The organism is uncultured Ilumatobacter sp., from assembly GCF_963980585.1.
Lineage (GTDB): Bacteria > Actinomycetota > Acidimicrobiia > Acidimicrobiales > Ilumatobacteraceae > Ilumatobacter_A.
In genome coordinates this window covers 1-44915 of sequence record NZ_CAXCAM010000028.1, presented here as the reverse complement: position 1 = coordinate 44915, position 44915 = coordinate 1, and the positions used below count along the sequence as shown (strand labels likewise).

General features: G+C 63.9%; 47 protein-coding genes. 21 read left to right on the top strand and 26 right to left on the bottom strand.

Features of this window, described 5'->3' with window-relative positions:
* Positions 1-55: 55 nt before the first annotated feature.
* On the bottom strand, positions 56-229 hold the full coding sequence (locus ACH2DW_RS10360; protein WP_394929670.1) for a hypothetical protein: 174 nt from the start codon (positions 227-229) through the stop codon (positions 56-58).
* 96 nt (positions 230-325) lie between these two features.
* Entirely contained in the window at positions 326-1618 is a 1293-nt protein-coding gene (gene murA, locus ACH2DW_RS10355) for a UDP-N-acetylglucosamine 1-carboxyvinyltransferase (protein ID WP_394929669.1), read from the bottom strand.
* Positions 1619-1657: 39 nt separating this feature from the next.
* Between murA and ACH2DW_RS10350 the strand changes: the two genes are divergently transcribed.
* Positions 1658-3157, top strand: a complete 1500-nt coding sequence (locus tag ACH2DW_RS10350) for an MFS transporter (protein ID WP_394929668.1) — start codon at positions 1658-1660, stop codon at positions 3155-3157.
* Positions 3158-3185: 28 nt separating this feature from the next.
* Here the strand turns inward: ACH2DW_RS10350 and ACH2DW_RS10345 are convergent, their stop codons facing one another.
* From ACH2DW_RS10345 to ACH2DW_RS10330, 4 genes are read right to left on the bottom strand one after another with little or no spacing between them, the layout of a single operon-like run.
* On the bottom strand, positions 3186-3764 hold the full coding sequence (locus ACH2DW_RS10345; RefSeq protein WP_394929667.1) for an alpha/beta family hydrolase: 579 nt from the start codon (positions 3762-3764) through the stop codon (positions 3186-3188).
* A gap of 21 nt (positions 3765-3785) precedes the next feature.
* Positions 3786-4484 (bottom strand): J domain-containing protein, encoded by a 699-nt coding sequence (locus ACH2DW_RS10340; RefSeq protein ID WP_394929666.1) that lies wholly within the window; start codon positions 4482-4484, stop codon positions 3786-3788.
* Positions 4485-4494: 10 nt separating this feature from the next.
* Positions 4495-5280: a hypothetical protein gene (locus ACH2DW_RS10335; RefSeq protein WP_394929665.1), complete on the bottom strand. Its 786-nt coding sequence runs from the start codon at positions 5278-5280 to the stop codon at positions 4495-4497.
* Positions 5268-7031 carry a S9 family peptidase gene (locus ACH2DW_RS10330; protein ID WP_394929664.1) on the bottom strand — a complete coding sequence of 588 codons (1764 nt, stop codon included), beginning with the start codon at positions 7029-7031 and terminating at the stop codon, positions 5268-5270. Before ACH2DW_RS10330 ends, ACH2DW_RS10335 begins: the two co-directional genes overlap by 13 nt.
* A gap of 125 nt (positions 7032-7156) precedes the next feature.
* Here ACH2DW_RS10330 and glpX point away from each other — a divergent pair, with 125 nt between their 5' ends.
* Complete coding sequence (gene glpX, locus ACH2DW_RS10325) at positions 7157-8146, top strand: class II fructose-bisphosphatase (RefSeq protein WP_394929663.1); 990 nt, start codon at positions 7157-7159, stop codon at positions 8144-8146.
* 148 nt (positions 8147-8294) lie between these two features.
* Here glpX and ACH2DW_RS10320 read toward each other — a convergent pair whose 3' ends face one another.
* A complete protein-coding gene (locus tag ACH2DW_RS10320) occupies positions 8295-9077 on the bottom strand; it encodes a class II aldolase/adducin family protein (protein WP_394929662.1) in 783 nt (260 codons plus the stop codon).
* Between the two features lie 31 nt (positions 9078-9108).
* On the opposite strand from ACH2DW_RS10320, the gene ACH2DW_RS10315 reads away from it, so the two are divergent.
* Both ACH2DW_RS10315 and ACH2DW_RS10310 read left to right on the top strand, forming a co-directional pair.
* Positions 9109-9684 (top strand): MOSC domain-containing protein, encoded by a 576-nt coding sequence (locus tag ACH2DW_RS10315; RefSeq protein ID WP_394929661.1) that lies wholly within the window; start codon positions 9109-9111, stop codon positions 9682-9684.
* Positions 9685-9747: 63 nt separating this feature from the next.
* Positions 9748-10305 carry a DUF6174 domain-containing protein gene (locus ACH2DW_RS10310; protein ID WP_394929660.1) on the top strand — a complete coding sequence of 186 codons (558 nt, stop codon included), beginning with the start codon at positions 9748-9750 and terminating at the stop codon, positions 10303-10305.
* 5 nt (positions 10306-10310) lie between these two features.
* Here the strand turns inward: ACH2DW_RS10310 and ACH2DW_RS10305 are convergent, their stop codons facing one another.
* The 4 genes from ACH2DW_RS10305 to ACH2DW_RS10290 are packed head-to-tail and all read right to left on the bottom strand — an operon-like array spanning position 10311 to position 14611.
* Positions 10311-11738 carry a cobyric acid synthase gene (locus ACH2DW_RS10305; RefSeq protein WP_394929659.1) on the bottom strand — a complete coding sequence of 476 codons (1428 nt, stop codon included), beginning with the start codon at positions 11736-11738 and terminating at the stop codon, positions 10311-10313.
* 30 nt (positions 11739-11768) lie between these two features.
* Positions 11769-12554: an ABC transporter ATP-binding protein gene (locus ACH2DW_RS10300; protein WP_394929658.1), complete on the bottom strand. Its 786-nt coding sequence runs from the start codon at positions 12552-12554 to the stop codon at positions 11769-11771.
* Positions 12551-13588, bottom strand: coding sequence for a FecCD family ABC transporter permease (locus ACH2DW_RS10295; RefSeq protein WP_394929657.1), 1038 nt, complete (start codon positions 13586-13588; stop codon positions 12551-12553). Before ACH2DW_RS10295 ends, ACH2DW_RS10300 begins: the two co-directional genes overlap by 4 nt.
* Positions 13589-13615: 27 nt before the next feature.
* Positions 13616-14611, bottom strand: a complete 996-nt coding sequence (locus ACH2DW_RS10290) for an ABC transporter substrate-binding protein (protein ID WP_394929656.1) — start codon at positions 14609-14611, stop codon at positions 13616-13618.
* Between the two features lie 278 nt (positions 14612-14889).
* On the opposite strand from ACH2DW_RS10290, the gene cobO reads away from it, so the two are divergent.
* From cobO to ACH2DW_RS10265, 5 genes are read left to right on the top strand one after another with little or no spacing between them, the layout of a single operon-like run.
* Positions 14890-15468: a cob(I)yrinic acid a,c-diamide adenosyltransferase gene (cobO, locus tag ACH2DW_RS10285; protein ID WP_394929655.1), complete on the top strand. Its 579-nt coding sequence runs from the start codon at positions 14890-14892 to the stop codon at positions 15466-15468.
* A gap of 25 nt (positions 15469-15493) precedes the next feature.
* Entirely contained in the window at positions 15494-16048 is a 555-nt protein-coding gene (locus ACH2DW_RS10280) for a bifunctional adenosylcobinamide kinase/adenosylcobinamide-phosphate guanylyltransferase (protein WP_394929654.1), read from the top strand.
* 46 nt (positions 16049-16094) lie between these two features.
* Entirely contained in the window at positions 16095-17081 is a 987-nt protein-coding gene (gene cobT, locus ACH2DW_RS10275) for a nicotinate-nucleotide--dimethylbenzimidazole phosphoribosyltransferase (RefSeq protein WP_394929653.1), read from the top strand.
* Between the two features lie 7 nt (positions 17082-17088).
* The gene (gene cobS, locus ACH2DW_RS10270; RefSeq protein WP_394929652.1) at positions 17089-17877 is read left to right on the top strand and encodes an adenosylcobinamide-GDP ribazoletransferase; all 789 of its coding nucleotides are present in this window, start codon (positions 17089-17091) and stop codon (positions 17875-17877) included.
* Between the two features lie 43 nt (positions 17878-17920).
* A complete protein-coding gene (locus ACH2DW_RS10265; RefSeq protein ID WP_394929651.1) occupies positions 17921-18835 on the top strand; it encodes a DUF368 domain-containing protein in 915 nt (304 codons plus the stop codon).
* Here ACH2DW_RS10265 and ACH2DW_RS10260 read toward each other — a convergent pair whose 3' ends face one another.
* Positions 18836-20041 carry a pyridoxal phosphate-dependent aminotransferase gene (locus ACH2DW_RS10260; RefSeq protein ID WP_394929650.1) on the bottom strand — a complete coding sequence of 402 codons (1206 nt, stop codon included), beginning with the start codon at positions 20039-20041 and terminating at the stop codon, positions 18836-18838.
* Positions 20042-20186: 145 nt separating this feature from the next.
* Between ACH2DW_RS10260 and ACH2DW_RS10255 the strand changes: the two genes are divergently transcribed.
* The 4 genes from ACH2DW_RS10255 to ACH2DW_RS10240 all read left to right on the top strand — a co-directional run bounded on the left by ACH2DW_RS10255 (position 20187) and on the right by ACH2DW_RS10240 (position 23446).
* Positions 20187-20639, top strand: a complete 453-nt coding sequence (locus ACH2DW_RS10255; protein WP_394929649.1) for a hypothetical protein — start codon at positions 20187-20189, stop codon at positions 20637-20639.
* Between the two features lie 18 nt (positions 20640-20657).
* Complete coding sequence (locus ACH2DW_RS10250; RefSeq protein ID WP_394929648.1) at positions 20658-21344, top strand: hypothetical protein; 687 nt, start codon at positions 20658-20660, stop codon at positions 21342-21344.
* Positions 21345-21407: 63 nt separating this feature from the next.
* The gene (gene serC, locus ACH2DW_RS10245) at positions 21408-22535 is read left to right on the top strand and encodes a phosphoserine transaminase (RefSeq protein ID WP_394929647.1); all 1128 of its coding nucleotides are present in this window, start codon (positions 21408-21410) and stop codon (positions 22533-22535) included.
* A gap of 17 nt (positions 22536-22552) precedes the next feature.
* Positions 22553-23446, top strand: a complete 894-nt coding sequence (locus ACH2DW_RS10240) for a PAC2 family protein (RefSeq protein WP_394929646.1) — start codon at positions 22553-22555, stop codon at positions 23444-23446.
* A 14-nt stretch (positions 23447-23460) separates the two neighbouring features.
* Here ACH2DW_RS10240 and ACH2DW_RS10235 read toward each other — a convergent pair whose 3' ends face one another.
* The gene (locus tag ACH2DW_RS10235) at positions 23461-24774 is read right to left on the bottom strand and encodes a bifunctional o-acetylhomoserine/o-acetylserine sulfhydrylase (protein ID WP_394929645.1); all 1314 of its coding nucleotides are present in this window, start codon (positions 24772-24774) and stop codon (positions 23461-23463) included.
* 127 nt (positions 24775-24901) lie between these two features.
* On the opposite strand from ACH2DW_RS10235, the gene ACH2DW_RS10230 reads away from it, so the two are divergent.
* Positions 24902-26179: an MFS transporter gene (locus tag ACH2DW_RS10230; protein WP_394929644.1), complete on the top strand. Its 1278-nt coding sequence runs from the start codon at positions 24902-24904 to the stop codon at positions 26177-26179.
* A 114-nt stretch (positions 26180-26293) separates the two neighbouring features.
* On the opposite strand, the gene ilvC is transcribed toward ACH2DW_RS10230, so the two are convergent.
* From ilvC to ACH2DW_RS10205, 5 genes are all read right to left on the bottom strand, one after another.
* Entirely contained in the window at positions 26294-27328 is a 1035-nt protein-coding gene (gene ilvC, locus ACH2DW_RS10225; RefSeq protein WP_394929643.1) for a ketol-acid reductoisomerase, read from the bottom strand.
* Positions 27329-27446: 118 nt separating this feature from the next.
* Complete coding sequence (gene ilvN / locus ACH2DW_RS10220; protein ID WP_394929642.1) at positions 27447-28010, bottom strand: acetolactate synthase small subunit; 564 nt, start codon at positions 28008-28010, stop codon at positions 27447-27449.
* A 1-nt stretch (position 28011) separates the two neighbouring features.
* Positions 28012-29826, bottom strand: a complete 1815-nt coding sequence (ilvB, locus tag ACH2DW_RS10215; RefSeq protein ID WP_394929641.1) for a biosynthetic-type acetolactate synthase large subunit — start codon at positions 29824-29826, stop codon at positions 28012-28014.
* Between the two features lie 243 nt (positions 29827-30069).
* On the bottom strand, positions 30070-30927 hold the full coding sequence (locus ACH2DW_RS10210; RefSeq protein ID WP_394929640.1) for a bifunctional 5,10-methylenetetrahydrofolate dehydrogenase/5,10-methenyltetrahydrofolate cyclohydrolase: 858 nt from the start codon (positions 30925-30927) through the stop codon (positions 30070-30072).
* Between the two features lie 84 nt (positions 30928-31011).
* The gene (locus tag ACH2DW_RS10205) at positions 31012-32319 is read right to left on the bottom strand and encodes an inositol-3-phosphate synthase (protein ID WP_394929639.1); all 1308 of its coding nucleotides are present in this window, start codon (positions 32317-32319) and stop codon (positions 31012-31014) included.
* Positions 32320-32388: 69 nt separating this feature from the next.
* Here ACH2DW_RS10205 and ACH2DW_RS10200 point away from each other — a divergent pair, with 69 nt between their 5' ends.
* A complete protein-coding gene (locus tag ACH2DW_RS10200) occupies positions 32389-33255 on the top strand; it encodes a LysR family transcriptional regulator (RefSeq protein ID WP_394929638.1) in 867 nt (288 codons plus the stop codon).
* Between the two features lie 40 nt (positions 33256-33295).
* Here the strand turns inward: ACH2DW_RS10200 and ACH2DW_RS10195 are convergent, their stop codons facing one another.
* Positions 33296-33751, bottom strand: a complete 456-nt coding sequence (locus ACH2DW_RS10195) for an Lrp/AsnC family transcriptional regulator (RefSeq protein WP_394929671.1) — start codon at positions 33749-33751, stop codon at positions 33296-33298.
* A 113-nt stretch (positions 33752-33864) separates the two neighbouring features.
* Here ACH2DW_RS10195 and ACH2DW_RS10190 point away from each other — a divergent pair, with 113 nt between their 5' ends.
* Positions 33865-34104, top strand: coding sequence for a DUF6356 family protein (locus tag ACH2DW_RS10190; RefSeq protein WP_394929637.1), 240 nt, complete (start codon positions 33865-33867; stop codon positions 34102-34104).
* Positions 34105-34113: 9 nt separating this feature from the next.
* Here ACH2DW_RS10190 and ACH2DW_RS10185 read toward each other — a convergent pair whose 3' ends face one another.
* Positions 34114-34611 (bottom strand): 5-formyltetrahydrofolate cyclo-ligase, encoded by a 498-nt coding sequence (locus ACH2DW_RS10185; RefSeq protein ID WP_394929636.1) that lies wholly within the window; start codon positions 34609-34611, stop codon positions 34114-34116.
* A gap of 42 nt (positions 34612-34653) precedes the next feature.
* On the opposite strand from ACH2DW_RS10185, the gene ACH2DW_RS10180 reads away from it, so the two are divergent.
* The 3 genes from ACH2DW_RS10180 to ACH2DW_RS10170 all read left to right on the top strand — a co-directional run bounded on the left by ACH2DW_RS10180 (position 34654) and on the right by ACH2DW_RS10170 (position 36964).
* Entirely contained in the window at positions 34654-35196 is a 543-nt protein-coding gene (locus tag ACH2DW_RS10180) for a flavin reductase family protein (protein ID WP_394929635.1), read from the top strand.
* Positions 35197-35295: 99 nt separating this feature from the next.
* On the top strand, positions 35296-35670 hold the full coding sequence (locus ACH2DW_RS10175; RefSeq protein ID WP_394929634.1) for a DUF3054 domain-containing protein: 375 nt from the start codon (positions 35296-35298) through the stop codon (positions 35668-35670).
* Positions 35671-35704: 34 nt separating this feature from the next.
* Complete coding sequence (locus ACH2DW_RS10170; RefSeq protein WP_394929633.1) at positions 35705-36964, top strand: serine hydrolase domain-containing protein; 1260 nt, start codon at positions 35705-35707, stop codon at positions 36962-36964.
* Positions 36965-36977: 13 nt separating this feature from the next.
* On the opposite strand, the gene ACH2DW_RS10165 is transcribed toward ACH2DW_RS10170, so the two are convergent.
* From ACH2DW_RS10165 to ilvD, 3 genes are all read right to left on the bottom strand, one after another.
* Positions 36978-37826, bottom strand: coding sequence for a patatin-like phospholipase family protein (locus ACH2DW_RS10165; protein WP_394929632.1), 849 nt, complete (start codon positions 37824-37826; stop codon positions 36978-36980).
* A 14-nt stretch (positions 37827-37840) separates the two neighbouring features.
* Positions 37841-38026, bottom strand: a complete 186-nt coding sequence (locus ACH2DW_RS10160; RefSeq protein WP_394929631.1) for a hypothetical protein — start codon at positions 38024-38026, stop codon at positions 37841-37843.
* A gap of 69 nt (positions 38027-38095) precedes the next feature.
* Positions 38096-39805, bottom strand: coding sequence for a dihydroxy-acid dehydratase (gene ilvD / locus ACH2DW_RS10155; RefSeq protein ID WP_394929630.1), 1710 nt, complete (start codon positions 39803-39805; stop codon positions 38096-38098).
* A 239-nt stretch (positions 39806-40044) separates the two neighbouring features.
* Between ilvD and ACH2DW_RS10150 the strand changes: the two genes are divergently transcribed.
* Both ACH2DW_RS10150 and ACH2DW_RS10145 read left to right on the top strand, forming a co-directional pair.
* Positions 40045-40716, top strand: a complete 672-nt coding sequence (locus ACH2DW_RS10150; RefSeq protein ID WP_394929629.1) for a hypothetical protein — start codon at positions 40045-40047, stop codon at positions 40714-40716.
* Positions 40713-41246: a LemA family protein gene (locus tag ACH2DW_RS10145; protein ID WP_394929628.1), complete on the top strand. Its 534-nt coding sequence runs from the start codon at positions 40713-40715 to the stop codon at positions 41244-41246. The genes ACH2DW_RS10150 and ACH2DW_RS10145 overlap by 4 nt, the downstream gene beginning before the upstream one ends.
* 13 nt (positions 41247-41259) lie before the next feature.
* Here the strand turns inward: ACH2DW_RS10145 and gatB are convergent, their stop codons facing one another.
* Genes gatB through gatC form a run of 3 tightly spaced genes read right to left on the bottom strand, consistent with a single transcriptional unit; the run spans position 41260 to position 44521 of the window.
* Positions 41260-42735, bottom strand: coding sequence for an Asp-tRNA(Asn)/Glu-tRNA(Gln) amidotransferase subunit GatB (gatB, locus tag ACH2DW_RS10140; protein WP_394929627.1), 1476 nt, complete (start codon positions 42733-42735; stop codon positions 41260-41262).
* Positions 42732-44198 (bottom strand): Asp-tRNA(Asn)/Glu-tRNA(Gln) amidotransferase subunit GatA, encoded by a 1467-nt coding sequence (gene gatA, locus ACH2DW_RS10135; protein ID WP_394929626.1) that lies wholly within the window; start codon positions 44196-44198, stop codon positions 42732-42734. The genes gatB and gatA overlap by 4 nt, the downstream gene beginning before the upstream one ends.
* Before the next feature lie 11 nt (positions 44199-44209).
* Positions 44210-44521 (bottom strand): Asp-tRNA(Asn)/Glu-tRNA(Gln) amidotransferase subunit GatC, encoded by a 312-nt coding sequence (gene gatC / locus ACH2DW_RS10130; protein WP_394929625.1) that lies wholly within the window; start codon positions 44519-44521, stop codon positions 44210-44212.
* Positions 44522-44915 lie beyond the last annotated feature (394 nt).

Below are 44915 nucleotides of genomic sequence, written 5' to 3'. Positions count from 1 at the left end.
AAACGTGCGAGGGCGCCCCCTCACTGGCAAAGCCGGTGTGTTCACGAATCACTCCTCACAGCTCCAGCAGACCTGTCCCGCACCCGAAGTCGAGGACCTTGGCGCCATCAAGGCTCTTGTCAGCACTGGCGAGTACTGCGAGCAGCGAAGTGTGCGCGGCCGCGGTGTACGAGCGCACGGCCTCGTCGTCGTCCCAGCCGACAGCAACGTCATCCCACTCGTTGCTCATGGCCGGAAGCCGAACTGGGCCGATTCGCTCACGCTCGGCTCACGGCTCATGTTCGCGACAGTAGCGGCCTCTCAACGCTGCGATGCGCGCTGAAACTCAGCCCGGGATCCGCTCGATGCTGGCGCCAACAGCGCTCAACCTGCCGACGAGGTCGTCATAGCCGCGGTCGATGTGGTGCACGCCTGAAATGATCGTCTCGCCTTCGGCAGCGAGTCCGGCAACAACCATCGCAGCACCAGCGCGGATGTCGTGCGCCTTCACTTCCGCACCCGACAGACGCGGCACGCCGCGAATCACCGCGTGATGGCCGGTCGTGCTCACGTCGGCCCCGAGGCGCTGCAGTTCTTCGACGTAGCGGAAACGCCCCGGGTACAGATTCTCCGTGACGATCCCGACGCCGTCGGCAACCGAGAGCATCGTGATGATCAGCGGCTTGTAGTCGGTGGCGATGCCGGGATACGGCAGCGTGGCGACGTCAATCGACCGGAGCCGGTCGGGGGCAGCGACATGGAGCCCCGTGTGTCCAGCCATCTCGACGGGGCTCATCTGCAATCCCATATCGGCGAAGCGGTCGAGCAGCATCGTCATGTCATCCGGTCGGATGCCCAGCACATCGAGCTCGCCGTTCGACACGGCGGCGGCGGCGAGATACGTAGCCGCTTGAATGCGGTCCGGCACGGTGTGATGACTAATCGGATGCAGCTCGTCGCGTTCGACACCCTCGATGACCAGCGTCGATGTACCAATGCCTGAGATGTTGGCTCCCATCGCCACCAGAAAGTTGCAGAGGTCGGTGATCTCGGGTTCACGAGCACAGTTGTCGATCGTGGTCCGCCCCGTGGCGAAGACGGCTGCGGTCATCAGATTCTCGGTGGCGCCGACCGACGGAAAGTCGAAGGTGATGTCGGCACCGTGCAACCGCTCGCAGCGCGCCTCGAGGTATCCGTGGCTGAACTTAAACTCGGCGCCCATCGCTTCGAGACCACTCACGTGCATGTCGATGGGCCGGGCTCCAAAGTCGTCGCCACCCGGCATCGACAAACGAACCTCGCCGCATCGGGTGAGCAATGGGCCGAGCACGTTGATCGAGGCCCGGATCTTCTCGACGAGTTCGTACGGTGCGACGGGATTGATGTCGCCGGTATCGGTGAGGAGGAGTTGGCCGGGAGCAGGGCGCAGCATCTCGACCCCAAGTTCGGCGAGCAACTCCCCCATGATCGTGACGTCGACGATGTCGGGCACGTTGGTCAGTTCGAAGGTGCCATCGGTGAGCAGCGTTGCCGCCATCAGTTTGAGGACCGAGTTCTTGGCGCCGGGCACGTACACCGATCCGCTAATCGGGCCGCTGCCGCGCACCACGAACTTCTCACTCACCGGATCTGGATTCACAGGCACCAGTATGCTCCCGCTGTGCGACCAGGTGGGACCATGGTGACCCGAACCTGGCCCGACGACGCGGAACACGTCGCAACGATCGAGCAACCTCGTGATGACCTTGTCCTTGAGGTTCGCTCAGACGACGATGATGCCGTCTACCTGCAGAAACATGGTCCGTTCTCGAGCTATCGGCGTGTGGTCGAGCGATCCGAGGAAACGATCACCGAGACGACCACCTATCGGCTCACCATCCCGTGGTTTGGTTGGCTGTTCAAGCTGCCGGTCGGCCAGGTCATCCGTCGCCGAATTTCACATCGTGGCTTCTGGTCACCGCCGGACCGCCTTGATACGACACAGGTGTTGGTCATCGGGTTACTCGCTGCGGCGTCGATGAGTGCCGCATTTGTGAACACGCTCTTCACCCAGACGGCGGAGTTTGCAGCGGACGACTTTGGGGTCGGTGATGCGGGTGTCGGATACGCCGGGGCGATCGTCCGCGCCGGCATCATTTTCGCGCTGCCCGCTGCGGTGCTCGCAGACCGCATCGGGCGTCGCCGCGTCATCGTCGCCGTCGCATGGATCGCTCCCATTTTGTCGTTGATGGGCGCGCTTGCACCGAGCTTTCCGGTGCTCGTCGCGTCCCAAACACTCGGCCGCCCGATGGGCATTGCCCTGTCGTTCCTCATCGGCGTGATCGCTGCGGAGGAAATGCCGAAGAACACCCGAGCCTTCGCGATCAGCGTGTTGGCGATGGCCAGCGGTTTCGGCGCCGGCATTGCGGTGTCGTCGCTGGCGCTCGCCGACCTCGGGCCGAGTGGCTGGCGCTACGTCTATGTCGTCTCGGTGATCTGGTGCGTCGTCGCCCTTGACCTCACCCGTCGACTTCCCGAGACACGCCGGTTCACGGCGACCGAACGCGACCCGCATGCCCATGCGCCACGTCTCGATCGCAGGCGCTTGGCACTGCTGGGCGCCGTGGCATTCATTGGAAACATCTTCATTTCGCCCGCGAGTTTCTTCCAGAACAGTTACCTGAGCGACGTGCGAGGCTGGGACGCCACGACGATCGGCATCTTCTCCCTGGTTGTCGGCACTCCGGCCGCCCTCGGCCTCCTCATTGGCGGTCGTTTTGCAGATACGCGCGGCCGAAAACCGTTGATCGCCGTCGTCCTGCCGTTCTCGACGCTGATGGTTGTCCTCGCGTTCTCCTTCGGCGGCCCGTTGTTGTGGCTGTTTTCGTTCTTGGCCGGGATCACGGGAAGCATGGCGTTTCCCGCGATGGCTGTGTATCGAACCGAGTTGTTCCCGACCGGCAACCGCAGCCGCGCGGCAGGCATCATCACCGCGCTTGCACTGATCGGTGGGATCGGCGGACTCCTCGGCACTGGTCAACTCGTTGACCGAGGATGGTCGTACAGCTCGGTGATTGGCATGATGGCGATCGCACAAGTGGTCGTCACCATCATCGTCCTCACCTCGTATCCCGAGACAGCGCACCGCGAACTCGAAGAAATGAACCCCGAGGACGCAACCCTGATCATCACGAGTTAGCGCGCGCTGTTGAATCGCAGCGCTGTCGTCACGCCGTGATGCGGGCCACGAACGTGACCACGTGTGCCGCAATTTCAGCGTCGCGACCTTTCAGGTCGTGGCGGGCAGCATCGAGCCAGACGTGTTCCACCGAGCCCGTCATCGTCGCCGTCCAGCGTTCAAGCTCGTCGGGGGTTCCGAAGTCGTCGCGCGTTCCCGAAATGAACAGGCAGGGAACCGTGATGTCGGGAAAATGTTCCACGCGGAGCTTGTCGGGCTTTTTCGGAGGGTGCAGCGGATATGCGAGGAGCACCAGCCCCGCGAGATTCTTGATCCCACCCTCACCGTCGACATCGGCGGCAACCATCGATGCCATGCGTCCACCCATCGAGTGGCCGCCCAGCACCAGAGGGCTCCGGCGGCGAGCAATCTTCGCGAGGTCGCCGCGGATCGATGCCATCAACTTTGGCGCCCGGTCGGGCGGGCCCTTGCGGCCCGCTTTGCGATAGGGAAAATCGTGGCGATCGACTCGGGCTGACCGGCCGAGCTCGGCTTCGATTTCCACGAGTCGAGGATGATTGCTGTCCGAACCCGCGCCCGGATACAGCAGCACACTCGGCGCGGCCACAGTGCGCCCCGTCAATCCCTGTCAGTCTTTCGCGGACAGAATCCGGCGGGCTTCGGCAAGATCACTCATCGCCTTGGCCGCGTCGATGTCCGCGCCACCGTGGTCGGGGTGCACTTCGCGCATCTGGACCCGGAATGCTCGGGTGACCTCACGGTTCGAGGGCTTCTTGCTCCCGAGTTCAAATCCGAGAATGCCCAGCGCCCAGCCAAGCGGATCGGCCATTGCTTCCAGCGTGGTGGTCTGCGACCCGGCAAGGTGGGCGATGAATGAGGCGCCAATTGGTCCACGCCAACGCGCCGACTTCTGTAGCACGTCCAGCACACCACGTCGGTGCTCCGGCGCAAGGCGCTCGGCGGCATACACCGCACCGAGCACTTGACTGAGGTCCGTGCCGATGCTGTTGAAATCGAAGTGGATCTCGTCGCCGTCGCCGACCAACCGATGGTGACTCACGGCGAGGCCGTGCCGGTCGATCTGGAATCGGTGCCGCAGTCGCGGTTGGACCACACGTTGACCGTCACCTACTTCGTTAATCAGCCGGTGGACATCACCGATCTGATCATCATCGATGCCACCGAGGTGCGCGGCAATCACCGCACCGATGAGGAGGCCGCCGAACCCTGGAGCAGGGTCGACCGGGAGCACCATGTGACCGAGCGCGACACGTCGCGTCGGCACCGTTGGCCGTGTGTGCCAGATCTCGAGTTCGGCAAGGAGCACGGAGATAAGTTCAGACGTACGGGCGGAGCAACGAACGGAGTTCTTGGGCCAACTCGATCACATCAGAGTCGCTGTCGCCGTGCCCGTCAGCGTCAACCATGATCCGCTTGACGATGCGATCGACCCCCGCAACCGCGCCAACCCAGGTGCGCGGCGCCAGAGCGTAAGGCGGATGCTTCTTATCAATGATGGCGTTCAGCTCGATGAGCTGCTTGCGCGACTTGGCGTCGATCGGGTCCTTGGCAAGCTTGTCGGCAGCGAGGAAGATGGTGCTCAGCGTTCCCTGCGGCGGCTCGTTCGCACCTGATTCGTCGGCCGTCATCAGCTCACCGGCTTCAATTGCGTCAAGCAGATCATCGACGGCATCCTCGGCATCGGCGGCAACCACGACAGTGGCGCCCTCCCATCGGAACGGCACCTCAGATTCGATGAGTGACTCGGTCAGGACCTTGCGGTCGGCGTCGGTCCACTCATCGAGATTGAACTCGGTCGACTCGGCATCTTCCTCGAGGACGATGGGGAACGGGCCGAGTTCCTGCTCGAGTCGCTCGAAAATGACGTCGACGCGCTCTTCATGCGTCTCAGGCACGACCAGCTCGGTGCCATCCCAACCGTGCGGGATGAACGCCTCGGCCATTGCTTCAGACAGCTCGGCCTGCTGATCGAAGTTCCAGACGGTGACGTCGTAGTGCACTTTGACCACGGCGTCGTCAAACGGATCGAAGTCGATCGGATCACCGATACCCGCGGTCTCGTTCTGCTGCTCTGCGCCGCCGCCTTTGCTTACAAATGCCACGTGGGCACGCTATCTCTCAGGAACGCTGCTGTCCGCTTGAGCTCATCTTGCGTGTTGGCCGAATCGCGGAATCCGTGTCCTTCACCCTCGTAGACCACGAGCGTCACGACATCGCCCGCGCACTCGACGAGTCGTTCACTCTGTTCGAGCGGCACCACCGGATCCTCGCTGCCGTGAAAGACCAGCAGCGGCTTGGTGATCTGTTCGGCGCGGTTGACAGGCGAGAGTTCGACGAAAAGCTCCTGGTCCGTGCTGTCGCCGACCAGGGTGTCGGTGTAGTGCGCTTCGAAACGGTGGGTCACCTCGGCGAGCGCACGCACATCGCTGACGGGGTAGGACGTCACCCCTGCGGCGACGAGTTCGCTGTAATCAGCAAGCATCGCCACTACCGTCAGGCCACCCGATGAGGCGCCAATGACCACGGTTGTCTCGGGCGTTGCCCAACCCTCGGCATGCGCATGGCGGATCAGCGCAGCGGTGTCGTCCACGTCGAGGCGACCCCATTGTCCGTTCAGCGCACGCTGGTAGTCCCGGCCGTGGCCGGTCGTGCCGTGCGGGTCAACCACGAGGACGTCCCATCCACGGCTCCACCAATACGAGATGCGCGGACGGAAATCAGCCTGCCACTGGTCGGTCGGGCCCCCGTGCACCCAGACGAGCGTCCGTCCCGCTCCGGCTGCGTACCGACGGGCGTGCAAGCCGTCGACCTCAATCACTGAGGGCTCGGGCAGCTCAAATTGGTCCCACCCTGCGGCCGGACCGACAGCGAGCACCGTCCGCGCCGGTTTGACAGAAAGATCGCTGAGGTCATAGGCCACGATTTGGGTGGGTGTCACCGCGCCCGATCGGAGGGCGACGAGAGTGTCGCCGACCCAGGTGAGCTGACCGTGCCCACCCTTGCCGACGTTGGTCACCCGGCCGGATGAGCGGTCGACGACCACGAGGCGTCCGAAGCCGCCTTCGTTGCGACACAACGCCACATGCGAACAATCCGGACTGACCACGAAGCTGCGCTGGCCCATTCCCCACGTCGGGCCGGCTTGTTCTGCCGACTCGGCGAGAACCGACTCACCGTCGATGCGGACGTTGAGCCAGCCGCTTGCGTCGTCGACCCACACCCGGGCCCCGTCGGGCACGAAACGCGGCTGCTGTACTGCTGCATCGCGTGGTTGCCACCGGGATAATTCGCCCGACTGCACCGTGCAGGTCACCACACCAGCGCCGTCCCATGGCATGTCCGGCGGGCTCCACCCCTGCCACACCACGGTGGACGAACACGGTGACACCACTGGGTCGAAACAGAACGAGTCGGAACCGTTGTCGAAACGCACCGGCGCAACCGCGCGCACGTCGACATCCATTCCCTGTTGCCATACCTCGGCATCGTCGACGGCGAACACGAAGTACTCGCCGTTTGGCGCCACGTTCGGCGCCCGGCACTCACGACCGAGCGCAGTGAGTTGCACCGCTGCACCACCGATCGGCTGCCACCAGATCTCACCGTCGACCGCTGCGTAGACGACTCCCAGTCCGCTGGGATGCCAGCAGAAGCACCCCCCACCCATTCCCCGGCCCGGCGCCGGGTCAGGGCCCGTGGAGAAGAGACGCTCTGCGCCGCCATCCGGCGAGATCACCATGATGGAGGCAGCGCCGCGCCACCGCTGCACGAACGCCACCCTGCTGCCATCCGGCGACAATGTCGGCTCAGTCAGGTCACGTCCAGCGGTGAGCAGTTCGATCGGCACATGCACCTGTGCGAATCTACGCCCCTGACACACCCCAACCGGCCGGACTCCACGCGACCAAATGTCCCCAGCCGATGTCCCGAGCAGCCGACCGGCTGGGTCGTCACTGCCACGCTCGCTACTGTGCGGAAATGTCCGAACGCGAAAACCCCGACCGCAACCTGGCCATGGAGCTCGTACGAGCCACCGAATCTGCCTGCCTCGCTGCTGCCCGTTGGGTCGGCCGCGGAGACAAGAACGCCGCCGACGGCGCGGCGGTCGAAGCGATGCGACTGTCGCTCTCCACGGTCGCGATGACCGGCACCGTCGTCATCGGCGAAGGCGAGAAAGACGATGCTCCGATGCTGTACAACGGCGAGGAAGTCGGCGACGGCAGCCAGCCGGAAGTCGATGTCGCCGTCGATCCGATCGACGGGACGACGCTCACCGCACTCGGCAAGACCAACGCCCTGTCCGTGATCGCCGTGGCGGATCGTGGCTCGATGCTCGATCCCGGGCCCTCGTATTACATGAACAAGATCGCCGTCGGCCCGAACGCCGTTGGGGCCATCGACATCACGGCCAGCCCCACACAGAACCTGCGGTGGATCGCCAAGTCATCCGGCAAGGCGATCGGCGATCTCACATGTGTCATCCTTGACCGCCCACGACACGCCGAGTTGATCGACGAGGTGCGCTCCAGCGGGTGCCGCATCCGATTGATCACCGACGGTGACGTCTACGGGTCCGTCGCGACCTGTTGGCCCGACGCCGGCGTCGATGTACTCATGGGCATCGGCGGCACCCCCGAGGCAGTTGTTTCCGCGGCGGCGATGAAGGCGATGGACGGCGAGATTCAGTGCCAGTTTCTCCCGCAGAGCGACGACGAGCGCACCGCGATGCTCGATGCAGGGTTCGACCTCGATCGCATTCTGATGCAGGACGACCTGATCACGAGTGACAACTGCTTCTTCGCCGCCACCGGGCTCACCGACGGGGCATTGCTGCGCGGCGTGCGCTTCGACAATCTCGGCGCCCGCACACAGAGCCTCGTGATGCGCTCACGCAGCGGCACGGTCCGCATGATCGATGCGCGGCATCGCATGAGCAAGCTGCGCGAGTTCGCAGCAATCGACTACTGAGCGAGGCGCGGTGAAGCGGGGCGAGTCTCCGCGCTCTGGAGGGCCGTGTTGTACCTAAAAAGACCGAGGACGGCTGGCTGGGGCTCTTCGTGCTCGGCATCACCGTCGCGGCATATCGCGCGTTCCATGACCGAGCGGCACCACTGCGTCAGCCGTCGAGCACACTCCGGCGGAGCCACTGGAAGACCCGCCACCCAGTGAGATCGGTGGACATCGTGGCGGCGGCAACGGCGGCGGCTCCGTCGGAGATCGCCTTGCCGTTGGGAGCCTTCACGTGCACTTCGGCGACCCGCTCTGCCATCACAAACCATCCGACCGCTTCTTCGACCGTGCGGCCGACCGTCAAGGATCCGTGGTTGCGAAGAATGCAGAACTTCGCGTCGCCCATCGCGGCCGCAATGCGCTTGCCGCCCTCGACCGAGAGGACCTCGACTTCTTCGTCGTCGAACAGCGCCTGGTCAAAGACGAACGCGGTCGACTCCTGGCTGAGCGCTCGGAACGGCTCGACGTTGGCCGACCATGGCGTGCCATATGCGGTATGCGTGTGACAGGCGCTCACGACATCGGGTCGCGCCTCCAGCAAAGGAGCGTGGATGTTGTATCCGGCCGTATTCACCGCACCGGTCGGGTTGCCGTCTTCGTCCATGACATCGCCACCGGGGCCGACCAAGACCAACCGATCAGGCGTCGCCGCGCTGAACGCCACACCCCAGTCGAGGAGCCAAAAATGATCGGTGAGGATCGGATCGCGTGCCGAGACGTGGCCGTCACCGAGTTGCCCCCATCGTTGGGCACCAAAGATCCGGTACCCCAGGGCACACATCTCTTTGCGGTGGGCCCGTTCGTCCTCGGGTGAACGCTCAGCGCCATATCGCTCAACACCGGGGAAGCCTGGATAGCTGTCGTGCTTCTGGGCCGAGATCTCCGTCATGTTGACAGCGTAGAACTTCTACGATGAGCCAATGCCTGCCGCATCGCCTGACCTTTCCGGATCTGTACTCGCCGTGCATCGCAGCGGCGAGCACACGTTCTCCAAGCAGACCGTTGACGCGGTCACGCTGCTCCCGGGACTTGGCGTCGAGGGCGATGCCCATCTGGGCGCACGGGTCAAGCACCGATCACGCGTCGCTGCAGATCCCAACCAACCGAATCTCCGGCAGGTACATCTCGTCATGTCCGAATTGCTCGACGAAGTGGTCGAGGCGGGCCACCAGGTCGTGCCCGGTCAGCTTGGTGAGAACGTCACGACGACGGGACTGGATCTGGTCGGGTTACCGGTCGGCTCGATGCTGCGTCTCGGCGACACTGCGCTGGTGGCGCTCACCGGCCTGCGCAACCCGTGCAAGCAGATTCGTAATGTCGGCGACGGCGTGTTGAAGATGATGTTCGTCGACGGCGAACGCTACGGCCGGCCAGGCGAGCAAGTCGGGCGAACGGGCGTGATGGGCGTCGTCGTCGCTGGTGGCCCCATTCGGTCGGGCGACCCAATCGAGGTGCGCTACCCCGCCGGTGTGCTCACACCGATGCAGAAGGTCTGAGTCTGCAGCCATGGGCTCAATCGCTGATGGGAACTCCAACCGCTCGGGAAGCGTCCAACACAGATGATCCGACGCGCGTTCCCCTTTGTCGTTGCGTTCGCCGCCCTTCTCGCTGCATGCGGATCCGATGACGCAGCGCCAATCGACACCCTGCCCAATTCTGCGGCGAACGCGACGGTCGCACCATCAACCGCGCCCCCCATCACGGCAGTTGCGGTGACCGACCCGCCGGTCGGTGACAGCGGCCTGGACCCAGCCGAGGCCCAGGCTCAGCTCGATGCCGCTGTCGCTCTCTGGAACGCTCAGGGCCTCACGTCCTACACGATCGTCACCCAGCAGCTCTGTTTCTGTCCGCAGCAGGAGTGGTCGGACACCGTCGTCGACGGCGAAGTCACCGAGCATGTCGCGCTCACCGATGACGCGTTCTTCGACCCCGGCCCCGCCACCATGTTGTCGCTGTTCACCGCCGTGCAGATGGTGATCGATGAGGGCTATGCCACGCTCGATCTGGAGTTCGATCCTGAGACCGGCGCCCTGGTCCGCTACTTCGTCGACATTGACAGGCGGATGGCCGACGAAGAGTCCGGCGTCGAGGTCCTGTCACTCAAGCCGACCGGCTGAACGAATCAGGACGACTGCGTCAGGCGGCGCAACAAGTTCGTGTCGAGGTGCGCTTCGACGGCATCGGCCAGTTGCACGAACGTCTCGTCAAGCACATCGCGCGCGACCACTCCCAATGTTGCTTCGATGAAGACAGGGTGTTCGAACAATCCGTGCACCGTGGTCGCAGTGACGTTCCCCAACTGCCACGCGACGGGACCATTGGGCGACGTCGCAACCACCAGGTCGTCGCCACCGTCCACGACCCCGTTGCGGATCTCGTAGCCGTCGTAGGTCTGGCGTCCTGCATCACCGTGGTTGAAGTCGATGGCCACATGAGCGGCAAGCTTCTTTGGCTGCATCGTCGTCCGGAGCGGCAAGAGGCCAAGCATGCGGGTCGGACCGCCGGTCCCGTGACGCCTACCTTCGACACCGTGAGGATCATCGAGTCGATCGCCGAGCATCATCGCCCCGCCGCACACTCCGATGATCGGCATGCCCGCGTCCGCAGCCCGCACCACAGCGTCGGCAAGGCCCTGCTCGCGCATCCACTCCATGTCGGCGGCGACGTGCTTCGAGCCCGGCAGGATCACGACGTCCGCCCCGAGGATCGACCGCGGGTCGGCAGACCACCGCACATTCGCAACGTGGCTCAGCACATGGAACTCGTCAAGGTTGGACCCGAACGGCAGTCGAGGGATGGCCACAACGGGAGCGTCGATCGGCGCGTCGGTGTGCTCGCTCGCCCCTTCTTCTTGCGGCAGGCGGTGCGACAGCATCGGGACCGTTCCGGCGTGGACCATGCCCGTCATTGCAGTGAGCCGGTCGGGGCCGGGAGCCAACAACAACGGGTCACCCCGGAACTTATTCAGGACGAATCCAGCCAGCCGGGAACGGGTTGCATCGGGCACCAGCGACCACGTGCCAAACAGGTGGGCGAACGAGCCACCGCGATCGATGTCGCTGACCAGCAAGGCCCCAGCATCGGCGTACTCGACCATGCGGTTGTTCACCTGATCGACCAGATTGATCTCGGCCGGGCTTCCCGCTCCCTCGATGACCACGAGGTCGAAGTCAGCCCTGAGCTCATCGAATGCCGATGCCATCGGGGCCCACAGCGCGTCGTGGCGTGCTTGCCACGGCGTGTCGGTCAGCGCTCGATCGACTTGGCCACGAACGATGACCTGGCTCTGCGTGTCAGCTTCGGGCTTGAGCAGAACAGGATTCATCCGGACGTCCGGCTCGATGCCCGCAGCGCGCGCTTGCAGCCATTGCGCCACGCCGATCTCGCCAGAGCCGTGATCAGTCGCCACGACGCGCGCATTGTTGGACATGTTCTGCGCCTTGAACGGAGCGACCCGGACTCCCTCGCGCCGGAACCAGGCACAGAGCGCTGTCACCAGCAGCGACTTGCCGGCATCAGACGTGCAGCCAAGCACCATCAGCGGACGCATCGTCCTCCATCCATCATCGTGTGCTCCCACTCAGGCCGGGAAGCCGCGCCGCGGGACCACGATCACTTGGCCTTCATCGTGCTCAACGGTGACACAGACGTGATAGATCTCGCCGAGTCGTTCGGCGGTGAGCACATCTTCGGCGCTGCCGGACACCACGACGGCGCCGTGGTGCAGCATCGTCAGGCGATCGGTGTAGGTGCCAGCGAGTGTGAGGTCGTGCAATGCTGAGATGACGGTGAGCTGTTCGGTCTGACGGAGTTCCGTGACCAACTCGAGCGCTTGCTGTTGATGACCAATGTCGAGTGCCGAGGTGGGCTCGTCGAGCAGCAGGATTGGCGCCTGCTGCGCAAGTGCACGAGCGAGCACGATCCGCTGGCGCTCGCCGCCACTCAGTTCTCCCATCATGCGGTGCGCGAATTCTCCGAGGCGGAGCCGTTCGAGCACGTCGTCGACGATCGTTCGGTCGCGACGCGACGGCGAGCCGAAGTATCCGATGTAGGGCGTCCTCCCGAGCAGCGCGTACTCGCGAGCCGTCATGTCATCGGGAATCAGTGGATCCTGCGACACATACGCAACGCGACCAGCACGCTCTCGATCGCTCATCGAACTCAGGGCGACGCCGTCCATCAGGATCTCGCCCGTGTGGCCCACGAGTCCGACAATTGCTTTCAGCAGCGACGACTTGCCAGCACCGTTCGGGCCGATCAACCCGAGCCACTCCCCCGACACGACAGTGTCGGAGTGACCTGTCAGCGCGAACGCCGAACGGCGCGAGTACTTCACACCCACATCGACCAGGGTGAGCGTGCTCATGCTCCGATCCTCCGCGTCCGCAGCAGGTACAGAAAGAAGGGCGCACCGATAAAGGCCGTCACGACCCCGATTGGTGTCTCGGCTGGGCGAGCGATCATGCGACCGGGCACATCGGCAAGGATTAAGAAGCCGGCCCCACCCATCAAGGAGAGCGGCAGCACCCGTCGATACCCCGCGCCAGCGACCATCCGAACGATGTGCGGCACCACGAGGCCGACGAACCCGATCAGGCCGCTCACCGACACCACGGCGGCGGTGCCGAATGTGGCCGCGATCACGATGACGAGGCGCGTCCGGGCCACCGAGACGCCAAGTGTCGCCGCTTCCTCATCGCCCACGCGAAACACGTCGAGGTGCCTCCGATGCAGCAGCAGCACCACCGTGCTCACGGTCACGTAGGGGATCACCAACCAGACGTCGCCCCAGTCGGCTCGTGAGAGGCTGCCAAGGATCCAGCGAAAGACCTCGCGGATTACTTCGACGTTGCGCTGCAAGATGAACGTCTGCATCGCCGACGTAAACGACACGACCGCGACACCGGCGAGCACCAGCGTGACACCGGATCGAGAACCGCCGAAGGCGGCACCGACGGTGTAGGTGACCATCACCGTGGCCAGGGCAAAAATGAACGCAATGGTCGGGACCGGGTCAATCGGCCACGTCGATGTGGCGTCACGACCGATGGTCAAGGCAATCGTGGCACCGAGCCCGGCGCCGGCTGCCGAACCGAGCAGGTAAGGGTCGACCAGCGGGTTACGGAAGACGCCCTGGTAGGACGCGCCAGCGATGGACAACATGCCTCCGACCAAGCCGCCGAGCACCACGCGGGGCATTCGCACCTTCCAGACAATTGCCCAGTCGGCGTCGCTGACCCCGGTCTCGAAATCGATCAACGGCAGCCGGTTGACCAGTTCGAGCGGGACACGCCACCAGTCGGGGCCGGCCGGCCCGATCGAGACCCCGATGACGACAGCGAACAACACGAACACTCCGCCCGCGGCAAACCAGCGGGTGTCGTGTTGTTCGCCGGACATCAGATCAACTCACATCGTTCCTGTCACTTAGACCGCAACGGCTGCCTGCTGGATGGCGGCCGCAACGGCGGCGTAGTACTCGACAATCCGTGGGCCCCAACGCGAGGCGATGTCCTCATCGGCCTCGATCACGTTGCCATTCTGGACAGCAGATATGGCATCCCAACCCGGGCGAGCGCCGACGTCGTCAGCCGTGGTCGTGCAGAAGTTGCCACACGGAACGAAGATCAGGTCGGGGTTCGACGAGATGATTACCTCGGCGTTGAGCTGAGGGAACCCGAAGTTGTCACCCTCGGCGCGATCAGCAATGTTCTCGAGACCGAACGCCGAGTACGCCTCGCCGATGAATGTCGTGCTGTCAGCACTGAAGTAGGTGCTGTCCACTTCGTGGTAGATCTTCAACGGTTCCTCGGTGGCGGGAGCCGCAGCAAGGGTCTCGGCGAGTTGGGTCTGCATTGAACTCACGACCTCGGCAGCATCACCGACATGGCCGGTTGCGGCACCGAGCTGCTCGATCTGGGCATAGGTGTCTTCGATGGTCGCGGCTGCAGGGCCATCCCATGAGGCGATCCCAAGTTCGGCAAGTTGGTCGCCGAGACCGGTGAAGTCGCCGCCGATGAGCACGAGGTCCGGCTCGAACGCGGCGATCTCTTCGATGTTTGGCTCGAACCCAGAAAGTTCGTTGGGCAGGTCAAGCGCTTCGGCTGGGAAGTTCGAGAATTGGTCGACCGCGACGAGTTGATCGCCTGCACCGATGGCAAACATGATCTCGGTGTGCGTCGGGCTCAACGAGATGACGCGCTCTGGAGTGGCCTCGGTGTCAGCCGGCGCCTGAGTCTCAGGCGGTGCTTCGGTGCCAACCGGTGCCTCGGTGTCCGCTGGCACCTCGGTCTCGGCGGGTGCCGCTGTGTCAGCTGATTCCGACGTCGAGTCGGAGTCGCTCCCGCATGCGGCAACAGCGAGTCCGAGCGCGATGAGGACGCCGGTGAATTTCTTGCGGGTGTGTCGTTCCTGTGAACGCATTGTTCCTCCAACCTCGTGATGAGGGGTATTTGGAGAACAAGCTGGGCCCATCCGACGCGATGCGCCGGGAGCGAACCTTCCCTTGCCTCGAGGGGTGATGGTCGCATCGAATGCACAGGCGATCGGACAGGCTCGATATCTGCCCTGTCTGGTACAGAGCAGGCTCGAGACCACCGTTGCGGGACAGCGCCGGATTCTCACCGGACTTCGCTGGGCAGACGACGTGTTGTGTTGAGAATTCGACAGCGTAGTGCGGACTCCGTAGCCTCCCCCATCTCATGGCCGACACAGAGCACGACGCAGCGCCCACCGACGACCCTCGACCCGACGGACTCCGACGCGCCGACTCACTCGTCATCGTCAACACCGGCAACGGCAAAGGCAAGTCCTCATCAGCCTTCGGCATGATGGTTCGCGCACTCGCTCGCGACTGGAACGTCGCGGTCGTCCAGTTCATCAAGTCCGGCAACTGGAACGTCGGCGAGGAGAAGATGGGTCGCCAGCTCGGCGTCGATTGGTTCTCCTTCGGCGACGGCTTCACCTGGGACTCCAATGACCTGTCGAACGATCGCGCCCATGCCGCCGAGGGCTGGGCCAAGGCCATCGAGCTGATGCAGGCTGGCGAGCACCAGCTGGTGATCTTCGACGAGCTGACCTACCTGTCGTCATTCAACTGGCTCCCGATTGCGGACATCGTCGGTCCGATCGCCGACCGACCCCGACACGTCAACGTGATCGTCACCGGGCGCGACGCGGCGCCCGAACTGATCGAACTCGCCGACACCGTGACCGAAATGACCGAGATCAAGCACGCCTACACAAGCGGTATCCGTGCCATGCGCGGCATTGACTACTGATGCACCTGAGCGGGCGAGTTGAACCGTGTCGCTGACCCTGCTGGTCGGCGGCGCACGGAGCGGCAAAAGCACCTTGGCCGTTGAGATCGGGCGACGGTTCGAGAAGAACCATGATGACGCAACCGTGACGTTCATCGCCACGGCACCGCGCAGTGACGACGACATGGATCGACGGATCGATCGGCACCAAGCCGAACGACCGGGCAATTGGGCCACCGTGGAAGAACAAGTCGATCTCGTACGTGCCATCGGACGCTCCGCTCCGGGCCTCGTCATCGTCGATTGCCTCACGTTGTGGACTTCGAACCTGATGTGGGCTGATCTCGACGAAGCAGATGTGCACGAAAGGACGACGAGCACCGTGCGAGCGGCGGTTGATCACCCCGGCGACGTCGTGGTGGTCACGAACGAGGTTGGCCTCGGCATCGTGCCAGACAACGAAATGGCCCGGAGCTACCGCGACCTTCACGGTCAGGTCAACCAACAGTTCGTCGCCAGCGCAGATCGATCTCTGTACCTGGTCGCGGGACGAGCCACCCCGCTCGTCGATCCCTGGACGCTCCTCGACGGACTGGCGTGAGTATGGAACCTTCCGTTGCCGACCACCTCTTGAAAAGACTCTCATCATGACGCTGCTCCACGACTGCCTCGTCGACCTGCCCAGCTGCGATGCCGATGCGCGCGCTGCGGTCACGGCCCGCGCTGCGGAGATCCTTCGTCCGAGTGGAGCACTTGCCTGGCTCGACGAAACAGCAGCGTGGATTGGTGGGTGGCACGGGACCGATCGGCCGGTGATCGAGCGGCCGGCCGGCGTGATCTTCGCTGCTGATCACGGCGTGGCACAGGCCGATGTGAGCGCCTACCCATCTGACGTCACCGCCTCGATGCTGCAGGCGTACAGCAAGGGCCAGGCAACGATCAACGCCTTTGCCCGAGCCGCCGGGGCGGACCTGGTGGCGGTCGACGTCGGCGTTGGCCACCCCACGGGCGACATCCGCACGGAGTCGGCGATGTCACCGGAGCGATTCGACAGCGTGGTCCAAATCGCCATCGACACCATCGACGCCCTCGACTGCGACCTCCTCGTCCTCGGCGAGATGGGCATCGGCAACACGACGGTTGCTGCGGCAATTGCCGCGTCACTCGCAGGTGGTGAGACCGCATCGTGGGTTGGGCGAGGAACAGGTGTGGACGACGCCGGTCTGGCTCGAAAACGCGAGGCCGTCCAGCAGGCACAACGCCGCATTGTCGGCATCACGGATCCAATTGAAATCCTCCGCGAAGTCGGAGGTGCCGAACTCGCCGCACTTGCCGCAGCAACCGTGGCGGCTCGCCATCGTTCGATTCCGGTCGTGCTCGACGGATACATCACAGCGGCCTCAGTCCTTCCGCTGGTGATGGTCGAGCCATCTGCGATCGACCATTGCATCGTCGGGCATTGCTCGGCGGAACCCGGACACCGCAAACTGCTCGAACGCCTCGGCAAGCGTCCCCTCCTCGACCTCGACATGCGACTTGGCGAAGGCTCGGGAGCCATGGCTGCCGTCCCACTGATTCGCATGGCGTGCGCCGGCATTACCGAAGTGCCGACCTTCGGTGAATTCTTCGCGTGAACTGGATATGAACGCACCGCGACCACCGGCTCCGGCGTCAGGGTTACCGGCGTGGGGCCTGCTCGGAGCGATCCAGTTTTTGACCCGGATACCACTTCGATTGCGGTCGGCTCCCGATCTCGCTGGCGCCGTGCCCTGGTTTCCCGTGGTGGGCGCGATGGTCGGCGCTGCCGTCGGTGGCGTTGCCGTGGCGATGATGGAGCTCGTGCCGCCACTCGTCGCCGCCGCCGTTGCGGTGCTGTTTGGTGTCGCTGTGACCGGCGCTTTTCACGAAGACGGCCTTGCCGACACTGCAGACGCGATGGGCGGATGGTCACCGGAGCAGAGGCGGGAGATTCTCAAGGACTCGCGCCACGGCAGCTACGGCGTGGCTGCGATGTGCGGCAGCATCGTCGTGCGGGTGGCCTGCGTCGCCGCGCTCGGACCAGCAGTCGCGTTCGCCTCGCTGGTCGCGGCGCACACCCTCGGCCGCGGCGCGGCGGTTGCGGTCATGGGGGTCGCCCCGCCGGTTCCCACAGAAGGACTCGGCGCTGACTCTTCCCGGGCGCTGTCACCACGGCGCGCAGCGGTGGGTGTCACGGCGGCAATGGTGATCGCTGCACTCAGTGTTGGCTGGTGGATGGTGCCCTTCATGGCTGCTGCAGCGTGCGGATCCGTTGTCGTCGCGATCATGGCGCGGCGGGCGTTCGGTGGGGTCAGCGGCGACATCCTGGGTGCGGTTGAGCAGGTCGGCGAATGCCTGGTGCTCATCGTCGCAACCGGGCTGACCCTGCGTCACCCACTCTGGTGGGCGTAACTGGTGGCCGACTGTCGTTGAGCAGCATCGCTAGCCTCTCGGCGTGAACATTCCAGCTCCCGTCGCACAAGTCGTTCGCGGTTTCGCCATGGGCGCGGCCGACATCGTGCCCGGCGTTTCTGGTGGCACCGTTGCGCTCGTTCTCGGCATTTACGACCGGTTGATCAACAACGTTCGACTCGGCGCCCGCGGACTCAAGCAGCTCCTCACCGGCGACATCGCCTCGTTCAAAGAGACGCTGGTTCGCATCGAGTGGGTCTGGCTCATTTCCCTGCTGGGTGGAATCCTCGTCGCTGTCGCTGCGCTCTCATCGGTGTTGGAACAGCTGCTCGACGATGAGCCGGTCAAGATGTCAGCGTTGTTCATCGGCCTCGTCGTGGGAACGATCTACGTCGCGATCCGAATGCTCGACCGCATCGATGCGACCACCGTCGCCATCATGCTCGGTGTTGGTGTTGCCCTGTTCCTGCTCCTCGGATTGAAGTCGGACACCGTTGTCGCCGACGACGCTGCGGAGGTGGTGACCCGCTCGCCGCTGATCTTCTTCCTCGTTGGGGCCATCGCGATCTGCGCGATGATCCTCCCGGGGATTTCCGGGTCGTTCCTGCTCGTGATGATGGGTATGTACACCGAGGTTCTCGGAGCGGTCAACGATCGCGACGTCGTCTCACTCGGCGCATTCGCGGTCGGTGCCGTGCTCGGTCTTGCACTGTTCTCGACGCTGCTTCACTGGCTGCTCGACAATTATCACAACTGGGTGATCGCCGCGATGGTCGGCCTGATGCTCGGCTCGACACGCGTCCTGTGGCCCTGGCCCAACGGCACAAATACCACCACGTTGTCCGCCCCGGCAGACGACGTGGCATTTCCGTTGCTGCTTGCAGCCATCGGCGTCGTCGTGGTCATCGCCGTCGAAATGTTGAGCACAAAGCTCAGCGCGGCCGACGAAAGCGCCTGATCAGCCGACGAGATCGGCGATGCGCTGGATTCCTTCGACCAAGTCGTCGTCGCCGAGCGCAAAGCTGAATCTGCCATAGCCGGGCAGTCCGAACGCCTCACCGGGAACGAACGCGACCTTGGCATCTTCCAAGATGATGTCGGCCAGTTCGATGGTCGTCGTCGCGGTTTTGACCGTCCCATCGGAAGATCGGATGTCGCGGCCGAGCAGACCGGTCATGTCGGGGTAGCAGTAGAAGGCGCCCTGCGGCTCGGGGCAGGTGACGCCGTCGATGGCATTGAGCATCTCGTGCATCATTGCCGCACGACGAGCGAACGCTTCGCGCATCATCACCACATCGTCCAGCGGTCCCGACACCGCTGCGATCGTGGCGCGCTGCGCAACGTTGCAGACGTTCGAGGTCGCATGGCTTTGAAAGTTGGTCGACGCCTTGATGACGTCGGCCGGGCCAATCATCCAACCGACACGCCACCCTGTCATTGCATAGGTCTTCGCCACGCCGTTGACGATGATGCACTGTTCGGCAAGTTCGGGCACCAACACCGGCATCGATGAGAACTCATGGCTGCCGTAGGTCAGATGTTCGTAGATCTCGTCGGTGATCACCCACACACCGTTGGCCACGGCCCATTCGCCAATCGCCTTGACCGACTCGGGCGGGTAGACCGCACCGGACGGGTTGTCCGGGCTGACAAACAGCAACACCTTGGTCTTGTCGGTCTTGGCGGCATCGAGCTGCTCCACGGTGACTTGAAAGCCCGACTCGGCGTCGGTGTCGATCACCACGGGTACACCGCCGGCAAGCGTGATCGCCTCTGGGTAGGTGGTCCAGTACGGCGCCGGGCAGATGACTTCGTCACCGGGGTCACACAGCGCTGCAAAGGCGGTGTAGACCGCATGCTTCCCACCATTGGTGACCAACACGTTGGCCGGCGCACACGAAAAGCCTGAGTCGCGCATGGTCTTGTCGCAGATTGCCTGCTTCAGGTCGGGCAGGCCGCCGGCCGGGCTGTACTTGTGATTCTTCGGGTCGGCACACGCGGCGGCTGCGGCGTCGACGATGTGCTGCGGAGTCGGAAAGTCGGGCTCCCCGGCACCGAAGCCAATGACGTTCTCACCGGCGGCCTTCATGGCTTTGGCCTTGGAGTCAACGGCGAGCGTGGCCGAAGGAGCAATGGCGGCAAGACGAGCGGATGTCCGAGACATGGAGTTCACGGTCCCTCATCCTACGACCTCGACCCATCCCCGGCCCCCATCGTTTGCGTACCCGGGACACGTCGGCGGCGACATCTGCCGGGTACGCAAACGCAGGGTGGCGACGCTTGTGCCCGCAAACGCTACGGTCCGGTCCATGTCAGCAGACGCAACTATTCGATCGAACGTGACGGGAATACCCGGCCCTGACCTCACTCCCACCGCCACGGTGCTCGACAAGCCGTTAAGTGAGTGCAAGGTCGCGATCTGCACCACCGCCGGTCTCCGCCTCGCCGGCGACGTCAAGCTCTGGCTGGACGCCTCTTTCACGGTGCTGCCTGCCGCTGCTCGCGACGTGCAGCTCAGCCACTTCTCCCCCAACTTTGATCGCTCCGGCCTCACCGCCGACATCAACACGGCGTATCCCGCCGACCGGCTCTCAGAGCTTGCCGAGGCCGGCGTCATCGGGTCCGTCGCCACCAACAACCTGTCGTTCATGGGCGCACAGCTGGACGCGACGTTCTCGTCGATCATCAACGACTCCGGGCCCGCTGCGGCACAGGTCCTCCTCGATGACGGCGTCGACGTCGTCATCTTCACCCCGGTTTGACCGCTTTGCACGCGCACCGTGAGTGTGCTCTCCCACGTGTTCGAAAAGGCAGGACTCGCCACCGTTGGCATCTCACTCGTTCGGGGCCAGGCGGAAACCGTCAAGCCACCGCGGATCCTGAACGTGAACTTCCCACTCGGCCGACCGCTCGGCAAGCCTGACGATGCTGAATTCCAGACGAGCGTGCTGATGGCAATGTTCGACCTGCTGCCCCGTACCGACGTACCGGTGCTCGTCGACTTCCCCGAGACGATCGAAGAACAGGGCTCCGAGCCGTCGTCGTGTCCGATGCCGCCGCGCCACAACCCCGACCTCAACGCAGCCGTCGACGAGGCAAACGGCCTGCGCAATGCATACGACCGCAACCTCGAAGCGACCGGCGGGCGCACGCTGCTCGGACGCGTTGCCGATGTCGACGGCGTGGTCGGCCTGATCGAGAAGATCATCGAGATCGAAGGCGGCGCGTCGATTGCCGACGTCGGCTGGGATTCCACGGCGGCCATCGCGGCCAGCCAGGACATCCGGGCGTACTACGAAGAGGCTGGCCTCCAGCTCGCGGACAACACGGGAGCGCGCCAGCTCGAAACCTGGTTCTTCCACCAGACCGAGACCGGGCAGTTGATTCGGCGGGCCCGCGACGGCATGCGCGAGCGCGACGACGACAAGCTCGCAACGACCTATCTTGCTCCGATGACGCAGGGCTGACCCGCACCCTTTCTTTTTGGAAAGCTGCGGTCGGTTCTTCTGACTCGGCGCCATCATGTTGCGGTGACTGAGACCCCCGCGATCACCATTCCTGCTGACCTGTTGCCCGCTGATGGGCGCTTCTGCTGTGGCCCATCCAAAGTCCGCCGCGACCAGATCGATGCCGTCGTTGCCGCTCGCAAGACGCTGCTCGGAACCTCCCATCGCAAGCCGCCGGTCAAGAACCTCGTCGGCGACGTGCGGTCCAAACTGTCCGAGCTGTTCTCGTTGCCCGATGGGTGGGAAATCGTGCTCGGTAACGGAGGCTCCACCATCTTCTGGGACGTCGCCACGTTCGGGCTTGTACGCGATCGCAGCCAACACCTGGTCTTCGGCGAGTTCTCTTCAAAGTTTGCCGACGCCTGCGCGGCCGCCCCGCACCTGGGCCAACCATCGGTGATCAAGGTCGATCCCGGCTCGCATCCCGAGCCAGTCGCCGAGGACGGCATCGACCTGTACGCCCTGACCCACAACGAGACGTCCACGGGTGTGGCCATGCAACTGCAACGCCCAGCAGGCGCCGGTGACGCGCTTGTTGCCGTCGACGCCACCTCTGCCGCTGGCGGCCTGCTGTGGGATCCTGCCCAGGTCGACTGCTACTACTTTGCCCCGCAGAAATGCTTCGCGTCCGACGGTGGCATCTGGTTGGCAGCGTGCTCGCCCGCAGCGATCGAGCGGATCAACGAGATCGGATCGTCTGACCGCTGGCGCCCCGCATCACTCGATCTACAGATCGCACTCGACAACTCGACGAAGAACCAGACCTACAACACGCCCGCCGTGGCCACGCTGGTGATGCTCGACGCTCAGCTCAACTGGATGCTGGCAAATGGCAGCCTTGCGGGCATGGCCGGCCGCAGCGCTGCATCAGCGTCGGTCCTCTACTCGTGGGCCGAGGCGCGTGACTGGGCGACCCCGTTCGTCACCGACCCTGCGCATCGCTCCAATGTTGTCGGCACCATCGACATCGACGATTCGATTGACGCCAACGAGATCTGCGCGGTGCTTCGGGCCAACGGCATCCTCGACACTGATGCCTATCGCAAGCTCGGTCGCAACCAGCTCCGTGTCGGCATGTTCCCGGCCATCGACACCGCCGACGTCGAAGCGCTGACGAAGTCCGTCGATCACGTCGTCGAACAACTGAGCTAAGCCAATAGATTGCCTGGATGCAGGCAATCGATGTGCTGAGTTTCGGGATGGGCGACATCGGCTCGCTCAATCGCCCGGTCATGCTGGTCGGCCTCGAAGGGTGGTTTGATGTCGCCAGTGCGGCGACGCAGGCGGTCAACGCTTTCACCAGCGCTGACCACGCCGTCATCGTGGGAACCATCGACCCTGACCCGTTCTACGACTTCACGCAGCAGCGACCGCACGTCACCATCGATGACGACATCAGAGAAATCGTCTGGCCGACGAATGAGTTCGTCCTCCAACGCAGTGGTCCAGCGCCCGACGGTGGCCCCGGCCAGCGCGACGTGGTCGGCCTGATCGGCGTCGAACCCCACCTCAACTGGCGGACCTACGTCGACGCGATCATCACGGTGGCAGTCGCGATGGGCTGCGAGGCAGTCGTCACCGTTGGCTCCGCAGCCGAGGCGCTCCCCCACACTCGGACTCCTCCGGTCACGGGCAGCACCGCCACTGCGGGCCTGGCATCACGGCTGGGACTATCCCAACCGTCGTATCAGGGGATCACCGGTGTCGCCGGCGTGTTGAATGCCGAACTCGAAGCCCGTGATATTCCGTCGATCTCGCTCCGTGTCGGCATCCCGCACTATCTGATGAATGCCGAGCACCCGATGGCCGTCGCGGCACTCGTTCGCCACCTCGGCCATGTCCTCGACGTCCCGACGAGTGAGTGGATGGGTGGCGATATCAGCAACCAGATCGACAGCTGGCGCGAGGTCCACGACGAGATCACCGCAAACGATGACCAGCTACGGATGTACGTCCGCATGCTCGAAGCCGAGTTCGACCGGCGCGCCGAAGCACAGATTCCGACGGCCGACGATCTCGGCGATCAGTTCGAAGAGTTCCTCAAGGACCAGCGCGACGACTGATCCCGACCCGCCGATCAGACCGCTGCGAAGGCGGTTTCGAGATCGGCGATGATGTCGCTGAGAGTCTCGAGTCCCACGCTCAGACGGATCAGGCCAGGCCCGACGCCGCTCTGCACCTGCTCCTCTGGCGACAACTGGCTATGGGTCGTGCTGGCCGGGTGGATCACCAGGCTGCGCACGTCACCGATGTTGGCGACATGGCTGTGCAACTCGCATCCCTCGACAAACCGCTTGCCAGCGTCGACGCCGCCCTTCACATCGAAGGCCACGATCGAGCCGGCTCCGCGGCCGCCGCCGTACTCCTGGGTGCGCTCGTACCACGGGCTACTCGGCAGACCGGCGAACTGCACGTTCTCGACCTGGTCGTGCGCGTCGAGGAACTCTGCGACGGCCTGGGCGTTGGCGAAGTGGCGCTCCATCCGCAGTGACAGCGTCTCAAGTCCCTGCAAGATTAGAAAGGCGTTGAACGGCGAGATCGCCATGCCGAGGTCACGCAGCATCTGCACTCGCGCTTTGAGCGCAAATGCACCGTGGCCAAGCGCCGGGAAGTAGGCGAGACCGTGATAGCTCGGGTCCGGCTCCGTGAAGTTCGGGAAGCGTCCGGACGCTGCGTAGTCGAAGGTGCCACCGTCGACGATGGCACCGCCGATTGATGTTCCGTGTCCACCACAGAACTTCGTGAGGCTGTGCAGCACGATGTCGGCACCGAGTTCGAGCGGACGTACGAGGTAGGGCGTCGGCACGGTGTTGTCGACCATGAGCGGGATGCCGTTGTCGTGCGCGACTCCGGCAACGCCGGTGATGTCGAACATGTTGTTCCGCGGGTTCGCCAGCACTTCGCCGAAGAATGCCTTGGTGTTGTCTTTGACGTGCGCGGCCCACTGGGCAAGGTCGTCGGGGTCGTCAACGAAGGTGACCTCGATACCGAGCTTCGGCATCGTGTAGTGGAGCAGGTTGTACGTGCCGCCGTAGAGCGAGGGCGAGGCGACGACATGATCGCCCGACTCACACAGCGTGAGCAGCGCCAAAGTCGCTGCGGACTGGCCCGATGCGACGACAAGCGTGCCGGGGATCCCGATGGCCGTCGTGCAGCCACCTTCGAGAGCGTTGATTCGCTCTTCCAACGCAGCTTGCGTCGGGTTCATGATGCGGGTGTAGATGTTCCCGACTTCGGCCAGACCAAACAGGTTGGCGGCGTGCTCGGTGTCGCGGAACTGGTACGACGTCGTCTGGTAGATCGGCACGGCGCGAGCGCCCGTGGTGGGATCGGGCTCACCGCCGACGTGAATCTGCTTGGTCTCGAATCCCCAGTTGCTCTGCTCAGTCATGGAATTTGAAGATAGCCGCCAATTCCCGACTCAACAAGTCGGATTTCGCCACCGGGTGTCAGAACGACCGCTTGCGAGCGCGACGCCGACCGAAAGCGGCGAGCTGGTGATGCCGTAGCGTGTCGACGTGGACGAATCAGGTGCGCCCGCGCATGAGACGCTCAGGGACCCCGTCGATCCGCCTGACCCTCGCCGCACGCTGTACACCCTTGCCTTCGTCGACGAATTCGCGCCGCTCTATGCCGTGTTCACACTGTGGTTCATCGACAATGACGTGTCGACGTCGGAAATCTCGGTCGCCTTCATCGTCTGGGCCGCCCTCGCAGTCGTTCTCGAAGTCCCGTCGGGGGCACTTGCCGACCGACTTGACCGCCGCAAGCTGATCGCCTCGGCATTCGCGCTACGCGCTGCCGGCATCGCTGTCTGGTTGATCTGGCCAACCGTTACGGGACTCCTGATCGGCGCGGTGCTGTGGGCGGTCCATGACGCCGCCGCGAGCGGCGCGTGGGAGGCGATGATCCACGACCAACTCGACGCCGTCGACCGGGCGTCGACCTACGGGGTCGTCATGGCCCGAGTTGGACAGTTCAGCAACCTCGGCCTGGCAGCGGGCACCATCGCAGCGAGTGGGCTCATTCGGCTCGGAGCAGGCATCGACGCGATCGGGTGGATCAACGTTGCCGTACATGGTGCCTCGATCGCCCTCATCCTCACGCTCCCCGACGCCGGCTGGGTGTCCCGGCTCGACGACCACCGACTCGGACCGTCTGGGTCCACCAGGCTCGATGAGCCGACGAGCTACTCCGAGTGGCGACACACCCTCCGCGCCGGGCTGTCGGCAGGCTGCCGTCAGCCCGAGCTCCTCCGCCTCACCGTCGTCGGCGCCCTGATCGCCGGGTTGTTTGTCGTGGACGAATACGTCCCGCTGCTCGCACGTGCACGCGGCGCTTCCGACGAGGTCGTACCGCTGATCGTGCTCACCGTGTGGTTGGGTCTCATTCTCGGCGGCGAGGTCGCTGCCAGATATCCCGACATGCACAGTTCAACGCTCGCCACTGCGCTGCTCGCTGGCACCGCGATTGCAGCGGTGGTCATCGCACTCGACTCGCCGTGGGCGTTGGCCGGAATCGGCGTGGCGTACGGCGCCACCGAGGCGACCTGGGTCATCAGCGACGCCCGATTTCAAGCCGCCGCGCCTCGGGCCACGCGCGCGACGGTCACCAGCGTCCGCGGACTCGGTGCGGGCCTGGTCGCCGGCCTTGCCTTCCTCCTCGTCGCGGTACTGACCACGGACGACGACCCCACACCCGGCCTCCACTGGGTGATCGGTCTCCTCGCCCTCGCCTCCTTCCTCGTCTGGCGCTGGGTCCCCAACCGAAGCGCCTCGCCTCGAAAGGCCGGCTGACCACCGCGAGCCTCCCGCTCACTTCTGACAGCGAGTGAGGGACTCAGCGGAAAACAGCGGAGGGCCGGTCTCGATTGAGACCGGCCCTCCGCGTGTTCGATTGTGCTGACCGGGTCAGCTGTCGCCGCCTGAAGCTTCGGCGACCTTCTGCTTTCCGGCGTTGATGAACGGCATCATTGCGCGGAGCTCGGCGCCGACCTCTTCGATCGGATGCTGCTTGCCCTCTTCCTGCATGCGGTGGTAGTTCGCGCGACCGGATTCAGACTCGGCAATCCACTCCTCGGCGAATTGGCCGGTCTGGATCTCGGTGAGGATCTTCTTCATCTCGGCCTTGGTTGCCTCGGTGACAACACGCGGACCACGAGTGAGGTCGCCGTACTCGGCGGTGTCGGAAATGCTGTAGCGCATGCCGGCAATGCCCTCTTCGTACATGAGGTCAACGATCAGCTTCACCTCGTGGAGGCATTCGAAGTAGGCCATTTCGGGGGCGTAACCCGCCTCGGTGAGCGTTTCGAACCCGGCGCGGACGAGCTGGGTGACGCCACCGCAAAGCACGGCCTGCTCACCGAACAGGTCGGTCTCGGTCTCTTCGGTGAACGTGGTCTCGATGACGCCCGCACGCGTGCCACCGACTGCATCGGCGTACGACATGGCGACGGCGCGGGCGTTGCCCGTGGCATCTTGCTCGACGGCGATGAGGGCTGGCACGCCACCACCTTCGGTGAAGGTACGACGCACGAGATGGCCGGGGCCCTTCGGCGCAATCATGATCACGTCGACGCCTTCAGGTGCAGCGATCCGACCGAAGCGGATGTTGAAACCGTGAGCGAATGCCAGCGCGTTTCCAGCTTCGAGGTTCGGCGCAATGTCGGCGTCGTAGATCGCCTTCTGTTCCGTATCGGGGGCGAGCAGCATGATGACGTCGGCTGCCTTGGTCGCGTCGGCGACGTTCATCACGGTGAGGCCAGCGGCCTCGGCCTTGGCCCTCGACGAGGAGCCCTCACGCAGCCCGACGATCACATCGACGCCTGACTCCTTCATGTTCAAAGCATGGGCGTGGCCCTGCGAGCCGTAGCCGATGACCGCAACCTTCTTGGAGCGAATGATCGAAGAATCTGCGTCGGTTTCGTAATAGACGGTGACAGCCATGCTGTGAATTACCTTTCAGGAACCCGGGACACGAGTCGATCCGGAACCGGGTGTTCGGTGTTGATGTGTGGTTGGGAGACGGTTGGGAGACGGTTGAGAGACGGGTGGGAGATCAGGTTCAGTTCACGGCGCGCAGACGCGAGCCACGGTCAAGTTTCGGAAGCGCCACGCGCCCAGTCCGTTGCAGCTCAACGATGCCATATCCGCCAAGCAAATCCTCAAAATCATCGAGCTTGTTCGGATGCCCTTCAAGGCTGACCGTGATCACCGCCTCAGAGACAGCGATGATCTTGCCCTCGAAGATGTCGACCAGGCTCGCCACTTCGCTGCGCTGCGTCGCCTCGGCCTTGATCGTGGCGATCAACAGCTCGCGCTCGACGCTGAGCTCCGGGTCGAGCTCGGAGATTTTGATGACGTCGATGAGCTTGAACAGCTGCTTCGTGATCTGTTCGAGGGGTGCCGAATCGAGGTCGACCACGATCGTGATCCGGCTGCGTCCCTCGACCTCGGCCGGCGCGACGGCGAGGCTGAAGATGTTGTAGCCGCGCCGGGCAAACAGACCGGCGACGCGGGCGAGCACGCCCGGGCGGTTCTGGACGAGCACCGAAAGGATGTGGTGGTTCATCCCTTCGGCGTAGGTGTTGGCGCTTCGTGCGCCCGGGTAGTCACGTGTGCGAGGCATGTCAGTGACCGTCCTTCAACTTGGTGTCGACCGGCTTGGGTGCGGGTTTGAGCACCTCGGCCCGGTCTTGCTGGGTGGGGTGCAGGATCAGGTCGGAGTTGCTCGCACCCGCCGGCACCATTGGGAACACACCCTCGGCGGCGTCGGTGCGGAACTCGATCACGACCGTACGGTCGTTGATCGAGTTGGCCTTCTCGATTGCCGGGCCGACTTCTTCGGGTGACTCGACGAGGATGCCGACGCAGCCCATCGACTCCGCCATCATCACGAAGTTCGGCACGTTCGAGCTGTCGAGGAACACCTCGGAGTAGCGCTCGTCGTAGAACATTTCTTGCCACTGCCGAACCATGCCGAGGAAGTTGTTGTTCAGCAACGCCACCTTGATCGGGAGCTTCTCGAGTGTCGCCGTGACCAACTCGGTAGCAGTCATCTGGAAGCAACCGTCGCCGTCGATGGCCCAGACGGTCCGGTCAGGCATTGCGGCCTTGGCCCCGATTGCCGCGGGCAGCGAGAAGCCCATGGTTCCGAGACCGCCGGAGTTGACCCACGTGTAGGGCTCGTTGAACTTCCAGTACTGCGACGTGTACATCTGGTGCTGGCCCACGCCGGAGGTGACGATCGTGCCCTCGGGAGCGCGCTCGTTGAGCTGCTCGATACAGAACTGTGGCTTGAGCAGAGCCCCCGGTTCAGATGGCTCGTAGGTCATCGGGAACTGTTCTTGCCAGCCCGACACTTGGCTCTTCCATGCCGAGATGTCGGCCTGTCGCGCACCGCCCTGCAGCATTTCCTTGATCTCACGGATGATCTTGGTGATGACGTAGTTGGCATCGCCGACGATCGGGACGTCGGGTCGCCGCACCTTGCCCTGCTCGGCTGGGTCAATGTCGACGTGGATGATCTTCGCGTCAGGAGCGAACGCGTCAACCTTGCCGGTGATGCGGTCGTCGAAACGCGCACCGAGCGTGATGAGGAGGTCGCTCTGCTGCATCGCGGTGACAGCGGTGGCGTTGCCGTGCATGCCCGGCATACCCAGACAGTTCGGGTGATCGTCGGGGAAGGCGCCGCGGGCCATCAGCGTGGTCACGACGTGTCCATCGATCAGTTCGACGAGCTCGCGCAGTGCTTCTGCGGCGCGGGCCTTGAGGATGCCGCCGCCGGCGTAGACGATTGGCCGCTCCGAAGCGAGGATCAGCCTGGCAGCTTCCTTGATCATGCGCGGGTGGCCCTTGGTATTCGGCCGGTACCCAGGCAGCGAATCCAAGACCTCTTCGTCGGTGGGCCACTGCCACGTCATCTCGTTGGTGAGCGCGTCCTTCGGAATGTCCACCAGGGTGGGGCCGGGGCGACCCGTCGTTGCGATGTGGAACGCCTGGCGAATGGCCATCGGAATCTCGTCGGCGGACATGACCAGCTCGTTGTGCTTGGTGCACGACCGGGTGATACCGACCGTGTCGCACTCCTGGAACGCATCGCTGCCGATCGCTGCCGTCGGCACCTGACCGGTGATCGCGACCATCGGGATCGAATCCATGTACGCGTCCATCAGGGGCGTGACGAGGTTGGTGGCTGCGGGGCCGGAGGTGACCATGGCGACGCCTGGCTTGCCCGACACATGGGCATAACCCTCGGCGGCGTGGCCCGCACCCTGTTCGTGACGCACGAGCACGTGCCGAATCGGGCTGTCCATCAGCGGGTCGTAGGCGGGCAGGATGCACCCGCCGGGGTAACCGAACATCACATCGACGTTCTCGTACTCAAGTGCGCGGATCAGAGCTTGTGCCCCGGTGATGCGTTCTGGTGCTGCTGGTTCAGTCATGTGACTGGGTCTTTCTTCTGGTGTTGTCTGGTGGCAGAGCGGGTGGATTTCGGGAACCGAGGGCGAAAAAGCAAACGACCTCCCGAGTGGGAGGTCGAGGAACGCACGCAGCAGGAGCTGGGTGCGTTACCGAATAAGTACGACGAGCACGAAGGTGGTTGCGCTCATGCAATTCATAATCGTGTCATTGTAGCGTCGAAATCACACCTTGAACACATCGTCCCACCGAGTGAGGCGGTGTTGTCAGGCGGGGAACGCTGACTGCAACCGTGCTGCGCTCAGCGTGTTTTCCATCAGACAGGCGATCGTCATCGGTCCGGTGCCGCCAGGCATGGGGGTCAGCCACCCGGCAACCGGCTCGACCGACAATCGGTCGACGTCACCGACGATGCCTGCCTCAGTGCGCGAGACGCCGACATCGATCACGGCCGCGCCGGGCTTGATCATGTCGCCAGTAATCATTCCTGCCTGACCTGCTGCACCGATGACGATGTCTGCCTCTCGGACAACAGCGGACATGTCGGCCGTGCGCGAATGCGCCATCGTGACCGTGGCGTCAGCACCTTTGCGGTTGAGCAGCAGCGACAGCGGCAGGCCGACGAGTGTCGAGCGTCCGATGACGACGGCGCGAGCACCCGAGGTGGGCACTTCATATTTCTCGAGCAGCCGCATCACGCCAAGCGGCGTGCAGCCGACCAGACCGGGACGATTGCGCACGAGTCGGCCCATCGAGCGTTCGGTGAGGCCGTCGACATCCTTCTCCGGCGGGATGAGGTCGAGCACGGGCTCCGGGTCGAGGCCGTCAGGCAGCGGGAGCTGGACCAGCACGCCGTGGACTGATGCGTCCTCGGTCAGCTCGCGGACCGCCGCTTCGACCTCACCCTGAGTTGCGGTCTCAGGCAGGTCGACATGACGCGCGACGAGGCCGGCCTCGACCGCCTTCTTGTGCTTGCTTGCGACATAACGCTGCGATGGTCCGTCATTGCCCACGAGCACCGTCGCCAGGCAGACCGGAGGCGATCCAGCTGCCTCGACCGTCACCCGTAGTCCAGCGATGATCTCATCGCGCAGCGCATTTCCGTCCATCAAGATCGCAGCCATGCCGTGAAGCTACTCCCCTCGAAATCGGCCCAGAGCGACCATCAATCAGCTGAGCTGATCCGGCATCGGGCGAACCGGATCGAATCAACCCGCCTCTGAATGGGTGACGGGTTGCTCGCCCATCCATTCGCGGAGGGTGTTCTTGAGCTTGGTCTGCTGAATGAAGAGGTCGGCCTCGGCCGGCGCATCTCCGGCGGCCTGCGGCGCCTTCAGATAGAAGCTGAGCCACTCCTGCACTCCGCTTTCGCCCGCACGGTGGGCGAGGTCCATGAAGAGTGCGAGGTCGAGCACGATCGGTGCGGCAAGGATCGAGTCGCGGCAAAGGAAATCGACCTTGATCTGCATCGGGTAACCGAGCCACCCGAAGATGTCGATGTTGTCCCACCCCTCTTTGTTGTCGCCACGGGGCGGGTAGTAGTTGATCCGCACGACGTGGTCGATGTTGCCATACAGGTCGGGGTACACCTCTGGTTGCAGGATGCCGTCGAGCACGCCGAGCTTCGAGACTTCCTTCGACTTGAAGTTCTCCGGGTCGTCCAGCACTTCGCCATCGCGGTTGCCGAGGATGTTGGTCGAGAACCACCCACGGACACCGAGCATGCGAGCCTTGAAACCCGGCGCCAGCATGGTCTTCATCAGCGTCTGACCAGTCTTGAAGTCCTTGCCGGCGATCGGCACGCCGTTGGTCTTGGACAGTTCGACAATGCAGTCGAGGTCGGTCGTGAGGTTCGGCGCACCGTTGGCGTACGGCACGTCGCTTTGCAGCGCGGCGTAGCAGTAGATCTGCGACGGCGAGATGTTGTCGTCGTTGTCCCGCAGCCCTTGCTCGAACGAAGCGACCGAAGCGTGCACTGCGGACGGCTCCTGGTATGCCTCGGTCGAGCCGCACCACACCATGACCAGCCGATCACAGCCGTTCGCTTCCTTGAATCGAGCAATGTCAGCGATGAGTGCTTCGGCCTGGTCCCACTTACTTGCGATGTCCTTCACACGGACGCCGTCGAGCCGGCTGACCCAGCGCTGATCGAACACGGCTTCCATTGGCACGATGCCTTCCATCTCTGCAGAGATGGCATCGAGGTCGTTGCCTTGCAACACACCGGCGGTCTTGGCGGCTTCCATCGCGTTCGGCGAGATCGGATCCCAACCGCCGAAGACGATGTCGTCAAGCTCGGCGAGTGGCACGAACTCCTTGATCAGCGGGTTGCGGTTTTCCTCTTTGGTGCCGAGGCGAATGTGAGCCATCTGCGCGATCGATCCGATCGGCGGGGAGATGCCTTGCCGAGCAGCGATGACGCCGGCGATGAATGTGGTTGCCACGGCGCCCATGCCGGGCGTGAGAACGCCGAGCTTGCCGGTGGCGGGAGTGATCTGTCGAGCATGCGAAGTCATGGGTCGATGATAAGCAGACCTGATTGAATATATTTGAGTGTGAAGTAAGTCTGAACTATGCTGCGCAGGGTGCCACGACGTTCGCTCCCCGACATTTCCATTCGGCAGCTCGAGTACCTCGTTGCGGTCGCCGACGCTCCATCGTGGGCAGCGGCCGCCGGTGAGATCGGCGTCTCTCCGTCGGCGCTGTCACAGGGACTCGCTGAACTCGAGCGCCGCGTCGGCATCCAGCTCTTCGAGTCCGTGGGCCGGCGGCGCAAATTGCGCGCAACCGTGACCCCGGTCTTGGATCACGCGCGTCACGTCGTGGCACTCACTCGCGACGTGGTGTCATGGGCCGATCGGCTCCGACTGGCCGACACAGGACGCGTCAGCCTGGGAATGATCGACGTTGCCGCCGTCGTTCACTTCCCCGACGTCCTCCGCGGATTTCGCTCCGAACACAGCGACGTCGACCTCCGCCTCACCGTGGCGCCTTCGCGATCGCTCCTCGACGACCTCCAGCGCGGCACTCTGGACCTCGTCGTGTGCGTCGAACCGCCCCAGCCAATGACCGGCATCGAGTTCGTTCCGTTGCTCATCGAGCCGATGATCGTCTACGGGCCACCTGGCGTCCCGATCGACGGTCCAGCGAGTTGGGGACCTTGGGTGTTGTTTCCAGAAGCCTCACACAGCCGCAGACTCGTGATCGACCGTCTCCGCGAACTGGGTGCTTCCACCGAGGTTGCTGCCGAGTCGCACCAGCCCGACGTGCTGCGCGAGATGGTGCTGCTCGGCCTGGGCTGGACGGTACTGCCACGCAGCCAGGGCGAATCAGAGCGCGGCGAGCTGGCCGTCGGCGAGCAGATCCTGGAACGTCAGCTGGTTGTGGCACGACGCGCGGGCGCGGTCACCGACCCGGCAGTCGACGAACTCGCGCGACGACTCACTCGATAACCAGCGACCGGTAACGAGTGACAGACATGCGCCGAGATGGCTACACCGGAATCGGCAGTGCCGTGGTGCGCTTCATCTCCTCCATCACGAAAATCGTCCGGACGTCATACAAATCGACCGCAGCGATCAGCCGTTTGTAGAAGGCGTCGTAGGCGTCAATGCTTGCGACCATCACCTTCAACGTGTAATCGATGTCGCCGCTGGTGCGATAGCCCTCGACGATTTCAGGGAACGCATCGAGCGCAGCCTGGAATCGATCGATCCAGTCCGGGCCGTGATCATTGGTGCGAATGTTGACCAGTGCGGTGACGCCGAGATCGACCGCCGCAGGATCAATCAACGCGACGCGACGCATGATCACGCCGGCCTCTTCAAGCGCACGAACCCGGCGCCAACATGGCGTCGCAGTCAAGCCCACGGCATCACCAAGCTCGCGGGCACTGAGGCTCCCGTCGTCCTGCAGTAAACGCACAATTTCCCGATCAAGTTCATCCACAATCGATGATTCTTGCACGTTCTGAAGATTAAACAAAATATTCTTGCACCATTACTGACTTCGTGCGCGAGAAACGCAATGCATCGACTTGGCGACTTCTCTACCGTGGTGCCATGACCTTGAAGCAGCACTTCACCGAACACCCGGCGTCGGTCGACGAGACCTACTTCGAGCACTTCAAGGTCGCTGCTCGGTTCGCGCGCTGTCTCACGATTGCTGCCGGTGCCGCTGCAGTGCATGCCGTGATTCCGTCGATGTGCACGAAAACAGCCAGCGAACGGATCTGTGAGCTCCACAGCGAGATGACCGCAGGCAAGCGCGGTGCCGCCCGCTCACTCGAATCTGCTGCCTGACAACCGGCCTCAGTCGGTGACGACGGCATCGAGCACAACGTCGTGCTTGTCCGTCGGGAGATGGTCAACGAGTTGAGGAGCGAAGCAGACGCCGATCGTCGTGCAGTCAGCTCTGCGCCCCGGAAGAAAACGGTCGTACCACCCACCGCCCTGCCCCAGTCGGCGGCCGTCGACGGTGAATGCGAGGCCGGGCACAACGATCATGTCGGGCCATGCCGGGTCGAGATCGGCGTCCTCGGGCAATGCTGTCGACTTGCCGGCTGTGTGGAGCAGGTCGATCAGCGACGCCGTTTCCGGCTCGCCAGGAATCGAGGCAAACACCATGACTCGCCGTGCGGCGCGCACATCATCACGATCGAGGAGCGCCGACCACATCGCCGCCGACCGTTCGGGCCGGTCAGTGAGTCCGTTGCGAAGTTGTCGCATCTCGCGTCGCAGTGCCTGTTTGGTCGCGTCGACATCAGGCGCGGGGTTGGCCGGGACATCAGTATCCGAGACGTCGGCCATGAGCGCGGATCGTACAACTGGCGGCACCTACAATCGGCGACGATGAGCGACACAACTGACTCAACTGCATTCGATTCGGGACACTTCCGCACGATCATGGGGCACTTCCCCACCGGCGTCACGGTCGTCACCGCCATGTCACCCGACGTCGACGGCACCGGGCCCCAGCCAGTCGGGTTCACGATGGGCTCATTCACCTCCGTCTCGCTCGATCCACCACTGGTCGGGTTCCTTCCCCAACTCGGCTCATCCACCATGGATGGAATCGAGGCATCCAGCAGCTTCTGTGTCAATGTGCTGAGCGATCAACAGAGTGATCTCTGCTGGAAGTTCGCGAAGAGCGGTACCGACGACACACGCTTCAGCGGCGTCGACTGGCATGCGGCTCCGTCCGGCTCACCGATTCTCGATCGTGCCGTTGCCTGGATCGACTGCTCAGTCGAACAGATCCACACGATGGGCGATCACCTCTTCGTCCTCGGACGCGTCGGGGCGCTCGACGCGGACGCCGACCACGATGGCGAGCCGCCCGTCCCACTGCTGTTCTTCAAAGGCAGCCTCGGCGGTTTCGAAGCCGCCGGCTGACGCACAGCACGGTCGTTTGTGTGGCGATTTCTGCGGACCGGTCCGCAGAAATCCGGACACAAACGGACTGGGCTGCCGGATCGGCGACAGACTGGCCAGATGCATCCGCGCACTCCGCTTGCAGCCGCCCTCGACACCGCCGTTGTGGTGTCATTCATCGCAATCGGGCGCCGCAATCATGACGAAGACGAAGCGATCTCGGGCCTCGTTGAGACGGCCGCTCCGTTCCTGATTGCACTCGCCGTCGCCTGGGTGATCTGGCGCGTCTGGCTGCAGCCCGACGCGGTGATGACCGGAGTGCGCGTGTGGTTGACGACGTTGGGTCTCGGCATGCTGCTCCGCAATCTGGTGTTCGACGACGGCACCGCTGCATCGTTCGTCATCGTTGCGTCCGTCTTCCTCGGCACCTTTCTCGTCGGCTGGCGCGCCATCGCCGGCGCTCTCGCAAGTCGATCCACCAACCGCCTTCGCTGAGGACTCTTGCGTACTCCCCTGCGATCATCACGCGATGGCAGTTACAGGAACCGCACAAACGATCACCCCCGCCGACGCAGGCTTCGACGCCGGACGCCTCACCCGAATCGATGACCACTTCAAGCAGTACGTCGACGACGGTCGACTCCCCGGGTGGCAAATCGTCGTCAGCCGAGCCGGAGAAGTCGCCTACAGCTCGACCTACGGCAAGCGGAATATCGAGCAGAACCTGCCGTGGGAGTCCGACACCATCTGTCGAATGTTCTCGATGAGCAAGCCAATCACGTCGGTCGCCGCGATGATTCTCTACGAAGAAGGCAAGCTGCAGCTCAAGGACCCAGTGGCGAAGTACATCCCGTCGTTCGGGGAGTCCGAGGTCTATCGCAACGGTTCGTTCGTCTCTCCGGTGACCGAAGGGCTGACCGAACCAATGCGGATCTGGCACCTGCTGACGCACACATCAGGTCTGACCTACGGCTTTCACAACAACCACGTCACCGACGCACTGCACCGCAAGGCCGGCTTTGAATGGGGCATTCCAAAAGGGATGGACCTCGCCGCCTGCTGCGACGCGTGGGCCAAACTCCCGCTCGCCTTCCAGCCGGGGACCGAGTGGCTGTACGGCGTATCAACCGACGTGCTGGGCCGCGTCGTCGAAGTGGTGTCGGGCCAGTCGCTCGACGAGTTCTTTCGCGAGCGGATCCTCGACCCGCTCGGTATGACCGACACCGAATTCTGGGTGGAAGGCGACAAGCGAGACCGCTTCGCCGAGCTGTACTTCCCCAAGCCGACCGGCAATGCCCGCGGCGAGGGCCCATCTGCCAATGCCTCGGTGATGCCCGCCGCTCCCCTCGACCGCAAACCGACCATGCTCGGCGGCGGTGGCGGTCTCTGCGGCACGGCAGCCGACTATCTCCGATTTGCCCACATGTTGCTCAATCGCGGCGAACTCGATGGCGCCCGCATCCTGGGGAGCCGCACCGTCGACTACATGACGCGCAATCACCTGCCGGGTGGCGCCGAACTCGAAACGTTCGGTCGTCCGTTGTTTGCCGAAACCGAGTTCGCCGGCATGGGCTTCGGCCTCGGATTCTCGATCGAGCTCGACAGCGCCGAGCACAAGGTGATCGGATCCGCCGGATCGTATGCGTGGGGCGGAGCGGCAAGCACTGCGTTCTGGGTCGACCCGGCCGAGGAGATCGTCGTGTTGTTCCTCACCCAACTCCTCCCATCAAGCACCTACCCGATCCGTTCGATCCTGCAGCAACTCGTCTATCAAGCACTCGTCGACTGACGCCTGTCCGACTTCAACCTGACGCCGAATGGACCGTGGGCACCGATTGAGCATGAGGTTCGCCTGCATCGAGCCACGTGCGTGTGGTCTCGGCAGCGCGCTCGATTAACTCAGCGGACTGCGTAAAGTCGATGGGCGACACCAGGACCGGGCACGGTGGTGGGATCAGGTGGATCGGTACGTCGTACGTGTTGGCAGCCATCTCGAGCGCGAACCGGCGCTGCACCATCAAGCTCACCGCGTGCAGTGCTGCTGCCAGTGCGGTGTCGGGCGGCTCGGTCAGGTCGCATGAATAGCCAGTGGACAACACCCACACATCGGTGGCACCAGCGTCGACCGCGGTGGTAATCGCGATGTTGTTCACAATCGCACCGTCGACGAGGAGCCGTTCGCGACCGCCGACATTCACCCGAGCAGGAGGATAGATCGCAGGCAGCGACGCGCTTGCTGTCACTGCGTCGACAGCGTTGCCAGAAGTGAGCAGCACTTCCTCACCCGAGAGCGCGTCGGCGGCAACGACGATCAGCGGCGTCGACGCGTCTTCGATCATGTCGAACGGCAAATGTCTCGACAGTGTGGAGCGAAGCGCCGCGTCGGGGACGAAGTGGGTCGACCTCCCGGCGAACGCACGCAATCCCAGCAGCGGATGCAGCGGAAACAGATCTGCACGCTCAAGACCGTGCCACAGATCCGCGAGGCCCACTGCCGGGCGGCCACCGGCGAGCCATGCCCCGTTGATCGCCCCAACCGAGGTACCGACGATCAGATCCGGCGTGATGCCGCGCTCCTCCAGTGCGATTGCCATCCCGACTTGGATTGAGCCGTGGCTGGCACCTCCGGAGAGGACATACGCCGTGGTCATGTGAGTGAACCGCGTCAGTCACCGTCTCGGAGACGGAAGTAGACGGTCAACAGCGCGCCGACCACGATCAGAAACAGGACCATCCGGATGATGAACCCGATGGCGCCGAGAATGCTGCCGAAGAACACCCAGACGATGAACGCGACGATCATCCACCCGACGACACTCGCAAGAATCGACCGCCCAGCGGAACTGCTCATTTCCCCAGGCTATGCGCGCCGTTGTCAGCGGCGTGTCGCCACCGGACGATCCACCGTCTGGCACGCAAATCAGAGCGTGTTGGTGATTGCCCCGGTCTCGGCTCCCTGTACGAGGCGGGCGTACTTGCCAAGCACGCCGGTGGTGTAGCGCGGAGCGTTGGGCTGCCAGCCTTCCTTGCGGGCAGCGAGCACGTCGTCAGACACCTGCAGGTCAAGCGTCTTGCTCGGCACGTCGATCAGGATCATGTCGCCCTCTTCGATGAAAGCGATCGGCCCGCCGTCGGCCGCCTCGGGAGCAACATGGCCGATGCAGAAACCCCAGGTACCGCCAGAGAACCGGCCGTCGGTGATCAGCGCAACGTCGCCACCTCGACCAGCACCCTTGAGCGCCCCCGTGATGGCGAGCATCTCGCGCATGCCGGGCCCGCCCTTGGGACCTTCGTAGCGGATGACAATCACATCACCGGCGTTGATCTGGCCCGCGAGGATTGCCTCCATTGCGAACGACTCGTCGTCGTAGACCCGCGCCGGTCCTTCAAAGTGCATCTGCTCAGCGCTGAGGCCGGCGACCTTGACGACAGAACCCTTCGGGGCGAGCGAGCCCGTCAAGATATTGATCCCACCTTCGCTGTGAATTGGCGCGTCGACGGGATGGACGACCACACCGTCGGGCTCGGCAATATCCATCGCTGCGAGATTCTCAGCCATCGTCTTGCCGGTGACCGTCAGGCAATCGCCGTTCAACATTCCGTTGTCGAGCAGATGCTTGAGAACGCCGGGAACGCCGCCAACCTTGTCGAGGTCGCTCATGTGGAACTTGCCGCCAGGCGTCATGTCTGCGATGTGCGGGACCTTGTCCGCAATCCGGTTGAAGTCGTCGAGTTCGAGCGCGACGCTGGCCTCGTTGGCAATGGCCAGCAGGTGCAGCACGGCGTTGGTGGAACCGCCCAGCGCCGACGTGAGGGCGATCGCATTCTCGAACGCTGGCTTCGTCATGATCTGGCGCGACGTGATGCCGAGACGGAGCAGACCGACGACAGCCTCACCAGCGAGGCGGGCGTCGACTTCGCGACGCGAGTCGATCGCCGGCGGCGAAGCCGAACCCGGCAGGCTCATGCCGAGCGCTTCAGCAATCGAGCTCATGGTGTTCGCGGTGAACATGCCGCCGCAGGCACCCTCACCCGGACAGGCCTTGACTTCGATGTCGTGGAGTTCCTGGTCGTCGATCGTCCCTGCGGCGTGCGCGCCGACTGCTTCGAAGACGGAGGTGATGTCCAGTGCCTTGCCGTTGTGCTCACCCGGCATGATCGAGCCGTTGTAGACGAAGACCGATGCAAGGTCGAGTCGAGCCGCTGCCATCAGCATGCCGGGAATCGACTTGTCGCAACCGGCAAGGCCAACGAAGCCGTCGAGCCGTTCAGCGTGCATGACGGTCTCGACCGAGTCGGTGATGACCTCGCGCGACACCAGCGACGCGCGCATGCCTTCATGGCCCATCGAGATGCCGTCGGACACGGTGATCGTGCCGAACTCCATGCCGAAACCACCGGCTGCATTGACGCCGGCCTTGGCATGTTCCGCGAGCTTGCGGAGTGTCATGTTGCAGGGTGTGACCTCGTTCCATGACGACGCGATGGCAACCTGCGGCTTCTCCCAATCGTCGTCGCCCATCCCGATCGCCCGGAGCATTGAACGCGACGGCGCCTTCTGCATACCGTCAGTGACGTCGCGCGAGCGGGGCTTGATGTCCACGGGGGTGTTCTGGTCGTCAGCTGACATGACGTCCAGGATAGTGGGCCGTGTCGACGCCGGTCCTGGTGGTCCGAGCACCGGTGTCTCGGCCCTGCCACCGCTGACTCACGATCTCATCGGGCTCTCGTCGAACGCCCGGGCGTTCGAACCCAGCGACTACATTTGCTGGCAGTGCTGATCTCTCAACGACTTGCTCGTCGAGACAATGACCGTCGCCATCGACCTGGTCGCGGAACCGCAGCGTTCCACCACGGTGTGAGGGACTGATGGTGTTCTTCTTCATGAGCGCGCTGGTGGCGATCGTCGCCGTACCGCTCGCACTGTGGGCTGGGCACCGCAAGAAGGAGCGGATCGCGTTCGCCGAGCGGCTCGCTGCTCAACACGGGTTTTACGTCGACACCTCGACCAAGGGTCCGCCACCACAGCAGTTCGACCTGTTCGGAATGGGGAGCTCTCAGCAGGTCTCATTTCAGTTTTGGCGCCACGGCGAGCAGGACAGCGTCTTTGAGTATCGGTTCACGACCGGTTCAGGGAAGAACAGAACCGTCCACCTTCGCACCGTTGCGCTCGTCGAGCTTCCATTCTTGGCGCCGCACACCAAGATCGGACCGGAAGGATTCTGGTCCGGTGTCGGTCGCATGGTCGGCATGCGCGACATCGAGGTCGAGTCAGTTCAGTTCAACGAGCAGTACCGGGTGACCGGCGATGACGAACGCTTCGCAGTTGCGTTGCTGGACCACCAAATGTTGGCGTGGTTATTGTCCAGTCAAAGCGGACAGGGCTCGATCAAGTTTGAGCTCTGGGGACCGTGGCTGCTGTGTGTGTCAGACCGAATCGACATGAACCGAATGTTCGGTTTCCTCGACTGGGCGCAGAGTGTTCGCGAGCACATGCCCACCGTGCTGAGGAGCCTGTACCCCTCCGGGTCGGCGCAATGACCGCAGCGCTGGTCCTCCTTGCGTTCGCTCTCGGCGCTGGCCTGGTCGGCTACCTGTTTTCGTACAACTCACTCGTTTCGGCGCGCCAGCAAGTCGCCGACGCGTGGGCGGCGATCGATGTCGAACTCGAGCGACGTCATACCCTGATCCCCGGGCTTGTCAGCGCCGTACAAGCAACTGCGACGCACGAACGCGTGCTGCTGGAACGACTGGTCAATACTGATCGTCGAGCGCGGCAAGCAGCCGGCAGTGCGGCAGAACGATCCACCCCAGAGTCAGAGCTTGCCACCGCAGCGCGGGCCGTCGTTGCACTCCGCGAGCGATACCCGGCACTCGACACTCAGCGGAACTTTCTCCAGCTGCAACAGGAGCTCGCCATCACCGAGGACCGCATCGGCGCTGCACGCCGGTTCCACAACATCAAAGTCGCTGAATACAATCGCCGCACGGAAGCCGTGCCTGGCAATCTCGTCGCCCGACGTCATCATTTTGCGCTTGCCGACTACTTCGACCTCGCTGCAGACGACTGAACGGTGGCCGTCGTCAGGGCTTCTTGGTGTTGAGGAGTGCCGTCACGGCTTTGCCATCGGCTTGCCCCTTGCTGGCCTTCATGACGGCGCCGACCAGCGCTCCCATCGCCTTGCCCTCGCCCGCGCAGAACTTCTCCCACGCTTCGGGTTGGGCAGCAATTGCCTGGTCGACCATGGCTTCGAGATCGGAGTTGTCCATCGCCTCGAATCCGAGTTCGGCCGCAATGGCCTCGGGGTCGATGTTGCGTGACTCGATCATGGCCGCGACGATGGTTTTCGCCTGACTGGCGGTGACCGCACCGGACGACTCCATCTTCGAGAGCGTCGCAAGGCTTTCGGCCGGTACGTGCTCGGCAAGCTCGGGCGCTTCCTTCACGTGCTTCAGGGCAACTCCTGCGTCGCCCCCGAGTTTGGCGGCGTCCATGACGTATCCGTCCTGGCCGCGCTCGGCCACGACCATGACCGCTTCGCTGTTTGCGGCTTGGCCCGTGGCATCGGCAAGAATCGCACGCCGCTCGGCCGGTAGCACCGGCAGCGCATCACGCACTCGTTCAATCCACTCGACACCCGGGTCGACGACGACGAGGTCAGGCTCGAGGAAGTACCGGTAGTCATCGGCATCTTCTTTCGACCGCAACGTGTGCGTGCGCCCGTCGTTTTCATCCCAGTGCCGGGTCTGCTGCACAACGGGCTCGTCAGCTTCGTGCAACGCGATTTGACGGGTCGCCTCGTACTCGATCGCACGCCCCAGCGAACGAACTGAATTGACGTTCTTGATCTCGCAGCGCGTGTTGAAGTCCTCACCGGGCTTGCGGACGCTGACGTTTGCATCAACGCGCATCGAGCCTTCCTCCATCTTGGCGTCTGAGGCGCCCACTGCGACGAGGATCCCACGCAATTCGTTGATGTACGCCTTGGCCTGCTCGGGATGGCGGATGTCTGGCCGGCTCACGATCTCGACCAATGGCACACCAGCGCGGTTGAAGTCGATGAGCGAGTAGTCCGAGCCATGGATGCGACCACCGGCGCCACCGACATGCGTGGACTTTCCGGTGTCCTCTTCGAGGTGACCGCGCTCGATACCGACGCGGAATCCGTCCGGCAGGTCGAGCCAACCGTCGATGTTGATCGGCTCGTCGTACTGGCTGATCTGGTACGCCTTCGGCATGTCGGGGTAGAAGTAGTTCTTCCGAGCAAATGTGGACTTTTGCACAGTGCAGTTGAGTGCGAGGCCCAAACGCATTGCGAGTTCCACTGCTTGGCGATTCAGCACCGGGAGCGCACCGGGCAAGCCAAGCGTCACCGGGTCGATGTTCGTGTTGGGCTCATCACCGAAGCGGTTCGGCGACGCGGAAAAGAGCTTCGTCTTTGTGGCAAGTTCGACGTGCACTTCGAGCCCGACGACCATCTCCCAGCCGTCTTTGGTCCACCGTTCGTGGTCCTCGTTGGATGGGTGGTAGGCGTCGTCGTTGACGTAGGTGATGCTCACGATGCGCTCCCTTCGCCGGAGCCGGCAGATCGTGGAGGCGCACTCCGTTCGAGAGCGGCGCCCACCTGGAACATGACGTCGTCTTTGAGCGCCGGCGCCAGAACTTGCACTCCGACGGGCAGGCCGTGGTCGCCTGTCCCGAACGGCACGCTCATGCCGGGGTGTCCCGTGAGGTTCGAAGGGATGGTGTACGTGTCGCAGAGGTACATCGCCAGCGGGTCCGAGGCCTTGTCGCCCATTTCAAATGCGACGGTCGGTGAGGCGGGAGTGAGCAGTACGTCGACTTTCTCGTAGGCCGCTGCAAAGTCGTTGGCGATCAGGCGGCGCACCTTTTGTGCCCGCCCGTAGTACGCGTCGTAGTAGCCAGCCGACAGGGCGTACGTGCCGAGCATGATCCGCCGCTTGACCTCGTCGCCGAATCCTTCGGTCCGCGTCGCCATGTACATCTGGTTGGTGTCGGGCGCAGCAGTGCGCATGCCGAATCGCACACCGTCGAAACGGGCAAGGTTGCTCGACGCCTCGGCAGGTGCGATGAGGTAATAGGCGGTGAGCCCGTAGCTGAACGCCGGCACCTCGACATCGACAATCTCCGCGCCGGCCGCGCGGAGCGCGTCGAACGCCTCTTCGATGCGCTGCTCGACGTCCGGGCTGGCACCGGTGGGCAGATCGGTGATCCGACCGACGCGGAGGCCAGCCACGCCGAGTTCGAGCGTGCGGCTGAGGTCGAGTGGACCCTGCTGAATGCTCGTGGAGTCGCCGGGGTCGTGCCCCGAGATGGTCTCGAGTGCGACGGCGGCGTCGGCAACGGTGTGCGTAAACGGGCCAATCTGGTCGAGGCTCGATCCGAATGCGATGAGTCCGAGTCGGCTCACGGCCCCGTAGGTCGGTTTGACGCCGACGACGCCGCACAGCGCTGCGGGCTGACGAATTGAGCCGCCCGTGTCGGAGCCGAAGCTGATGGGTGCGAAGTCGGCGGCTACCGCCGCGGCTGATCCGCCCGATGAACCACCCGGCACGCGAGTCGTGTCGAGCGGATTCTTTGTCGGGCCGAAGGCGGAGTTTTCCGTGCTCGAGCCCATCGCGAACTCATCGAGATTGGTCTTGCCGACGAAGATCGCGCCGGCATCGCGGAGCCGGGTGACGACGGTGGCGTCGTACGGCGGACGCCAGTCAGCGAGGATCTTCGACGAGCACGTGGTGGGAATCCCCTGCGTACACATGTTGTCCTTGAGCGCAACAGGCACGCCCGCAAGCGGGCCGGGGTCGCGACCTGCTGAGATCATCTCGTCGATCTCGACCGCGCGGGCGCGGGCCTCATCGGCCAGGACCAGGTTGAAGGCGTGAATCTCGCCGTCACGTTCGGCGATCCGGGCGAGGTGTTCTTCGACGACGTCGGCGGCCGTGGTGACGTTGCTGCGAACATTCTGTGCAAGATCGATGGCTGAAATGCGGTCGTTGTTCATGGCGGTACCGGTCACTCTTCGATTCCGACGATTGGCGGCACGCGGAAACGTCCGTCCTCGGCGAGTGGGGCTTGGCCCAGCACCTCGTCGCGATCGAGCGTGACGCCGACGACGTCGTCGCGCATGACGTTGGCAAGCGGCGTTGGTTGCATCATCGGCTCAACGTCGTCGAGATCGAGTGCATCGATGTCCGCGAAGTGGTCGAGCATGGCGCTGAGTTCGGCGGTCGCCGTGGCAAGTTCGTCGTCGGTGAGGATGAGGCGAGCCAACGTGGCGACTTTGCTCACGTCGTCGGCCGTGATGCGGGGGGATTCGTCTGACACGCCGGTGAGGCTATCCGGCACCGCCCGCCCGTTTCTTTCCAGGTTGACGACAGCCGAAACCTCATCCCTCACCCCATCCCTCACCCCGCCCAACATCCCGTCAGAAATCCCGTCAGAAAAATGATGTCTCATCGTCGCTGGGCGACGCTCATCCCCCACAGAAGCGCAAGGAGCCCGCCGGGCCTCAGTTCTGTGCAGGAAAATGTTCGCTGAGCGACGCTGTCCCAACATTTTTCGGTGGTGGTTGTGCGGGTTAGAAGCCGGTGGTGGCGTGCGGCATCCGGTCGGCGGAGAAGAAGTGGTCGGCGCGCCGGAGCACATCTGCGTTGCGGGCCTCGATGCGACGGGCGCACGTTGCGGCGTGGCGCACGTTGCGGCGCGACGCAGTCAGCCG

What these genes read in the sequence shown, in the direction of transcription:
- ACH2DW_RS10185 (WP_394929636.1), bottom strand. Translation starts at nt 34,611, where the DNA reads ATGGCCGACGTCTCGGATACTGATGTCCCGGCCAACCCCGCGCCTGAT.
- ACH2DW_RS10145 (WP_394929628.1), top strand. Translation starts at nt 40,713, where the DNA reads ATGACCGCAGCGCTGGTCCTCCTTGCGTTCGCTCTCGGCGCTGGCCTG.
- ACH2DW_RS10170 (WP_394929633.1), top strand. Translation starts at nt 35,705, where the DNA reads ATGGCAGTTACAGGAACCGCACAAACGATCACCCCCGCCGACGCAGGC.
- ACH2DW_RS10305 (WP_394929659.1), bottom strand. Translation starts at nt 11,738, where the DNA reads ATGCGTCCGCTGATGGTGCTTGGCTGCACGTCTGATGCCGGCAAGTCG.
- cobT (WP_394929653.1), top strand. Translation starts at nt 16,095, where the DNA reads ATGACGCTGCTCCACGACTGCCTCGTCGACCTGCCCAGCTGCGATGCC.
- ACH2DW_RS10300 (WP_394929658.1), bottom strand. Translation starts at nt 12,554, where the DNA reads ATGAGCACGCTCACCCTGGTCGATGTGGGTGTGAAGTACTCGCGCCGT.
- ACH2DW_RS10205 (WP_394929639.1), bottom strand. Translation starts at nt 32,319, where the DNA reads ATGACTTCGCATGCTCGACAGATCACTCCCGCCACCGGCAAGCTCGGC.
- ACH2DW_RS10320 (WP_394929662.1), bottom strand. Translation starts at nt 9,077, where the DNA reads ATGACGGAGATCTCGGCCCAGAAGCACGACAGCTATCCAGGCTTCCCC.
- gatA (WP_394929626.1), bottom strand. Translation starts at nt 44,198, where the DNA reads ATGAACAACGACCGCATTTCAGCCATCGATCTTGCACAGAATGTTCGC.
- ilvN (WP_394929642.1), bottom strand. Translation starts at nt 28,010, where the DNA reads ATGCCTCGCACACGTGACTACCCGGGCGCACGAAGCGCCAACACCTAC.
- ACH2DW_RS10360 (WP_394929670.1), bottom strand. Translation starts at nt 229, where the DNA reads ATGAGCAACGAGTGGGATGACGTTGCTGTCGGCTGGGACGACGACGAG.
- ilvD (WP_394929630.1), bottom strand. Translation starts at nt 39,805, where the DNA reads ATGTCAGCTGACGACCAGAACACCCCCGTGGACATCAAGCCCCGCTCG.
- ACH2DW_RS10160 (WP_394929631.1), bottom strand. Translation starts at nt 38,026, where the DNA reads ATGAGCAGTTCCGCTGGGCGGTCGATTCTTGCGAGTGTCGTCGGGTGG.
- ACH2DW_RS10350 (WP_394929668.1), top strand. Translation starts at nt 1,658, where the DNA reads ATGGTGACCCGAACCTGGCCCGACGACGCGGAACACGTCGCAACGATC.
- ACH2DW_RS10190 (WP_394929637.1), top strand. Translation starts at nt 33,865, where the DNA reads ATGACCTTGAAGCAGCACTTCACCGAACACCCGGCGTCGGTCGACGAG.
- cobO (WP_394929655.1), top strand. Translation starts at nt 14,890, where the DNA reads ATGGCCGACACAGAGCACGACGCAGCGCCCACCGACGACCCTCGACCC.
- ACH2DW_RS10255 (WP_394929649.1), top strand. Translation starts at nt 20,187, where the DNA reads ATGTCAGCAGACGCAACTATTCGATCGAACGTGACGGGAATACCCGGC.
- ACH2DW_RS10180 (WP_394929635.1), top strand. Translation starts at nt 34,654, where the DNA reads ATGAGCGACACAACTGACTCAACTGCATTCGATTCGGGACACTTCCGC.
- ACH2DW_RS10175 (WP_394929634.1), top strand. Translation starts at nt 35,296, where the DNA reads ATGCATCCGCGCACTCCGCTTGCAGCCGCCCTCGACACCGCCGTTGTG.
- ilvB (WP_394929641.1), bottom strand. Translation starts at nt 29,826, where the DNA reads ATGACTGAACCAGCAGCACCAGAACGCATCACCGGGGCACAAGCTCTG.
- glpX (WP_394929663.1), top strand. Translation starts at nt 7,157, where the DNA reads ATGTCCGAACGCGAAAACCCCGACCGCAACCTGGCCATGGAGCTCGTA.
- cobS (WP_394929652.1), top strand. Translation starts at nt 17,089, where the DNA reads ATGAACGCACCGCGACCACCGGCTCCGGCGTCAGGGTTACCGGCGTGG.
- ACH2DW_RS10260 (WP_394929650.1), bottom strand. Translation starts at nt 20,041, where the DNA reads ATGTCTCGGACATCCGCTCGTCTTGCCGCCATTGCTCCTTCGGCCACG.
- ACH2DW_RS10310 (WP_394929660.1), top strand. Translation starts at nt 9,748, where the DNA reads ATGATCCGACGCGCGTTCCCCTTTGTCGTTGCGTTCGCCGCCCTTCTC.
- ACH2DW_RS10150 (WP_394929629.1), top strand. Translation starts at nt 40,045, where the DNA reads ATGGTGTTCTTCTTCATGAGCGCGCTGGTGGCGATCGTCGCCGTACCG.
- ACH2DW_RS10290 (WP_394929656.1), bottom strand. Translation starts at nt 14,611, where the DNA reads ATGCGTTCACAGGAACGACACACCCGCAAGAAATTCACCGGCGTCCTC.
- ACH2DW_RS10210 (WP_394929640.1), bottom strand. Translation starts at nt 30,927, where the DNA reads ATGGCTGCGATCTTGATGGACGGAAATGCGCTGCGCGATGAGATCATC.
- ACH2DW_RS10240 (WP_394929646.1), top strand. Translation starts at nt 22,553, where the DNA reads ATGCAGGCAATCGATGTGCTGAGTTTCGGGATGGGCGACATCGGCTCG.
- ACH2DW_RS10165 (WP_394929632.1), bottom strand. Translation starts at nt 37,826, where the DNA reads ATGACCACGGCGTATGTCCTCTCCGGAGGTGCCAGCCACGGCTCAATC.
- ACH2DW_RS10235 (WP_394929645.1), bottom strand. Translation starts at nt 24,774, where the DNA reads ATGACTGAGCAGAGCAACTGGGGATTCGAGACCAAGCAGATTCACGTC.
- ilvC (WP_394929643.1), bottom strand. Translation starts at nt 27,328, where the DNA reads ATGGCTGTCACCGTCTATTACGAAACCGACGCAGATTCTTCGATCATT.
- ACH2DW_RS10315 (WP_394929661.1), top strand. Translation starts at nt 9,109, where the DNA reads ATGCCTGCCGCATCGCCTGACCTTTCCGGATCTGTACTCGCCGTGCAT.
- ACH2DW_RS10295 (WP_394929657.1), bottom strand. Translation starts at nt 13,588, where the DNA reads ATGTCCGGCGAACAACACGACACCCGCTGGTTTGCCGCGGGCGGAGTG.